The sequence below is a fragment of the Nocardia sputorum genome, assembly GCF_027924405.1.
In the GTDB taxonomy this organism is placed as follows: domain Bacteria; phylum Actinomycetota; class Actinomycetes; order Mycobacteriales; family Mycobacteriaceae; genus Nocardia; species Nocardia sputorum.
Map to the genome: position 1 here is coordinate 223,854 of NZ_AP026978.1, position 55,952 is coordinate 279,805.

Here is a 55,952-nt window from a genome sequence, read left to right on the forward strand (position 1 = left end):
CATCGAGGAACCCTCCGGTCGGGCCGTAGCTGTCACGGTAAACACCGGAACCTTTCGCCCCCGGCTGGGTTACTTCGGAATTGATTCTTTTGGCTTTACCGTCCGGGCTCACCACGATGTAGTACGCCTGCACTTGGCCTTCACCTCCGGGGCTGGCGTAGGTGGTGACGGTCTTGCCGATAACCAGGCCCTCGCCGATCACTGTGAGGCTGACTGGGCCGTCTTGTTTCTCCGCACTGGCGTGGGCCGGCGCGGCGCCGACAGCGAGTGCGGCAAACGCGGCGGCGACAGCGAGTGTTGTAGTGTGCACGATTCCCCCTGTGCGGTTATAGGTTTGGGCTTGCAGCCCCATAGCGATGGTCCCTGATCGGGGCACGTCGGCGCGAGTGGTTATGTCCATGGGCCCGGGAGTTGGTTGTTGACGTCCCGGAGGATGGCGTCGAGCAGGGGGCCGCTGCCGGGCGCGAGCGCTCCCGCGCGTGCCGGTTCGTCATCACCCAACCGTCGCCCGTGATCTGGGGCGGTAGCACTGTCGGCACCGAGTGCGTGAACTCGAAATCGCAACTGCGGGCGGCACAGCAGGGAACGAGTAAAGCTCTGTGCGCCTGCGTTGTTGGTCTCCGTCTGCGGTCATTTCAACCCCCTCTAGTAGGCCAGTGGTAGGCACCCCGTGACCGGATCGCGGCACATGTCACGGGGCCCAGCTCAGACGCTACGAACGGTAAACCGGCCACGTCCATGTTCATGCTTGAACATGCTCAAATCCATTATTCGCTGATCAAACAGCTACGTCTAGGGCATCATCGAAGGTGTTCGAAGCATGAACGCGCATGATCCGATGGGAGGCCCAACCATGCGGCTACAGTTTCTCGGCAAAGGCGGCACCGAAGGCGGAGGCTGCCCGAGCCTCTACGCCACCGATAGAGGTACATACGCGGTGCAGGGGTGGAAGACGAACACTGTTGGGACAGTTGAGATCCCACATCTGCTAACTGGCTTCGCCGAACCGGACACGTTCATAGGCGCCACCATGACAGACACTGGCCGGGGGACGTTCGTTCTGTCTGGTTCACCGATCATGGACCGAGAGACATTAGGGCAGATGGACATCTACCCTGACGAAACGGTTATCGAGGTTGCCAAGCTGGAAAGGACTTTCTACGGCAATGCAGCTAGCGCAGGGTGAGGCATTCAACGATCTGTTTCGACAGGTCAAGCGCGAAGCGTTCCACCTCGAAGTTCGGGACGATTATTACCCACCGGACTACCCGCCACTCGTCCGATTCTTACGTGATGAGCCCGAAGACTACGCATGGTTTCAACCCTGGCTGAACCAGGTCAGGCAAACTACCGGCCGAGGCGTGGCCGTCAACCGGGCGCGGGTGGTCACCGTGCCACACAACGACTACACCCGATATGCAAAGCACGTTGCTCGGCTCAACGTGGAAGCGGGCGAGGATGTACGATACCTGCCCCGCCACCTGATCGACCCTGACGAATTAACGGTAGACGATTGGTGGATTTTCGATGATTCCGTTGTAGCATTCACCATATTCGAACCCGTCGAAAACGGTAAATGGCTCGGAGGTGCTGTAACCACCGACCCTCGAATAGTCGAGTACATCCGAACAGTCAAAGCAAGGGTATGGTCTATGGCTACCCCATTGGCTGAATACAGCGAGCCGTGACGAGTTCACCGAATCAGGCCAGGGAAGCTCTCGGTGCACGGCTCCGAGAGCTTCGCCTAGATGCAGGTATCAGCGGCACCGAGCTTGCCCACCGTGCCGGATGGCATCAAACCAAGGTATCGAAAATCGAGTACGGCAAGACTAAGCCCACCGGCGACGACATACGTCTCTGGTGTGCCCATACCGGCAATGACGACCAAGTGCCCGACCTGATAGCTACCCTGCGCAACATCGAGACCGCATGGCTCGAATGGAAGCGAGTACTAGGCACCGGTACAAAGCGGCGGCAACAAGCCTCTATCAAGCTGGAAGCCGAAACCGAGGTCATGCGGGTATATCACCCTTTCTTGATACCTGGCCTACTTCAGACAGCAGAGTACGCCGAGAGTGTTCTACGCAGCGTTGTCGAGTTTCAGCAAGTGCCGAACGATGTGAATGAAGGCGTATCGAAGCGGATGGAACGGCAACAGATATTGTACCGTCGTGACCACCGATTTCATTTCGTCGTAGCCGAGCAAGCCTTACGTACTACGGTGGGCAGCGATCAGACCATGATCGGACAACTGGATCGGCTCTTGGCTGTGCTCGGAATGTCTAGGGTAGTTTTCGGGATCGTTCCAGCCGAAGCTCCATACCGAGTATCAATGACTAACTTTACGATATTCGACGACAACAGGGTCATGGTTGAGACCTTGACAGCCGAGCTGACGGTTACTCAGCCACGGGAGATCACCCAATACGGGCGCGCGTTCGATGCCCTCGCTAGGCAATCTGCGACCGGGGAGGCAGCGCGGGAGCTGATCCGGAAAGCGATCAGCGAACGACTTAGCGGTGAAAACACCGAATAAGGCCATCACCGGCCGGGAACATTCCGGCTCACGGGTCGGCCGGTCATCGATCCGGAACTACTCGCACAGCTCGACATTGCCGACGACGAAACCGCTACCGAGGTTCCGAAGCTAGAAAGGACGTTCTACGGTGCTGCTAGTGCCCGATGAAGGGTTCCCGGACCTACTCCGGACCTGCAAGCGGGAAGCGTTTCACCTCGAAGTGCTCGACACCTACGCCGAACCGAACGAGTACGAACCGTTCCGGCGATTCCTGGCAGACGAGCCGGATGACTACGCATGGTTCCAGCCGTGGACCGAGCTGATACAGGAGACGACCAGCCGGGGCGTAGCGGTCACACGGGTACGAATCGTCACCGAACCGCACACCGACTACACCCGGTTCGCGCTTGCCGTGGCAGCGCTCAATGTACGGGCAGGCGAAGACATTCGATATCTGCCCCGGCATCATGCCGGGGAAGTCCCTTCGGATGACTACTGGCTACTTGATGACGAAACAGTGGTCTTCTCAGCGTTCGGGGAGTCCGGAGGCTGGTCCGGTGCGGCAACCACCGACCCGCACATCGCCGCGTACTGCCGCGGGCTCCGAGCCCGGTTCTGGCCTCTCGCCACTCCGTTTCCGGAGTACGTCACACAGTGACCGGTTCCGTTGACCAGCAGCGCGAATATCTCGGGGCGCAACTCCGAGGTATTCGCGTTGCCGCCGGGTTGTCCGGTGCGGAGTTGGCACGCCGTAGCGGATGGGACCCAAGCAAGGTCTCAAAGATCGAATACGGCCGGATACGCCCGTCTCTAGAGGACATCTCGGTGTACTGCCGACACTGCAACGCGGGTGACCAAATAGCAGACCTCCACGCGGCGCGGCAGAGCATCGATACCGCGTACCTCGAGTGGCGGAAGATTCTCGGTACCGGAACCAAGCGCAGACAGCAAGCGTCGATCAAGTGGGAATCCGAAGCTCGGATCATCCGATCGTTTGAACCGGTCTTGGTTCCCGGCCTTCTACAGACCGCCGACTACGCGGCGGGCATCCTGCGGAAGGTGATCGAGTTCCAGCAGATTCCGAACGATCTGGACGCGGGTGTATCCAAGCGGATGCAGCGGCAACAAGTCTTGTATCAGCGGGATCACTTGTTCCACTTCGTCCTTGGTGAACAAGCGTTGTACACCACCGTTGGCGACGATCAGACGATGATCGGCCAGCTCGACCGGCTCTTAGCTGTCCAAGGTATGCCACGTGTGACGCTCGGTATCGTGCCGATGCGGGCACCGTTCGAGACGGCTACCACGTCGTTTCTGATGTTCGATTCGAGCCGTGTCCTGGTCGAAAACATCACAGCAGAGCTGTCGATCACTCAGCCGCGAGAGATAGCGGTGTATCACCGGACGTTCGATGTCCTGGCCGGTCAGTCCGTGGCCGGCGAAGCAGCACGGGAGCTGATCCGCAAGGCGCTGGATGCCCGTACGCCCCGACCGTGACCGTGACCGTGCAGGGGGATTCGCTGGTCAGCGGTTGGGAACCTTCTCCGCAAACTCCACGGTGACCGGAGCATGGTCAGACCAACGCTCGGCGTACGTCGCTCCACGCTGCAACGCAATGCTTTGCACCGGCCGATGTTGGCGGAGGGGCTGGTTTGTCACCGGGAATAGCAGCGATCGGCGGACGCGAAGGTTCCTAGGCCGCGGAGGGCGCATTCATGCGTTCCGGATCAAACCTTTTCGCGCAGTTCGGGCGCGAGGCCGAACAGCGGGAACAGCTTCTCGGTGTCCAGGAAGAAGTTCAGCCCGGCGATGGTGGCGCCGGCGAGTTCCAGAACCGTGATCGACCACGGCACCCACACGCCCGGCTCCGGGCCCGGCTTGTAGTGGCCGAAAGCGGGCAGGCCGTTGGCGCCTTCCAGCGGGAGCAGACGCGAATCGCGGCAAGCGCTTCCGTGGCCGAGCATGAACGCGGCGACGTTCTCCGGGCCGGAGATCCACAGCTCGATCGGCGGCATGGACAGCGCCACATCTGCTTTCAGCAGCGAGGTGAGCGTGTCCATGTCGTAGGCCTCGAACGCCTTGACGAAGTTGTCCACCAGCTTGCGCTGATCCTCGTCGGAATCGTCGTAGATGTCGGTGGCCGCGGGCTGGACCTTGGACATGGTGGCGCGCGCCCGTTGCAGCGCGCTGTTGACCGACGCGGGCGACATGGTGAGCGCCTCGGCGGTCTCGTTCGCGGAGAAGCGCAGGACCTCGCGCATGATCAGGATCGCGCGCTGCGTGGCGGGCAGATGCTGGCAGGCCGCGACGAAGGCCAATCGCAACGTGTCCTTCGCGCTGGCGTGGTCGGCGGGATCGGCGCCGAAGGCCAGCGCGTTCGGGATCGGCTCGATCCAGACGTAGTCCGGCTGGGGTGCGGGCAGCGGCGAATCCGGCCGCGACGGACCGGACAGATCCATCGGCCGAGCCCGCCGCTGCGGGCCGTCGAGCATGTCCAGGCAGACGTTCGTGGTGATCTTGTACAGCCAGGAGCGGAGGCTGGCGCGGCCCTCGAACGAGTCGTAGGACTTCCACGCCCGGGTCAAGGTCTCCTGGACCGCGTCCTCCGCTTCGAAGGACGAGCCGAGCATGCGGTAGGCGTACGCGCACAGCTCCCTGCGATGGGTCTCGAACGCGGCGAGCAGATCGGGAGCGAGGCCGGCGGGGGAGGCTGGCGAGTCGTTCATGGGTGTCACCCTGCCACAGGGCACCGACACAAAACAGGCCATCGAACTCGAGAACGTCGCTGTTCAAGATCAATAAACCTGCCCGTGCTGTGGGATGCGCCACCGAGTCATCCGCGATGAGTTCGCCGGGCCCGGCCCGTCCTATCCAGTGACACGAACGGACTTGCTCGAGAGGAAGAGGCCATGAGCAGCAAGATGATCTTCATCAATCTCCCGGTCACCGATCTGCACCGGTCGACGGCGTTCTACGAGGCGCTGGGCTGGAAGGTCAACCAGGAGTTCACCGATGACAACGCGGCCTGCATCGTGATCGATGACAACATCTGCCTGATGCTGCTCACCGAGGATTTCTTCACCACCTTCAGCAAGCGGCCGGTGGCCGACACCAAGGCGGCGATCGGCGCCGCGTACGCGCTGGCCCTCGGCAGCGCCGCGGAGGTCGACAACCTGACCGAGGCCGCGCTGGCCGCGGGCGCGACCGAAGAGGTGAACGAGGACAAGCGGGCGCAAGAGGCGCAGGTCGGCATGCACGGCCGCACCTTCATCGACCCGGACGGCCACCAGTGGGAGCCGTTCTGGATGGATTACCCGGGCGCGAGCTGAGCCCGGCGAGGGGTCGCCCCCGATGCGCGTGCACTGGTCGCGCATCGGGGGCGTTGGGCTCTCGTCGTCAGTTTCCGGTGAAAGAGGGCTTACGCTTTTCCGCGAACGCCCGAGGCCCTTCCTTGGCATCCGCCGAGCGGAAGACCGCCATGCCGAGCTTGGCGTCGATCTGGAAGGCGTCCTCCTCCGGCATGGCCTCGGTCTCCCGGATGGTGCGCAGGATGGCCTGCACGGCGAGCGGGCCGTTGGCGGCGATCTGCCCCGCGATCTCCAGCGCTTTGTCCAGCGCGGTGCCGTCCGGGACCACGTGCCCGATCAGGCCGATCTCCTTGGCCTCCGCCGCGGTGATGTGCCGGCCGGTGAGCAGGATCTCGGCGGCGACGGTGTAGGGGATCTGGCGGACCAGCCGCACCGCCGAGCCGCCCAGCGGGAACAAGCCCCAACGCGCTTCGGAAACACCGAATTTCGCGCTCTCCCCGGCCACCCGGATGTCGGTGCCCTGCAGGATCTCGGTGCCGCCCGCGATGGCCGGGCCCTCGACCGCCGCGATCAGCGGCTTGGTCAGCCTGCGGCCCTTGAGCAGCGCCTCCAGCTTGGCCGGGTTCCAGCCGCCGCCGTCGATGGTGTCGCCCGGGTGCTCGGAGGTCATGCCCTTGAGATCGGCGCCCGCGCAGAACGCGCCGCCCGCGCCGGTCAGGATCGCGACCCGGATGTCCGGATCGTCGTCCACCTGGTTCCAGGCGTCCTTCATGATCGCCATCATCTCGCCCGACAGCGCGTTGCGCGCCTCGGGCCGGTTCATGGTGACGATGAGGACGTGGTCGCGCTTCTCGACGAGGCAGTGCGGCATCGCTGATTCTCCTGACTTCTAGCCTTGTCAGAAACAGTAACACGTTCTATTTTTAAGGCTGTGAGCTACAACATAGCGGACCTTGTCGAACATGCCATCGACCTGATGCCCGACCGCGTCGCGCTGGCCGACGACGGCCGCGAGGTCACCTACGCCCAGTTGGAGGAGCGGGCCAACAAACTCGCTCACTACCTGCAAGAACAGGGAGTCCAGCCGGGTGACAAGGTGGGTATCTACTCACGCAACACGATCGAGGCCGTCGAGGCCATGGTCGCGATCTTCAAGGCGCGGGCCGTGATGATCAACGTGAACTTCCGTTACGTCGAGAACGAGTTGCAATACATCTTCGACAACTCGGACATGGTGGCGCTGATCCACGAGCGGCGCTACAGCGACCGGGTCGCTGCCGTCCGTCCCAAGACCCCGCAGCTGCGCACCGTCGTCGTCGTCGACGACGATACGACCGGCACGATTCCCACCGCAGCGGATTCGGTGGAATACGAGGCGGTGATCGCGCAGTCCTCGGGTGAGCGCGACTTCGGCGAACGCTCGCCCGACGACCTGTACATGGTCTATACCGGCGGCACCACCGGCATGCCCAAAGGCGTGATGTGGCGCCAGGAGGACGTGTGGCGCGTGCTCGGCGCGGGCATCAACTTCATCACCGGTGAATACGTCCAGGACGAATGGGAATTGGCGAAGGTCGGCGCGGGCAGCCCGCCGATGGTGCGGTTCCCGATCCCGCCGATGATCCACGGCGGGGCGCAGTGGGCCACATTCCACAGCCTGTTCGGTGGCGGCAAGGCCGTGATGCTCCCGGAGTTCTCCGGGCACGGCGTGTGGCAGGCCATCGACAAGCACAAGATCAATCTGATCTTCATCACCGGGGACGCGATGGCGCGCCCCATGCTCGACGCGCTCATCGAGGGCAACCCGGAAACCGGTCAGCCCTACGACCTTTCGAGCTTGTACGTGATGGCCAGCAGTGCGGCGCTGTTCTCGCCCGCGCTCAAGGACCAGTTCCTCGAACTGCTGCCCAACCGGATGATCTCCGATTCGATCGGTTCCTCCGAGACCGGGTTCGGCGGCATCGCCATCGTGGCCAAGGGGGCGACGCACACCGGCGGGCCGCGCGTGAAGATCGACGCCTCCACCGATGTGCTCGACGAGGACGGCAATCCGGTGCGGCCCGGCTCAGGCGTGGTCGGCATCCTGGCTCGGCGCGGGCATATCCCGCTCGGCTACTACAAGGACGAGGCGAAGACCGCGGCGACGTTCAAGGAGTTCAACGGCATCCGCTACGCCATCCCCGGCGACTTCGCTCGCGTCGAGGAGGACGGCACGGTCACCATGCTCGGCCGCGGTTCGGTCAGCATCAACAGCGGCGGCGAGAAGATCTACCCCGAGGAGGTCGAGGGCGCGCTCAAGACCCACCCGGAGATCTTCGACGCGCTGGTGGTCGGTATCGAGGACGAGCGCTGGGGCCAGCGGGTGGTCGCGGTCGTGCAATGCCGCGGCGAATCCCGCCCCACCTTGGAAGAACTGCGCCCCATGCTCACCCAGGAGATCGCGCCGTACAAGCTTCCCCGCAGCTTGTGGTACGTCGACGAGATCAAGCGCTCGCCGGCGGGCAAGCCCGACTACCGCTGGGCGAAGGAGCAAACCCAGTCCCGCCCCGCCGACGACAACGCGGTGGCGAGCGCGAAGTAGCGGTTTGCGCAACGTGGCCGGCCACCGTCCCATGCGACGGTGGCCGGCCACGTTGTTGTTCGCGGGATCAGCGGTTGGCCAGTTCGGCCAGTTGGTAGGCGAGGCGGTGGCGGAAGGCGGGGAAGCGGGCCAGGGTCGTGAGGGCCAGGTTGCGCAAGGTGCGGGCCGGGCGTGCGCGCAGGGTCGCCATTTTGGTCATGCGGTCGGTGAACGAGACGACGCCGAGGGCGACCGGGCGGCGGGTGGCTTCGTAGTCGTCGAGCAGGGTGTCCGGCTCGCCCGCCAGCACGCGGGCCAGCAGCGGGCCGAGAGCGGCGGCGTCCTGGATGCCGGTGTTCATGCCCTGGCCGCCGGCCGGGCTGTGCACGTGGGCGGCGTCGCCCGCGAGCAGGATGCGGCCGCTGCGGTACCGGTCGGCGACGCGGTGGTGCACGCGGAAGCGCGAGCTCCACAGCACCTCGTGCACGCGCACCGCGCCGCCGGGGCCGCGGGCGGCGAGGAGGGCCTGGATGTCCTGCACGGTCGAGTGCTCGGGCGCGGTTTCCAGGGTGGCGACCACGCGGAAGCGGTTGGGCTCCTTCTCGTCGGGCAGCGGCGCGACCACCGTGACACCCTCCGGTGAAAGGTGCAGGGCGACTTCGTCGCGGGCGATCGGCCAGTCCATCCGCACGTCGGCGAGGACGAAGGATTCCGGGTACGACGCGCCGGTGAAGCCGATGCCCGCGTGCTCGCGGACGATGCTGTGCATGCCGTCGGTCCCGATGACGTAGTCGGCGCGGATGCTGCCGGGCGCGCCCGCCTCGTCGGTGTATTCGACCGTGACGCCGTCGTTCTCCTCGGCGACCCGGGTGACCTGGTACGGCCGCTGGACCTCGCCGCCCGCCTTCCGCAGCCGCTTCAGCAGCACCGCCTCGGTGGTGTCCTGCGGGGTCATCAGGGTGTACGGGTAGCGCGTCGGGAGTCCGTCGAAGTCGATGGTGGCCAAGGTGCTGCCGCCGTCGTGGACGGTGAAGCGGGCGACGATGTCGCCTGTCGCGACCAGTTCGTCGGCGATGCCGAGCTGCTCGAGCACTTCCAGCGTCCTGGCGTGCACGACCGCGGCGCGCGAGGTGTTCGCGCCTTCGCTCAACCGGTCCAGGAGGACGAAGTCCACGCCCGCGTCGGCCAGCGTGATGGCGGCGGTGAGCCCGGCTGGGCCCGCGCCGACGATCACGACGGCGGTGGTGGCGGGCAGCGGGTTCGTGGTGGCGTTCATCGGAACTCCCTCTATGTCAACGTTTGTAGGCCAACGTTTGTTGGCATAACCGTAGCGCCACTCGCGCTAGGAAGTCAACAGTTGTTGGCCTACACTTGTTGGCATGACCGTCGATCCTGATCAAGCGCCCGCCCGCCGCTCGGACGCGACGCGTGCGGCGATTCTGGAAGCGGCCCGCGCGCGGTTCGCCGCTGAGGGTTTCCGCAAGGCGACCATCCGCGCCATCGCGGCGGACGCGGACATCGACCCGTCCATGGTCATGCGGTATTTCGGCAGCAAAGACGGCCTCTTCGCGGCGGCGGTCGATGTGCGGCTCGACTTGCCGGACCTCGCCTCCGCGGACCCCGATCACCTGGGCGAACTGCTGGTACGCCGCTTCTTCGAGATCTGGGAGGAGCAGCCGAACAAGGAGGTACTGCTGACGCTGCTGCGCTCATCGATCACCGACGAGGCGGTCGCCGACCGCGTCCGCGCGATCTTCACCGAGCAGATATTGCCCGCCGTCCTGCGCTTCGGCGATCCCGCCGATGCCTCCCGCCGTGGCGGCCTGATCGTCACCCAGATGCTGGGGCTGGCCCTGTGCCGCTACGTCCTGTGCCTACCCCCGGTCGTCGCCCTGACCCGCGCACAGATCATCGCGGAGGTAGGCCCCACCCTCCAGCGCTACCTGACGTCCGTCCCGCCAGAGGAACCCGATGCCGTGGCGGCGCCGATTCAGAGTTCGGGGTAGATCAGCGCGACCGTCGGGAAGTAGCCGCGATACCGTGCGACATCCCGGGTCAGCAAGCGATAGCCCGCCGCGGCGGCGTGCGCTCCGATGTAGAAGTCGGGCATCGGAGAGCGCTTCGCGCCGCTGTTCCGGCGATAGCGCTGGTAGGCCTTGCCCGATCGATCGCTCAGTCAGACCGCCCGCGTGTATTGCGGGTGAGCGCAGACTTGAACCGGCGACTCGCCTGAAACAACGAATTCCGGCCCGCACGACGTGCTGTCGTGCGGGCCGAATCGTCTGTGGTGCCGCGCTCAGCCGGCCAGCAGCGCGCCGAGGGCGCGGAGGTGGTCAGTGCTCGCGCCGAGGGCGAACTCGTTGTGTTTGGCGGCGGTGAAGTAGTTGTGCACGATGTGGTCGCGGTCGATGCCTACGCCACCGTGCACGTGGACGACGGTGTGCGCGACGCGGTGGCCCGCGTCGGCGGCCCAGAACTTGGCGGTGTGCACCGCTTCGGCGGCGGGCAGGTCCTCCGAGAGCAGCCACGCCGCCTGGGTGACGGCCAGGCGCAGACCTTGGACGTCGATGTAGGCGTCGGCGAGCCGCTGGGCGACGGCCTGGAAACTGCCGACCGCCTTGCCGAACTGCTCGCGCTCCCTGGCGTATTCGGCGACCAGCTCGAGCGCCCGTTCCAGGGTGCCGAGCTGCGCGGCGCTCAGGCCGAGCCAGGCGCGGGTGAGCAGCCAGTCCAGGATCTCCGCGCCGCCTGCGACGCTGCCGACCAGCTCGGCGGGCGTATCGGTGAGCTCGACCGCGAACTCGGGGCTGCGGTCGACCACCTGCTGCGCGCTCACCGTCGCCGCCGCGGGATCGACCAGGAACACCGCGGTGGTCCCGGAGACCGTGGCGGGCACCAGGATTCGCTCGGCCCGGTTCGCGAAGGGCACCGTGGTCTTGGCCCCGGTCAGCCGCCAGCCGTCGCCGGTCTCGACCGCGGTGGTGGCCGGTGCGGCGGGTTCCCAGTTGCGCTCCTCGGCCAGCGCCACCGTCAGGATGACGCTGCCCGCGCCCGCCCGCGTGGCCAGTTCACGCTGCTCCTCGGAACCGAACCGCGCCAGCGCGCCCGCGCCGAGCGCGATCGACCACAGATACGGCACGGCCGCGAGATGCTTGCCCAGTTCCCGCAGGATGGCGGTCTGCTCGAGCGCGCCGAGGTCGCTGCCGCCGACCGACTCGGGCAGCGCCGCCGCGAGCACACCGGTCTCGGCCAGCGAATTCCACAGCGGCTGGTCGAATCGCTCGACGTCCGCTCCCGCCTCGGCCCGGTTGCCGTCGAGTTCGCGCAGCCGATCGGCGGTGACCAGCTTGCCGCACACCTCGCCGGTCAGCCGGCCGAGATCGAGTTGGGCTTCGGTGGGGGTGAAATCCATGGTGGTCTCTCTGCTTTCGGTCAGCGTGCCGCGGCAGGCTGCTTGAGGGCGGTCATGGCGATGATGTCGCGCTGCACCTCGTTGGTGCCGCCGCCGAAGGTGAGGATGAGCGCGGCTCGGTGCATCCGCTCCAGCCGTCCGCGCAGTTGCGCGCCGGGGGAGTCCTGGCGCAAGTACGCCTGCGGGCCGAGCACCTCCATGAGCAACCGGTAGGCCTCGGTGGCCAGTTCGGTGCCGTACACCTTGCAGGCCGAGGCGTCCCACGGCCGCGGAGCCGCGTCGCCGCCCGCGTCGGCGCGGCTGGCGATCTCCCAGTTCAGCAGCTTGATGTAGTCGACCTTGGCATGCACCTTGGCCAGGTTGAGCTGCACCCACTCGCGGTCGATCACGCGGGAGCCGTCGGCGGCCTTGGTGTTGCGCGCCCACTCGACGGTCTGGTTCAGCGCCAGCGCCAGCGGCGCGGCCGAGGTGAGCGCGACGCGCTCATGGTTGAGCTGGTTGGTGATCAGTGCCCAGCCGCCGTTCTCCTGGCCGACCAGCGCGCTCGCGGGCACGCGAACGTCCTGGTAGTAGGTGGCGCTGGTGTCCGGTCCCGCCATCGTGTGCACGGGAGTCCAGGAGAATCCCTCGGCGGTGGTCGGCACGATGAGCATGCTGATGCCCTTGTGCTTCTTGGCCGTCGGATCGGTGCGCACGGCCAGCCAGACGTAGTCGGCGTAGGCGATCAGGCTGGTCCACATCTTCTGGCCGTTGATCACGTAGTCGTCGCCGTCGCGCACCGCGGTGGTGCGCAGGCTGGCCAGGTCGGTGCCCGCGCCCGGCTCCGAGTAGCCGATGGAGAAGTGCAGCTCACCGGCCGCGATCTTGGGCAGGAAGAACTTCTTCTGTTCCTCGCTGCCGTAGTGCATGATCGTCGGCGCGACCGAGTTGATGGTCAGGAACGGCACCGGCGCGCCCGCGATCGCGGCCTCGTCGGTGAAGATCAGCTGGTCCATGGTGGGGCGGTCCTGGCCGCCGTACTCCTTGGGCCAGCCCAGCGCCAGCCAGCCGTCGTGGCCCATCTGCTGGACCACCTCGCGGTACACATTGCCCTGCCCGTACTCGCCGGTTTGCGCGCTCAGCGCCTCCCGGCGCTCGGGGGTGATGAGCCGCGCGAAGTAGTCGCGCAGCTCTGCGCGCAGCTGCTCCTGTTGCGGCGTGTACGCAATGCGCATGGCAAAACCTCATGGGGATGGTCGGCCGACGGAGCTTGCGGAGTCGGCGGGGCGGGTAGGACCGAGCCTTCGTGGGATCGGGTTCCCCGATCATTGCATATGGACTGAAACATGTTCCAGTATTGATACCGAATCCGGCCGATGACGCCTCGGTGGGGCGCATTGGCTTGTTAGGCTTCGGCCAGAGTGGCGGTAAAGGAGTTGTCATGAAGATCAGTGTCGATCCGGACCAGTGCGAAGCGAATGGAATCTGTGTCGGAATCGCCCCCGACGTGTTCGAACTCGATGACGAGGACGTACTGCACATCACGAACGCCGACGTGCCCGACGATCGGCTCGCCGATGTCCAGGACGCCGTCGCGCAGTGCCCCAAGGCGGCGCTGCGGTTGCAGTGAGCGATGCTTGCCGTAAGTTGGAACACGTTCTAGAGTCGGCCGCGTGAGCAATGATCTGAGCCTTGCGGGCCGTGTAGCGATCGTGACCGGCGGCGGCGCCGGACTTGGGCGGGCCGAAGCGCTCGCGCTGGCCCGGGCCGGCGCGTCGGTGGTGGTCAACGACCTCGCGGAGTCGGACGCGGTCGCCGGCACGCTCGGGGAGATCCGGGCGCTCGGCGCCAAGGCGGAGTTCGTCGCGGGCAGTATCGCCGAACGCGCCACCGCCGACGCGTTGATCCGCACCGCGGAGGAGTCGTTCGGATCGGTCGACATCGTCGTCAACAACGCGGGCATCACCCGCGACCGGATGCTGTTCAACATGTCCGACGAGGACTTCGACGCGGTGCTCGCGGTGCATCTGCGCGGCCATTTCCTTCTCTCGCGCAATGCCGCCGCCTACTGGCGCGGCAAGTCGAAGCAGGTGGGCGGGCCGGTCTACGGCCGGTTGATCAACACCTCGTCGGAGGCCGGGCTGCTCGGGCCGGAGGGGCAGGCCAACTACGGCGCCGCGAAGGCGGGCATCACCGCGCTGACCCTCTCGGCCGCGCGGGCCCTCTCGCGCTACGGCGTGCGCGCCAACGCGATCGCGCCGCGGGCGCGCACCGCGATGACCGAGGCGGTATTCAGTCCCGCCCCGGAGGGTGCGGCCGATCCGCTGTCGCCCGATCACGTCGCGCGGCTGGTCGCCTACCTGGCCTCGCCCGCGGCCGACGCGGTCAACGGGCAACTGTTCGTCGTCTACGGGGGGATGGTGGCGCTGATGGCGGCGCCGGTCGTGGAGCGCCGGTTCGACGCCACCGGCGGGGAGTGGTCGGCCCAGGATCTGGCCGACACGCTGGGCGGCTACTTCGCCGATCGTCCGCAAGGGCGGACTTTCTCGGCGTCTTCGCTGACCGAGCTGGGGTGAGCCGTGGCGGCTCGCCGCCGCCGCGCTACTGATCAGCTGTCCAACTGTTGATCATGGCATCGGTGCTTGGTAGACATAGGGACGGGTTATGTCCCAGCTCACAAAGGTGGGATCATCACTCGCTGACACCGGTTCCAAATTTATATGCCGATTTTTCGAGAAATTGCACTTCAAAAGTGTGAAAAAGGCTACCGGCAACACGGTGAACATGTTCTAATCGTTCCGGCGGTGCGGCCACGGTGAGATTCGCGCCGTGTGCTTGTACGCCGGGTGAGCAAGGAGGATCGCGGATGAACGAGGTCCTTGCCGTGCCATTGCGGGCCGTCGGTGGATTCTTCGAACTCACCGCCGATGTCGCACGCTCCAGCGTGCGCAGACCGTTTCAATGGCGCGAGTTCATCGACCAGTCCTGGTTCATCGCGCGGGTATCGATCGTGCCCACATTGCTGGTGGCCATTCCGTTCACCGTTCTGGTGAGCTTCACGCTGAACATTCTGTTGCGGGAGATCGGCGCGGCCGACCTCAGCGGCGCGGGCGCGGCATTCGGCGCGGTCACCCAGGTCGGGCCGATCGTCACCGTGCTCATCGTCGCGGGTGCGGGCGCCACCGCGATCTGCGCCGATCTCGGCGCGCGCACCATCCGCGAGGAGATCGACGCGATGCGGGTGCTCGGCATCAATCCGGTGCACCGCTTGGTGGTCCCCCGGGTGCTCGCCTCGATGTTCGTCGCGCTGATGCTCAACAGCCTGGTATGCACCATCGGCATCGTCGGCGGATTTCTGTTCTCGGTGTTTCTGCAGGACGTGAACCCCGGCGCGTTCGTCAATGGCATCACGCTGCTCACCCATCTGCCCGAGTTGATCATTTCGGAGGTGAAAGCCGGATTGTTCGGGCTGATCGCCGGACTGGTCGCCTGCTATCTGGGCCTGAATGTCAAAGGTGGACCCAAGAGTGTCGGTGATGCGGTGAATCAGACCGTAGTCTTCGCTTTTATGGCCCTGTTCGTCGTGAACGTGGTGGTCACCGCCGTCGGCATCAAGTTCACGGCGCGGTGACGCGATGGCCTTCGTAATCGAATCCCGCTTTCCCCGGACCGTGCGACGGGTGCGCCGCATGTCGGACTCGCTCGATTCGGTGGGCAAGCATGCCGTGTTCTACGCCCAGGCGCTCGGTGCCATTCCGCGGGCTCTGGTGCACTATCGCACCGAGACCATCCGGCTGATCGCCGAGATCAGCATGGGCACCGGCGCGCTGGCGGTGATCGGCGGCACGGTGGTGATCGTCGGGTTCCTCACCCTCTTCGCGGGCGGCACGATCGCCGTGCAGGGCTACAGCTCTCTGGGCAATATCGGCGTCGAGGCGCTGACCGGCTTCTTCGCCGCGTTCATCAACGTCCGCATCGCGGCGCCGGTGATCTCCGGCATCGGCTTGGCGGCCACCATCGGAGCAGGCTCCACCGCGCAGCTGGGCGCGATGCGGGTGGCCGAGGAGATCGACGCGCTGGAGTCGATGGCGATCCGGCCGGTGCCGTACCTGGTCGGCACCCGCGTGCTGGCCGGGATGATCGCGATCGTCCCGCTGTACGCGCTCGCGGTGATCGCCTCGTTCCTGGCCAGCCGCTTCGCCACCGTGGTGATCTACGGGCAGTCGGCGGGCGTCTACGACCACTACTTCTCCACGTTCCTCATCCCGAGCGACATCCTCTGGTCCTTCGCCCAGGCGATCTTCATGGCGCTGGCGGTCATGCTGATCCACACCTACTACGGGTACAACGCCGCGGGCGGGCCGGTCGGCGTGGGTGTCGCGGTGGGCAACGCGGTGCGCGCCTCCTTGGTCGCGGTGGTCACGGTGACCCTGTTGATCTCGCTGGCCATCTACGGCACCTCCGGCAACTTCCATCTCTCCGGATAGCGACATGGCGGAATCGAAGCAAACGGAAAGCCGCCTCATGCAGGCGCTGCGCGGCGGGCTCGGCCTGAAACTGGCCGGGGCCGCGATGGTGCTCGCGCTGGTCGCCGTCGTGGCGGTCGCACTGATCATGTTCGTCGGCGGGTTCACGCCTACGGCCACCGTGACGGTGGACGCGCCGCGCAGCGGCCTGGTGCTGGACCCGGACGCCAAGGTGAAGGTTCGCGGGGTGGAGATCGGCCGGGTGGACTCCGTCGACAACACCGACGAGGGCGCCCGGCTGAAGCTGGCACTCGATCCGGAGCTGTTGAAGCTGGTGCCGTCCAACGCGGACGTCGACATCAGGTCCACCACGGTGTTCGGCGCGAAGTACGTCAACTTCATCGTTCCGCAGCAGCCCTCGACCACGTCGCTGCAACCGGGCGCGGTCGTCACCGCGCAACGGGTGACCGTCGAGTTCAACACGCTGTTCCAGCACCTGTCCGACGTGCTGGCCAAGATCGAGCCGGAGAAGCTGAACGCGACGCTGTCCGCGCTGGGCACCGCGTTGCAGGGTCGCGGGGAGAAGCTGGGCGCACTGCTCGAGCAGAGCGACGCCTACCTGCGCGACATCAACCCGTATCTGCCGGCGCTGCAACAGGACCTGGCGAAAACCGGCCAGGTCACCGAGCTGTACGCGGATACGGTGAACGACCTGCTGCGCACAGTGGACAACTTCACGGTCACCAGCCGGACCCTGGCCCAGGAGCAGGACAGCCTGGACAACGTCCTGGTGAATCTCACCGGCCTGGCCGACACCACCGGATCGGTGTTGCGCGACAACGAGAACCAGCTCGGCACCGCGCTGGACCTGCTGCGCCCGACCACCGGCCTGCTCGACGAATACGCGCCCGCGCTGTACTGCCTGATCGGCGGCCTCGGCAAAGCGCTGCCGATGGGCGAGGCGGTCTTCGGCGGCCTGCAGGAAGGCGTCGCGCTGAACACCGGCTTCATGTACGGCGCGAAGCCGTACACCTACCCGGAGGATCTGCCCAAGGTCAACGCGACCGGCGGTCCGCAGTGCGCGGGCATCCTGGACCGGGTGCCGGGCAGCCACTCGAACTATGTCGTCACCGACACTTCGGAAGGTCACGTGTACACGCCGTCGACGACGCTGAGTGTGAACCCGCCGAAGATCTTCCAGATCCTGTTCGCCGGACTACCGGGGGTGCCGCGCCCGTGAGGAACACCGCGACCACCGTCAAACTGGCCATCTTCACGCTGGTGATGACGCTGATCTTCGCCGGCTTGGCGGTCGTGTTCAGCCAGATGCGCTTCGCGCGGGAGAACGGCTATCACGCCGTGTTCACCAGCTCCTCGGGCATGCTGCCCGGTGCGAAGGTGCGCATCGCGGGCGTGCCGGTCGGCTCGGTCACCTCGGTACAGGTCGGCAAGGACTATCTGGCGCACGTCGAGTTCGACGTCGACCGCAAGTACCGGCTGCTCACCAGCACCCGGGCGGCGATCAAATACGAGAACCTGGTCGGCGACCGGTATCTCGAGCTGTCCGAGGGGCCGGGCTCGAACCGGGTCTTGCAGCCGGGCGGCACCATCGTCAAGGAGCAGACCGCGCCCGCGCTGGATCTGGACATGCTGCTCGGCGGGTTCCGGCCGTTGCTGCGCGGCTTGGATCCGGGACAGGTGAACGACCTGACCAACGCGCTGCTGCAGATCTTCCAGGGCCAGGGCGGCACGCTGGTGTCCCTGCTCAACAGCGGCGGTTCGTTCGCCAAGACGCTCGCCGACCGAGACGCGCTGATCGGCAGCGTCATCAACAACCTGAATACGGTGTTGCAGACGATCGACCAGCGCGGCGACCAGTTCGCCACCACCATCGCCGAACTCCAGCGCCTGATCAGCGGGTTGGCCGCCGACAAGGACCAGATCGGCGACGCGCTCCCGCGCATCGCCGGGGCCACCGGCGACCTGACCGACCTGCTCGCCCAGGCCCGCCCCGACCTGCAGGGAACCATCGAGCAGACCGGACGCCTGGCAACCAATCTCGACGCCGGGTCCGACACGGTGCAGTGGGTGCTGGAGCGGCTGCCGTCGACCTATCGCCAGCTGATCCGCATCGGCTCATACGGCTCCTTCCTCCAGCTCTACGTCTGCTCGACGAATTTCCTGGTGGACGGCCCGAACGGCCAGACGATGAAGATCAACATGCCCGGGGCGCAGACGACCGGAAGGTGTGCGGACAACCGATGAACGAGCAGCGATCACCCGCCATCACCATCGGCATCGTCGGCCTCGTGCTCGCCGTGGCGGTGGCGCTGTCCGCCCTGCAATTCGACCGGTTGCCGTTCATCCGTTCCGGCGCCACATTCACCGCCTACTTCGCCGACGCGGGCGGGCTGCTCCCCGGCGACCCGGTCCAGGTCGCGGGCGTGCGGTCCGGGCGCGTGGAGAACGTCAGCCTGGACGGCGCGAAGGTGCTCGTGCGCTTCACCCTCGCGGAGTCGATCGTGCTGGGCGAGAGAACGTCCGCGGCCATCAAGACCAACACGGTGCTCGGGCGCAAATCCCTGGAGGTGACGCCGTCCGGCTCCGGCGCGCTGCGCACCGACGACACCATCCCGCTCGACCGCACCACCTCACCGTATTCGCTGAACGAGGCGCTGAGCGAACTGGCGGGCACGGTGCACGACCTGGACCTGGACCGCGTCGACCAGACCCTGGACGCGCTCTCGGCCACCTTCGCCGACACGCCCGCGCCGTTGCGCTCGGCGCTCGACGGCGTCACCGCGCTGTCGCGCAGCATCAACGCGCGCGACCAGGCCCTGACGGATCTGCTGAAGCGGGCGCAGAGCGTGACGAAGATCCTCGCCGACCGCGGCAACCAGATCAACGCGCTGCTGCTGGACGGCAACGAACTGCTCGGAGAGCTGGACCGGCGGCGCACCGCGCTCGGGCAGCTGATCGTCTACGTCAACGGACTCGCTCAGCAGTTGTCCGGTTTGGTCGCCGACAACGAGGCGCAGCTCAAACCCGCGCTGGACAAGCTCAATTCGGTGCTTGCGCTGTTGCAGCGCAACAAGCAGAACCTCGCCGACGCGCTGGACGGGCTCGGCCCGTTCGCCGCCGCCCTGGGCGAACAGGTCGGCAGCGGCCCCTACTTCCAGGCGTACGTGATCAACGCCGCGAGCAAGACGCTGCAGCCGCTGGTGGACGCGCTGGTGTGGCCGCAGCACCTGCCGAACGATCTGCAGAGCTACCTCACGCCGCCCCCCTCGATCGAACCCGCGATACAGGAGCCGCCGCGATGAGTGGGCATCACCCGTCCATCCCGCACCCGTCCCGAGCCGTCGACGGATCGGCTCCGACGGCGGGGGAGCCGCGTCCGGAGGGATGTGCATGCTGAACGTCGTACGAAAACTGCCCCGCTGGGCGCTGGTGCTGGCCGGAGTGGTCGTCGCGGCGCTCGTGGTCGCGGTCGCGTGGAACGGCATCGCCCGCATCGGCACCACGAAGGTCACCGCCTACTTCCCGTCCACGTCGGGCCTGTACGCGGGCGACGACGTACGGGTACTCGGCGTCAAGGTCGGCCGAATCGACGCCATCGAGCCCGGCGCCGACCGGGTGAAGGTGACGATGACCCTGAATCGCGGAGTCGACGTCCCCGCCGACCCGAAGGCGGTGATCATCTCGCCATCGCTGGTGTCGGCGCGTTTCATCCAGCTCGCGCCCGCCTACACCGGCGGACCGAAGCTGGGCGACGACAGCGTGATCCCGATCGAGCACACCGCGGTGCCGGTCGAGTGGGACGACATCAAGGCCGAGCTGTCCAAGCTGGCCACCGCGCTCGGCCCGGTCGGCGACGACAAGCAGGGCTCGTTCGGCCGCTTCGTCGACACCGCCGCCGACAACCTCGACGGCAACGGGCAGCGGTTCCGCGACACATTGCGGGAGCTGTCGGCGACTTTGAGCACGCTGTCGGACGGTCGCACCGACCTCTTCGGCACCGTGCGCAACCTGCAGAAGTTCGTCGAGGTGCTGTCGGCGAGCAACGAGCAGATCGTGCAGTTCGGCGGACGGCTGGCGTCGGTGTCCTCGGTGCTGGCGGGGGTCTCCTCGGACCTCGGTGCGGGACTGGACAACCTGGACGCGGCGATCGTCGACGTGCGCCGGTTCATCGACGGCAGCGGCGCCGAACTCACCGAGGGCGTGCAGCGGCTGGCCGACGCCACCCAGGTGCTGGTCGACAAGCGGCCGGAACTGGAACGCGTCCTGCACTCAGGCCCCACCGCGCTGGTCAACTTCTACCAGATCTACAAACCGGCCCAAGGCACCCTGACCGGCGCGATCGCGCTGAACAACCCGGCCGATCCGCTCGGCTTCCTGTGCGGTTCGGTCCGGGCGCTGGAGACCAACGACGCCGACCGCAGCGCCGACCTGTGCGCGCAGTACCTGGCGCCCGTGATCAACAGCCTGAGCATGAACTACGTGCCGATCATGACGAACCCGGCCAGCGGTGTGACCGCGTTCCCCGACCAGCTGGTGTACACCGATCCCAGCCTGGCCGGGCGGGTGGCGAACCAGACTCCGCAGCAGCCGCAGCCCGCTCCGGTGAGCGTGCCGCAGGGTCTCGCCGGTCTGGCGATTCCGGGCCTGACAGGAGGTGGGCGATGATGCCGACGCGGCGGATGCGCCGGACCGCCGCGGTCGCGGCGGGGCTGGCGGTGGCGCTCGGCGTCTCCGGCTGTCAGTGGGACGGATTGAACTCGCTGCCGATGCCAGGGACCGAGGGCACCGGGCCGGGCTCCTACGAAGTCCGCATCCAGATGCCCAATGTGACCACGCTGACCCGGAATTCGCCGGTGCGGGTGCACGACGTCACGGTCGGCACGGTCGCCGGGATCGAGGTGGAGGACTGGCACGCGCTGGTCACCGTCCGGCTGAACCCGGATGTGCACCTGCCCGCGAACGCCGTCGCCAAGATCGGGCAGACCAGTCTGCTCGGGTCCAACCATCTCGAACTCGCCGAGCCGACGGATCAAGCCCCCCAGGGGCAGTTGCAGGCGGGCGACGTCATTCCGCTGGGGCGGGCCGGGACCTTCCCGACCACCGAGCAGGTGCTGTCCTCGCTGTCGGTGGTGCTCAACGGCGGTGGCGTCGCGCAGCTGGAGACCATCACCCACGAACTCAACTCCGCCCTCACCGGGCGGGAGGAGGCCATCCGGGACCTGCTGCCGCAGCTGAACGAGCTGACCACGAACCTGGACCGCCAGACCGGCGACATCATCGCCGCCATGAGCGGGCTGGACCGGCTCGGCGGGCAACTCGCCGAGCAGCGCGACGTGGTGGCCGCGGCCATCGAGCAGATCCATCCGGCGTTGACCGTGCTCGCCGACCGCCGCGCGAACATCACCCGGGCGATCACCGCGCTGGGCGAGCTGAGCGACGTCGTGCGGCGCATCGTCGACGCCAGCGGCGAGGACCTGAAGGCCAACCTGCGCAGCCTCGTGCCGGTGCTGAAGTCGCTGTCGGACACCGGCAGCGACCTGACCGAAGCGCTGAAGATCCTGGCCACCTTCCCGTTCCCGATGAAGAACCTGGATCACGCGATCAAGGGCGACTACCTCAATCTGTTCATGACCGTGGACATCACGGGCAAGCGGCTGGATTCGAACTTCCTCACCGGAACGCCGCTGGGCGGACGGTTCGGCGGCGTGGAAGGCGCGCTCGGCAGTTTCGCGCCCGGCACGGCCGCGCAGAACGGCGACCCGGCCACCGGGCCGTTGCAGGCGCCGCCGCCCGCGGCGAGCCAGCCCGCCCCGACCATCCCCGGACTGCCGCCGATCCCGGGCATTCCCGCCATTCCCGGGTTGACCGTGCCCATGCCGGGCAACACCGCGCCGGAAGGGGGTCCGGGACAGTGAAGCTCACCCGGTTCGTCCGTACCCAGCTGATCATCTTCTCCGTCCTGACGGTGATCGGCCTGGTGGTCATGGGCGGCACATACGTCAAGCTGCCCGCGATGTTCGGCATCGGGCGCTACGAGGTCACCGTGCAGCTCGCCGCGACCGGTGGGCTGTATCCGACGGCCAACGTCGCCTATCGCGGCACGAACGTCGGCGTGGTGAAGGAGGTCCGGCTGACGCCGGTCGGCGTGGACGCGAAGCTGTCCATCGCCAGCGACTACAAGATCCCCTCCGACGTCGACGCGTGGGTGCGCAGCGTCTCCGCGGTCGGCGAGCAATACGTGGACCTCGTGCCCGCGCAGAACCGCACGGGCGGAAACCTGCGCGACGGCAGCGTGATCCCGGTGGAGCGCACCAAGCTGCCGCAAGACGTCGGCGCGCTGCTCGACCAGGCCGACCGGCTGCTGTCGAGCGTCGCGGACACCCGGCTGAAACAGGTGATCGACGAGGCGTTCGTCGCGTTCAACGGCGCGGGACCCGACTTGCAGCGGTTCATCGACTCCGCGTCGCTGCTGGTCCAGGAAGCGCAGGCGAACGCGGAACCGACGAAGCAACTGCTCGACCAGATCGGGCCGCTGCTGGACACCCAGACCCGCTCGGACGCCGCGATCCGCTCTTGGACCGCCGACCTGGCGACGGTCACCGACCAGTTGCGTGGCCACGACCCCGCGCTGCGCGGCATCCTGCGCGAGGGTCCGTCCGCGATGCAGCGGGTGACCAACCTGTTCGACGATCTGCGTCCCACGCTGCCGCTGCTACTGTCGAACCTGGTCAGCGTCGGCCAGGTCGCGGTCACGTATCACGCCGGACTGGAACAGATCCTCGTGGTGTATCCGCCGCTGGTCGCCGCCTTGCTCACCGCGGTACGGGGCCCGCTCGAATACGGAGCCCTGGTCGACTTCATGGCGTTGGTCAACGACCCGCCCGCCTGCACGACCGGCTTCCTCCCGCCGGACCAGCGCCGCTCGCCGAGTTTGCTCGACACCCCGGACACGCCCTCGGGCCTGTACTGCAAGGTGCCGCAGGACGCTCCCGAGGCGGTGCGGGGCATTCGCAACACACCGTGCGCGGAGGTGCCCGGCGTGCGCGCCCCGACGCCGGAAATGTGCCGGACCGGGTACGTTCCATTGGGAAATAACCCGCCGTTCGGGCCGCCGCAGCCGGTGGCGCCCGCGGCGGCGCCCGCCGATGAGCCGCCCGTCGTCGCGCCGGCGAGTTACGGGGGCGGCACGCCAGCCGCGGCCCGAGCCTACGACCCGGGCAGCGGCGTCTACATCGGCCCCGACGGTCGGACATACCGACAGGGCGATATCGGACCGAGCGGTTCGGGCACGGTACCGTCGAGCTGGCAGGCGATGCTCGAGGAGCAGCAACGATGAGTGAGAGCAACGGAGAAGGCCACCGCACGCGACGGCGTGCGGTGCGCTCGGCCGGGCCGCCGGTCGAGGGAATCGAGACCGGCGGCGCGCAGACCGCGACCGCCACTGATGCGCAGACCGCGTCAGCCGCTGGTGTGAAGGCCACGACAGTCGCTGGTGCGAAGACCACGACAGCCGCTGGCGCGAAGACCGCCGCCGAGGTCTCCGCTGCGACCGAAACCGCTGGCCCGAACAACGGATCGAGTTCCGAAGCCACCGAGTCGGGCACCCCGGGCGCATCGGCACCGGCCCGGAGCGACTCGACCGCCGACGCGGGCAAGGCGGCGGTCGCCTTGACGAAAACCCAGGCCGAGCAGGTCTCCGAAGCGCCGTCCGCCGAGCAGAAGCCCGCCCCGGGTCAGGGTCGCGGCCTTCCCCGCATTCTCGCGATGGCCGCCGCCGCGCTGCTGGTCGTAGCGCTCGTCTGCGGCGCGACCCTCTCGGCTCTCGCGATGCGCTCCGCGCACCAACGCGACGAGCGTCGCGCCGAATACGTGGAGACCGCGAGGCAGGCGATCGTCAACCTGACCACCATTCGCGCCGATTCGGCCAAGCAGGACATCGACCGGATCCTCTCGCTGGCCTCCGGAGAGTTCAAGACGGAGTTCGACGGCCGGGTCGACCCGTTCACCAGCATCGTGCAGCAGGCGAAAGTGGTTTCCAGCGGCGAGATCGTGGAGGCCGCGCTGGAGAGCGACGACGATCGCTCCGGGCGGGTGCTGGTCGCCGCCAAACAGACGCTGACCAATGCGGGCCAGGCCGAGCCGCAGACCAGGTACTACCGGTTCCGGGTCACCGTCGCGCGCGGCGATTCCGGGCTGACCGTGTCGGACGTGGAGTTCGTGGCATGACCAGCATGAACGGAATTCGAGCCAGGATCCTGCTCGCGGTGCTCGGTGTCGTGGTCGCCGCGGCCGCGATCGTCGGCGGCGTCAACGGCTACCGCTACTGGGACGACCGGCAGGCCGAGCAGTCCCGCAAGGACGCGGTCGCGACGGCGGGACGCACCGTCGAGGCCATGTTCACCTACAACCCGCAGACGGTGGACACCGAACTGCCCAAGTCCGCCGACAACCTCACCGGTGATTTCCGCACGGACTACCTGACGCTGATCGAGAAGCAGATCGCGCCCGGCGCCAAGGAGAAGCAGCTCACCGTCACCGCGACCACGCAGGCGGCCGGTGTCATCTCCGCCGACCGCTCGCACGCGCAGGTCCTGCTGTTTCTCAACCAGGTGATGACGAGCAAGGACACCCCGCAGGGCACCACCACGGGCAGCCGCGTGCGGGTCACGCTGACGAAATCGGATTCGCACTGGCTGGTCTCTGCGGTGACCCCGGTCTGACCGTCGACCGGGATCCGCTAGGACGCCTCCGCAGGCTGCCTGCGCGGTAGCCGCACGGTGAACGTCGTTCCGGTGCCGGGCGAACTGCGCACACCGACTTCGCCGCCGTGCGCGGTCACCAGCGCCTGCACGATGGACAAGCCGAGCCCGGTGCCGCCGCTGCTGCGGGCGCGGGAGCTGTCGGTGCGATAGAAGCGCTCGAAGACTCGTTCGGCATCCTCCGGCGGCAGACCGGGGCCGGTGTCGGCCACCTCGAGCAGCACGTCGTCGGGGCGGGGCCGCAAGAGCACCGTCACCTGTGCGTCGGGCGCGGTGTGCGTGAGGGCGTTGTTCAGCAGATTGCCCAGGACCTGGCGCAGCCTCGCTTCGTCGCCGATCACCTCGAGCGTCCCCTCGCCGGGTTCGATCTTCAGTTCGATGGTGCGGACGGGCCCGTCGGATCGCCCCGCGGCGACCACAGCCCGTGCGTTGTGCACTCCGTCGCTGGCCACGGCGAGCAGATCCACCGGGCCGAGCTCCAGCGGACGCTGCGCATCCAGCCGCGCGAGCATCAACAGGTCCTCCACGAGCACGCCCATCCGCTGCGATTCCCGCTCGATGCGGTCCATGAACGCGGCGGGATCGCCGGTGGCGCCTTGGCGATACAGTTCGGCGAAGCCGCGGATGGTGGTCAGCGGTGTGCGCAGCTCGTGGCTGGCGTCGGCGATGAACCGGCGCATGCGCTCCTCCGACCGGCGCGCCGCCTCCTCGGACGCGGCGGTGGCGGTGAACGCGCGCTGGATCTGCGCCAGCATCCCGTTCAGCGACCTGGACAGCCGGTCGACCTCGGTGTTGGTGTTGCGCACCGGGACCCGCCGGTGCAGATCGCCGCGGGCGATGGCCGCGGCGGTGCTCTCCACCCGCCGCAGCGGCCGCAGGCTGCGCCGCACCACGAAGTAGGCGAGCATCGCCAGGACCGCCAGGACGACCGCCCCGACGATCAGCTCGAGCATCACCAGCCGGTGCACCGTGTCGGTGTTCTGGGTGAGCGGCAGCGCCACCGTCGTGGTGCCGTCCGGTGTGCGCAGTGTCAGCACACGCCACCGGATCGGCCCGCCGTTCACGGAATCGACGGTGTACGGGCCGGACGGTGCGGTCGTGGGCAGAGCCGGCTCGGAGTCGACAGCGAACGCCGAGATGACGAACACGCGCCCATCGTTGCGGATCGAGCGCACGTAGAACTGGCTCGGGGCGTGGCGCGGGTCGGGCGGCAGCACCGGAGGGGGCGGCGGGCGTCTCGACCATTCCCGCGCGCCGTCGCGCAACTGCTGGTCGGTGCGGTCGGTCAGCTGCTGGTCCAGGGCCGAGGTGACGACCATGCCGGAGACGAGCAACCCGAGCCCAGCCGTGAGCACCAGCAGGACCATCAGCGTCACGCGCAGTGGAACGGCGGAAAGCAGGCCGGAGACCTTCGCGCGCGCCGTGGCGATCCGGCCCGGGCTCATGTACCGCTCTTGCGATGAGGCGCGCGCATCACGTAGCCGACGCCGCGCAGAGTGTGGATCAGCCGGGTATCGCCGGTGTCGACCTTTTTGCGCAAGTAGGAGACGTAGGTCTCCACGACGCCGACCTCGCCGCCGAAGTCGTAGCGCCAGACGTGATCGAGGATGCGCGGCTTGCTCAGTACGGTGCCCGCGTTGACCATGAAGTAGCGCAGCAGGGTGAATTCCGTCGGCGACAGCGCGACCGGCTCGCCCGCTTTCCACACCTCGTGGGTGTCGTCGTCGAGCTCGATGTCCTCGAAGCGGATGCGCGAACTCTCCCGCTGCGGCGCGGCGTGCCCCGCCCGGCGCAGGATGACCCGCAGCCGGGCCACCACCTCTTCCAGGCTGAACGGCTTGGTGACGTAGTCGTCGGCGCCCAGGGTGAGGCCGGTGACCTTGTCCTGCACGTCGTCGCGCGCGGTCAGGAACAACACGGGCGCGTCGACGCCGTCCGCCCGCAGTCGGCGCAGCAAGCCGAACCCGTCCATGCCGGGCATCATCACGTCCACGATCAGCGCCTGCGGACGGAAGCTGCGCGCCTTGTCCAGCGCCTGCGCGCCGTCGGCCGCGGTGTCCACTTCGAAGCCCTGGTAGCGCAGGCTCACCGCGAGCAGTTCGACGATCATCGGCTCGTCGTCGACCACCAGGATCCTGGCCTCTGGCGTCTGCTGCCCGGGCGCACCACTCATGGCTTCATGGTCCGCTATCCGCCTGCGAACTTCCTGGACCCAAGCTGGGTGGTTCCTGTGAACGCCGGCTTCAGCGTGGCTCGCGGTCCTCGGGGTAGACGTCGTCGTCGGTCAGCAACGCGCTGCCGGCGACCTGGTCCTGCGCCAAAGCGTCGAGGAAGGCCCGCGCCCAGCGATCCACGTCGTGGGCCAGCACCTGCCTGCGCAGCGAACGCATCCGCCTGCGTTTGACGTCGCGCTCGTCCTCCAGCGCCGCGACGATGGCGTCCTTCACGTCGTCGAGGTCGTGCGGGTTGCACAGGTACGCCTGCCGCAGCTCGGCCGCCGCGCCGGTGAACTCGCTCAGCACCAAGGCGCCGTTGAGCCCGCTGTGACACGCGACGTACTCCTTGGCCACGAGGTTCATGCCGTCGCGCAACGGGGTCACCAGCATCACGTCGGCGGCCACGAAGAACGCCACCAGCTCGTCGCGCGGGATCGGGCGGTGCAGGTAGTGCACCACCGGATAGCCGACCCGGGCGAACTCGCCGTTGATCCGGCCGACCTGGCGTTCGATGTCGCCGCGCATCTGGATGTAGCTCTCCACCCGCTCGCGACTGGGGGTGGCCAGCTGGATCATCACCGTCTCGGAGGGATCGATCCGGCCCTCGATCAGCAGCTCCTCGAGCGCGTTGAGACGGATGTCGATGCCTTTGGTGTAGTCCAGCCGGTCCACTCCGAGCAGGATGTTCTTCGGGTTGCCCAGCTCGGCCCGGATCTTGGCGGCGCGCTCGCGCACCGAACGGCGCCTGGAGTGCTCGTCCAGTTCGGCGGAGGCGATCGAGATCGGGAACGCGCCGACGCGCACCGTGCGGAATCCGACCTGGACCACGCCCAGCTTGGAACGGACCCCGACCGAGCCGCGTGACGTGGGCTGACCGGCCAGCCTGCGGGCCAGATAGAGGAAGTTCTGCGCGCCGCCGGGCAGGTGGAAGCCGATGAGATCGGCGCCGAGCAGGCCCTCCACGATCTCCGTGCGCCACGGCATCTGCATGAACAGCTCGACCGGCGGGAACGGGATGTGCAGGAAGAACCCGATGGTCAGGTCCGGGCGCAGCATGCGCAGCATCTTGGGCACCAGCTGCAGCTGGTAGTCCTGTACCCACACGGTCGCGCCCTCGGCGGCGACCTTGGCGGTGGCCTCGGCGAAACGCCGGTTCACGGTGACGTAGGCGCTCCACCACTTGCGGTCGTAGACCGGCCGCACGATCACGTCGTGATACAGCGGCCACAGCGTCCCGTTGGAGAAGCCTTCGTAGTAGTCGGCCACCTCGTCCGCGGACAACGGGACCGGATGCAGTTCGAGACCGTCCTCGATGATCGGGTCCACGTCGACGTTGGGGACGCCCGCCCAGCCGACCCAAGCCCCCTTGTTGTTCCGCAGGACCGATTCCAGCGCGGTCACCAGACCGCCCGGACTGCGCTTCCATCGGGTGCTGCCGTCGGGCAGTCGTTCCAGGTCGACGGGGAGCCGGTTGGCGACGACGACGAAACCGGAGCCCGCACCGGAGCCGGTGTTCTCCGCCGCGGCGTCAGCAGTCGAGGTGTCTCTGGCGTGCTCGGAGTCGTCGGACGGATTCATCTGGTCCACTCACGCATCCTTTGCGCGTTGCTGTATCCCGCTGGAGTTGTGTAGTCGACGTCGCCGTTGGCGTCGAGAACGAGGTTATTCGCCTCGAGCGTTCGGTCCAATACCCAGCATGGACAACAACATCCGGCATTCGTCGGCGTCCTCGGCGTAGGCCGCGACCACCCGCTGCGCCTGACGCGCGGTTTCGTCGGCGAGCGGTTCCAGATCGTCGTCCGCAATGTCGTTCGCGCTGCCCTTCGCGGCCATCGTCAAGTCCTCCCGGCTCAGTGCGCTCTTGCCCTGCGAAAAGTCAATGGTATGCGACGCTGGGAGGTGCACTCGCCGGGGCGTTGGCCGAAGCGCGGTACGAGGCCGCCGAGGCACCCCGGTCGGTGCGTCTTCCCCGCCGGTCCCTATACCGTGGGGAACGCAGCACCAACTCCACGAAAGGGTCGACATGCCGCTGGCCACGGTGAACGGGATTTCCCTCAACTATCAGGTGAAGGGTGACCGCGCCAAGGGCTCCGCGCCGCTCGTGGTCATGATCATGGGTACCGGCAGTCCCGGCCGGGTGTGGGAGCTGCACCAGGTCCCGGCCCTGGTCGCGGCCGGTTACCGGGTGTGCACGTTCGACAACCGCGGGATCGCCCCGTCCTTCGAGGCGGCCTCCGGCATGACCATCGACGAGCTGGTCGCCGACACCGCCGCCCTGATCGAGTTCCTCGACGAGGGCCCGGCGCTGGTGGTGGGCACCTCGATGGGCGCGCGCGTGGCCCAGGAACTGGCGCTGGCCCGCCCGGACCTCGTGCGCAAGGCGGTGTTCATGGCCGGACACGGGCGGCTGGACCAGTTCCAGAAGACGCTGTCGCTGGGCGAGCACGAGCTCGACGCCGCGGGGGTGAAACTGCCGCCCAAATACGAGGCGGCGATCACCGCGGTCATGAATCTGTCACCCGCCACCATGGCCGAACCGAACGCCGCGCGCGACTGGCTCGACCTGTTCGAGTTCACCGGCGGGCCGGTCCCGCCCGGCATTCGAGCGCAGCGCAGGATGGACCACGATTTCGACCGGGTGCAGGCCTACCGGGGGATCCGCGTGCCGTGTCTTTCGATCGGATTCGCCGACGACCGGATGATTCCGCCGTATCTGTCCAGGGAGATCGCCGAGGTCATTCCGGGTGCGCGGTACCAGGAGATACCGGACGCCGGGCATTTCGGATATTTGGAACGGCCGGAGGCGGTCAACAAGATTCTTCTGGACTTCTTTGCGGGCTGATTGCGCGTCGGCGGGGGTGACAGCGTAGGTAACCACCCAGGCGTAACGTCTTGCTTGCTAGTGTCGAAACAACGCTCGGGGTCTCTCGGCGCCAGGGGTTGGCAGCAACCAGGCGCCGGGTGAACCAGGAGCGATCCCGTACATAGCGCCAGTATCCAGTGAGGTGAAATTGAGCACCAACCCCTTCGATGATGAAGACGGCCGCTTCTTCGTCCTGGTCAACGACGAGGAACAGCACTCTTTGTGGCCGGCCTTCGCAGAGGTTCCAGCCGGATGGCGAGTCGTGTTCGGCGAGGACAGCCGCGCCGCCTGTGTCGAGTACGTGGAGAAGAACTGGACCGACATGCGTCCGAAGAGCTTGCGTGACGCCATGGCCGCGGACGACGCGGCCCGTCAGGGCTCTGTCTGAACCGTCGCGCCCTCGGCGCGGCGTGTTCGCGGCCGCTTGACGGCTCGCGTCCGAGTGACCGCCGATCGCGACCTGGTCGCGCGGCGGCCACTCGGCCGCGAGTTCGGTCGCGAACGGCGCAAGCTCGATCTCGCTTCGCTCGAAAGCGGTTGTCGGGCCGGTACGGTCGCGTTCGGCGTCGAACGCGCATTCCGTTGTGAGGCGGACGCCGTACCGGGCTATGATGACAACCGCTTTCCCGCCTCCTTAGCTCAGTGGTAGAGCACTCGCCTTGTAAGCGAGCGGTCGTCAGTTCAATCCTGACAGGGGGCTCCATCCGGTAGCTGGGCGTGTTGCTCAGTGGTAGAGGCCGTCGGTGTTGTCAGCGAGCGGTCGTCGGTGCACCCCTGACGAGGGCTCAATGGAGTTGCTGCGAGTGTGCAGCTGATCGATCGGCCGTGGCCTATGTAGTAGGTGAGCGGTGGTCGGTTTCGATCCGGCAGGAACTCCACCGGGTCGCCGCGCATGTATCGCTCAGTGGTGGAGGCCGTGAGCCTCGGGGGCGAGCCCGAGAATGCCGGGTGGTTCGATCCGCCACGAGGGACGGCGGCGGCGAGACTGCGCCGGATCGAGGTCGGCTGGTGCGCGGTCGCTCCAGGGGACTGGACAGGAATATAGGTGTGCTGGTCGCCCATGGTGCGGAACCGATGTGGCCCGAGCGGACCGCTCACGACTTCGATTGTTCGGCCTGCGCGACGCGACTGGGACCGGAAACAGTTGTCGCCGGTGTACGGTGAACGTTCTGCGAATGCGTCCGGTCCGGATTCGGCGCGGCAACAGGGGTATTCGACAATGCGGTCCGGAGGGAACGGCTCTGCGAAGCGGCCGACCAGTATGACAGTCGGCGGCGAACGATCAGCAGATCTGATTACCGACTGACGAGCATGTTTTCGGCTACGAGTCCGTTTGTAGTCTGGTGTGCGCAAACAGGTCTCGTGCTGAGCCGGATCAGGTCACGCGCAAACACCGGATGAGCTACAAACTAGACATGTGGGCATACTTCGCGCACATTCGGGCGACTCTAGCTCTGTCGGGTTCACCATCTGCTGAAAGTTACTGAGATGTACGAATTCAACGCGTTACTGCCGAACGTTGCGCGGGCTCGTACGACCCAGGGGGTGCGCGATGACTGAGTTGATCGACTTCTCCGCGGCGCTCATCGAGCCGCAAGCGATCAAGGACGCCGGGTACGCGGGCGTCATCGGCTACTTCAGTGATTCCCGTCCGGGCACGAATTTCGGTGCGAAGCCGCTGCGGCGGGAATATTGCGACCGGTTACGCGCCATCGGGCTCGAGATAGTGACCAATTACCAGTACGGCAAGGGAGAGACGGCGGACTGGAAAGGTGGTTACGCCGCGGGCGTGCGACATGCGCGGATCGCGCTCGATTACCACATCGCGGCCGGCGGACCCGGCTTCCGTCCGCTGTATGCCCCGGTCGACGCCAATCCGACGCTGGCGGAGTGGAATTCACTCATCGCCCCGTTTCTGCGGGGCTGGGCGTCGGTCGTCGGGTTGGAATGGACCGGTATGTACGGCAATGCCCGGTGCATCGACTGGGCGCTCGAGGACGGCGTCGCCAGTTGGTTCTGGCAACACAACTGGTCGGGCGATTCGTCGATCAACGGCGACCATCCGGCCGCGCACATCCATCAGATCCGCATCGACCGCGACCGAGTGGCGGGCGTCGTCGTCGATGTCAACAAAGTCCTCGCCGACGACTACGGCCAGTGGTCGAAGGCTCTGTCGAATCCAGGGGGAGCCGTGCAGAAGCCGGAATACGTCGAATTGGACCGTATGGGCGACTCCGCGTCCAGCCGTCACGGGGCGCGCATCGAGAATTTCTTGCTGCACACCCAGGAAGGCAACGGAACGGCCGAAAGCCTGGCCAACTATCTCAACAATCCGGCGAACGGGGTGAGCTATCACTACACCGTCCGCGACCGCGTGGTGGTCGACGTGGTGGACACCGATCTGGCCAGCTGGTCGGTGCTGGACGCGAACTCGTTCACGATCAACCTCTGCTTCGCGGGCAGCCGCGTCGCGTGGAGCCGGGACGACTGGCTGCGCATCCGTGACGACATCAGGATCGCGGCCTGGCTCGCGGTGCAGGACGCGCGCAAATACGGGTTCGACACGTATGTCATCGCGCCGCCTTACCAGCGGCGGCAGGGAATCTCCGACCACAAGTACGTCACCGAGTGTCTGGGCATCGGCACGCACACCGACGTGGGACCCAATTTCCCCTGGGACGTGTTCGCCGACGACGTGCGCGGTTTCGCCACCGGCGAGCCGGGCGACCCGGAGCCGAACGCGATCAACGACTGCGCGGCGGCGAATCCATGGCTGGGTGAGCGGATCACGGAGGGCGAGATCGCTACGCCCGACGGCGCGGGTCGCTTCGCGCAGTTCGAGCACGGGTACATCTACTGGCATCCGGACACCGGCGCGCACGCCATCCCGGAGACACTGTGGGGAAAGTTCGAGGAATTGGGCTGGGAGGCCGGTCCGCTCGGCTATCCGATCACCGATCGCGCCGTCTTGCCCGGCCCGGACGGCCAGACGGCGGGTGAAGTGCAAGGTTTCCAAGGCGGCGCGCTCTACCGGCGGCAGACGAGCGACACCGTGTGCTGGGTGCACGGCGCGATCCGCGACCGCTGGAACCGCTCGGGTTTCGAGAACGGCCCGCTGGGCTGGCCGACGACCGACGAGATCCCGTGGGACACGGGTACGTATCAGGACTTCGAGCACGGCAGGATCTACTGGACCCCGAGCCAGACTCTGGCCACGGTAGCGGTCGGCGGAGTCGATACACCCCTGCACGACGTGGCGAGCTGACCGCAAGCGGCCGGACCCCACACGATCGAGGCGACAACCGATCTCGCTCGAACATGGGTAACTCACCGGCTACGCCCAGAACACGCGTGGCACCCAACGCAGGACCTGAACGCAAATCCAGCGCCACCCAACTCGTACGGCCTGAATGCCCGGAGAGGCGGGTCAGTCGGGGACGTTGGCGCCGTAGCCGAGGTCGCGCAGCGCCTGCTTGATCTTGGCCTGGGCCTCGTCCAGGGACTCCGGGCTCGGGTTCGGGTCGGCTCCGGAGATGTCGAAGTCACCCAGCGAGAAGGCCGGGAACACGTGCACGTGCAGGTGCGGCACTTCCAAACCCGCGATCAGCAGACCGGCGCGCGGCGCGTCCCACGCCGCGCGCACGGCCTGGCCGATCTTCTGGGCGACGGCGGTCAGCCGGGCGAAGGTGTCGGCGTCGATGTCCTGCCAGTGGTCGATCTCCTTGCGGGGCACTACGAGCGTGTGACCAGGGGTGACCGGGGCGATGGTGAGGAAGCCGACGAACTCGTCGTCCTCCCAGACGAAGCGGCCCGGGAGCTGGCCGGCGATGATCGCGCTGAAGACAGAAGCCATGTCCCGCAGCGTAGACGGGTCCCTGCGCCGCGGCGCCGGCCCCGCGCGCTACACCGCGACGAAGTGCGACAGGATGCCTTGCACCTCGTAGATGTCCACCTGCCGGTTGAACCGCTTCAGCAGCGGTTCCGCGGTGCCCGCGATCCAGATGGCCAATTCGGCGTCCAGATCGAACGTGCCCGCGGTCTCCACCGAGAAGTGGGTGATCGCGCGATAGGGAACGCTGTGGTAGCTCACCTTCCGGCCGGTGACGCCCTGCTTGTCGATCAGGATCAGGCGGCGATTCGTGAACAGCATCGCGTCGCGGACCAGCAGGTATGCGGCATAAACCTGCTCGCCGTTGCCGAGGAGCTTGGCGTACTCCTGTTGCGCTTGCCCCGGATCGATCCGGCCGGCGTTGCCCATCAGTCCGTCGATCAGACCCATCTGCGCACTTCCTTCGGGTGCTCCGGCGGCACGAGTGGTCAGGCCCCAGGTGAGCGAAATGCCGCCACATCGGTTGTCCCCATTCATCATCCCCTTCGCGCGCACCGGCAGCCGCGATCCCGCCGGACGGCTCGTTTAGGCTGTCTGCCGTGCGTGTACTCGTCATCGGTTCCGGAGCCCGTGAACATGCCCTCGTCCTGGCGCTGCGCCGGGACCCCGCGGTGACCGCGCTCTTCGCCGCCCCCGGCAACGCCGGGATCGCCCAGCACGCGCAGGTCCGCCCGGTCGACCCGTGCGCCGCCGAGGACGTGGTCGCGCTGGCCACCGAGGTGGACGCCGACCTGGTGGTGATCGGCCCCGAGGTCCCGCTGGTGCTCGGCGTCGCGGACGCGCTGCGGGTGGCGGGCATCCCGTGCTTCGGGCCGTCGGCCGCGGCCGCCCGGATCGAGGGCTCCAAGGCGTTCGCCAAGGATGTGATGGCCGCGGCGGGCGTGCGCACCGCGCACAGCGAGGTGGTGGACAACCCGGCCGAACTGGACGACGCGCTCGACCGCTTCGGTCCCACCTGGGTGGTGAAGGACGACGGACTCGCCGCGGGCAAGGGCGTGGTGGTGACCGCGGACCGTTCCGCCGCGCGCGAGCACGGGGCCGAACTGCTCGAGCAGGGCCACCCGGTGCTGCTGGAATCGTTCCTGGACGGCCCGGAAGTCTCGCTGTTCTGCCTGGTCGACGGCGAGACGGTGGTTCCGCTGCTGCCCGCGCAGGACCACAAGCGCGTCGGTGACGGCGACACCGGGCCGAACACCGGCGGCATGGGCGCCTACACGCCGCTGCCCTGGCTGCCCGAGGAGACCGTCACCGCGATCATCGAGGACGTGGTGCAGCCCGTCGCCGCCGAACTGGTGCGGCGCGGCAGCGGTTTCTCCGGCCTGCTGTACGCCGGGCTGGCGATCGGCGCGGCCGGCCCCGCCGTGGTCGAGTTCAACTGCCGCTTCGGCGATCCCGAGACGCAGGCGGTGCTGGCGTTGCTGGACAGCCCGCTCGGCGAGCTGCTGCACGCCACCGCGACCGGCACGCTGGCGCAGGTGGAGCCGCCGCGCTGGCGCGACGGCGCGGCGGTCACCGTGGTGCTCGCCGCCGAGAACTACCCGGGCCGCCCGCGCCTTGGCGACGCGATCTCGGGTGCGGGCGAGGGCGCGTCCGGCGAAAACGCGACGGTGCTGCACGCGGGCACCACGCAGCGCGAGGACGGGACGCTGGTCTCCGCGGGCGGACGAGTGCTGAACGTGGTCGGCGTCGGCGCCGATCTCGCCGAGGCCCGCACCCGCGCCTACGAGCGCATCGCCGCGATCAAACTGCCGGGCAGCCATTACCGCACGGACATCGGCCTGGCCGCCGTCGAAGGTCGCATCGAGGTCTGAGCCCGCGCCTCGGCATCTGCGGCCATACGCACCGGTCCACACGGACAGCAGGTTCGTCACGATGCCACGGAGTCGCCGCTCAGCCGAGCGTGAGTCCGCGCATCGCCAGCCACTGCTGCGGGTCCACGTGCTGTCCGCCGACGATCACCTCGAAGTGCAGGTGCGGGCCGGTGGAGTCGCCGCGATTGCCCATGCGGGCGATCTGCATCCCCGCGGGCACCCGTTCGCCGACCGAGACGAAGAAGTCGTACATGTGCCCGTAGACGGTGATGCTGCCGTCGTCGTGGCGGATCCGCACCCAGAGACCGAAGCCCTGCGCCGGTCCGGCATCGATGACCGTGCCATCGGCGACCGCGTAGATCGGGGTGCCGATCGGGCCGGCGATATCGATGCCGTTGTGGAAGGTGCCCCAGCGGGACCCGAAGCCCGAGGTGAAGATGCCGCGCGTGGGCAGCGCGAAGCCCCTGCCGCCCGGCGCGAGCGCCCCGGGCTGCACCGGCGCGGTGCCGGTCATCCACGGCTGACGCTCGCCGGCGACGGCGGCGGCCGCTTCGGCCTTCGCGCGTTCGAGCGTCGCGCGCGCGGCGGCCGCGACCACCGCCTGCTCCCGCAGCCGCTCGCCGTTGGCGATCGCGTTCAGCAACCTGGTCACCGAGGGTGGGGTGTTCTGCATCTGCGGTGGATACGCGACGGCGACGAGCTGGGCGCGATCCGGCGCCGGAGTGCGATCGGTGACCATCCCGGCGAACGACGTGTCGCCCGCGGCGTACACCGCGGTCGCGGCGAGTCCGGCCAGCAGCACCTTGTGCTTGCGCGCCAGCGCGAGCACCTGCTCGCCGGTGGGTTTGCGCCGCCACAGGTCGCGAGGATCCGGTCTGCGCTCCCACAACTGCCTGCGGCGTGCCCACAGGACGCGCGGATCGAGCCTGCCGCCCCCGAGCAGCCGCTTTCGGGGTCGCGGCGAGCGCGCGCGCCAATCGCGCGGAATGATGCCGATGCCGGCCACTCCGCGCACTCGGTCGAGCCCGTCTCGTCGAGCCTTATCGAGCATCGGGTAGACCATAACCGCGGCCGTGCGGTGAAGCGTGCTCTACCGTCTGTCGAGTGTCCAGAGAATCTCGCCGGTCGACCATCCCACCTTTCTACGTGATGGATGTGTGGAAAGCCGCCGCGGAGCGCGCCCGGACGCACGGTGATGTGCTCGTGCTCGCGGCGGGACAACCGTCGACACCCGCGCCCGCGCCGGTCCTGCGCGCGACCGAATTGGCCATTCAGTCCGAATTGCTCGGTTACACCGAGACTTTCGGCATCCTCGCGATTCGCGAAGCGATCGCCGAGCACCATCGCGAGACCTATGGTTACCAGGTCCATCCGGACGACGTGGTCGTGACGACCGGCTCCTCCGGCGCGTTCTCGCTGATCTTCCTCGCCGCGTTCGACGCCGGGGACACCGTCGTGGTCGCGCGTCCCGGTTATCCGGCCTATCGCAACACGCTCGCCGCGCTCGGCTGCCGTGTGCTGGAGCTGGACTGCGGCGCCCAGACCAGATTCCAGCCCACCGTCGCCATGCTCGAGGCGCTTCCCGAGCCGCCCGCCGGTCTGGTGGTGGCCAGCCCCGCCAACCCGACCGGCACCATGATCGCCCCCGCGGAACTCGCCGCGCTCGCCCGGTGGTGCGAGGAGCACGGCACACTGCTCATCTCCGACGAGATCTACCACGGCATCACCTACGACAGTGCGGGCGCCGACAACGCGACCTCTTCGGCCTGGGAGACCTCGCGGGAATCGGTGGTGATCGGCTCGGTCTCCAAGTACTTCTCCATGACGGGCTGGCGGCTGGGCTGGATGCTGGTGCCGAGCGGGCTGCGCCCCGCGCTGCAGCGCCTGGCCTCGAACCTGACCGTCTGCCCGCCCGCCATCTCGCAGTACGCGGCGCTGCACGCGTTCGGCGCGGAGGCCAAGGAGGAGCTCGACGGGCACGTCCGGCGGTACGCGGTGAACCGGCGATTGCTGCTGGACGGGCTGCCGAAACTGGGCATCACCGACCTCGCCCCGGCCGACGGCGCCTTCTACGCCTACGCCGACATCGGTCACCTCACCGACGATTCTCGCGCCTGGTGCGCCGACGTCCTGCGGCACACCGGTGTCGCGCTCGCGCCGGGGGTCGATTTCGACACCGTCAACGGACACCGCACGGTCCGCTTCTCGTTCGCCGGAGCCACCGCGGACATCGAGGCGGCGCTGCTGCGTCTAGGGCACTATCTAGCGGTTTGAAAGACCGGTCCGGCAACAACTTTTCGCAGTTCGGCACCCTGGCCCCGCGGATGCGGTAAAACAACGATGGTTGCTTTTCCTCGCTGATTTCCCCTGGAAGAACTGATGACGACTGGCACGATGGCACGGTGATCACCGCGACGACCCCGAAAGGCGAACGGCGTCGCCAGGCTTTGATAGCCGCCGCTGCCGAGCTCCTGCTCGAAGGCGGATTCGAGGCGGTGCGGCATCGTTCGGTTGCGACGCGCGCTGATCTGCCCCTGGCGTCGACCACCTACTACTTCGAATCCCTGGACGACCTCATCGCGCGGGCGGTCGAGTTCAGCGGCATGGCGGAGCTGGACGCGATGCGCAGGCGGGTCGGCGAAGTGAGCCACCGCCGCCGCGGCGCGGAGGCCACCGTCGACCTGGTGCTCGATCTGCTGGTGGGCAGCGACGGTCCCGACGAGGGCGCCCGGGGGCAGCTCATCGCCCGCTACGAGCGCTCGGTCGCCTCGGCGCGGCACCCGGAGCTGCGCGAAGTCCAGCTGCGGCTGCGCGCCCAGCTGGACGAGTTGCTGGCCGACGTGCTGCGCCGCTCCGACCGGATGGTGCGGCCGGAGCAGTTGCGCAGGCTGGTCGCGGTGGTGGACGGCGCCGTGGTCGCCGCGCTCACCGAGATGGACCCGGAACCGCGGCGGATGGCCCGCGGCGCGTTGCTGGAAGTGATCGACATCGTCGCGCCCCCGGCGCGGGGCGCGACCCCCGAGGCCGCCTACGTGACCACGGACGGCCCCGTGCGCGCCACGCCCCAGCAAGTGGATCGTTACCGAGCACTAGACTGACCGGACGTGAGCATCGTCCCCAATGTCCTGGCCACCCGTTACGCCAGTCCCGAGCTGGTGCACCTGTGGTCGCCGGAGCACAAGATCGTGCTGGAGCGGCGGTTGTGGCTGGAGGTGTTGCGGGCGCAGGCGGAACTGGGCGTCGACGTGCCCGAGGGGGTCGTCGCCGACTACGAGCGGGTGCTCGACGAGGTGGACCTCGCCTCGATCGCCGAACGCGAGCGGGTCACCCGGCACGACGTGAAGGCGCGCATCGAGGAGTTCAACGCGCTGGCCGGGCACGAGCACGTGCACAAGGGCATGACCAGCCGCGACCTCACCGAGAACGTGGAGCAGCTGCAGATCCGGCTCTCGCTCGAGCACGTGCACGGGCACGGCGTCGCGATCGCCGCGCGCCTGGCCGAGCGCGCCGCCGAATACCAGGCGCTCGTGATGGCGGGCCGCTCGCACAACGTCGCGGCGCAGGCCACCACGCTCGGCAAGCGGTTCGCCTCCGCTGCCGACGAATTGCTGATCGCGCTGACCCGGCTGCGCGAACTGATCGACCGCTATCCGCTGCGCGGGATCAAGGGCCCGATGGGCACCGCGCAGGACATGCTCGACCTGCTCGGCGGCGACCCCGGCAAGCTCGCCCGGCTGGAGCAGCAGGTGGCCAGGCATCTGGGTTTCGCGACCGTGCTCACCAGCGTGGGCCAGGTCTACCCGCGCTCGCTGGATCACGACGTGCTCTCCACCCTGGTGCAGGTGGGCGCGGGCCCGTCCTCGTTCGCGCACACCATCCGGCTGATGGCCGGGCACGAGCTGGTCACCGAGGGCTTCCAGCCCGGGCAGGTGGGCAGCTCGGCGATGCCGCACAAGATGAACACCCGCTCCTGCGAGCGGGTCAACGGCTTGCAAGTGGTGCTGCGCGGTTACGCCTCGATGGCCGCCGAGCTGGCGGGCGCGCAGTGGAACGAGGGCGACGTGTTCTGCTCGGTGGTCCGCCGCGTCGCGCTGCCGGACGCGTTCTTCGCCATCGACGGGATGATGGAAACTTTCCTCACCGTGCTGGCCGAGTTCGGCGCCTATCCGGCGGTGATCGCCCGCGAACTGGACCGGTATCTGCCCTTCCTCGCCACCACCCGCATCCTCATGGCGGCCGTCCGCACCGGTGTCGGCCGCGAGACCGCGCACGAGGTCATCAAGGAGCACGCCGTCGCGGTCGCCCTCGCCATGCGCGAGCAGGGTCGCGAACCCGATCTCCTGGACCGCCTCGCCGCCGACGCGCGCCTGCCCCTCGATCGCCCTGCTCTCGACGCGGCGCTGGCCGACAAGTCGGTCTTCGTCGGCGCGGCCGAAGCCCAGGTCGCCGATGTGATCGGCCAGGTGCAGAAACTGGTCGACCGGTACCCGGACGCGGCGCGGTACTCGCCCTCACCGATCCTGTAGCGGGACTGCGTCTTTCGCGCCGAAATCGTTCGTCGGCCTGGTCGGGGGCCGGTATTGTCCCCCGGTGCCTTTCCACGCTTTCGTAGACGAGTCGGTCCGACGCGATCGTTATCTGCTGTGCGCCACCACGGTGCCATCGGAGCAGTTGTCACTGGTTCGCTCCCTCGGACGCAGCTTCTGTCTGCCGGGTCAGCGTCGATGGCACTTCAACCATGAACCCGATGCCCGACGTCGCAAGATCCTTTCTGCGATGGCTCGAACGGACGGCATAGCAGCAACTATTTACGAGGGCTACGGACCCGAGGTCGATACACGGCGTGAATGTCTCACCCAGCTTGTAACAGACCTGATCGATCCGAAGGCGGGCCGACTCGTAATCGAGTCGCGGGAGAGTCAGGACCAGCGTGATCGCCATTGCATCGCGGCAGTGCTCCGGAAAGCATCGGCGCATCTTCCGTACACGCACGTACCGCCGCACACCGAGCCCGCGTTGTGGTGGCCTGACGCCATCGCCTGGGCATTCGGCGCGGGTGGGAACTGGAAGGCGATGGTGACGCCACTGGTGCGGGCCGTGGTTGCTGTCGGAGACCACCCCGAACAGCGCGAAACCCGACTGCCCACCGTCCGGTGAAGAGCCGGGTCCACTTCTCCCAGCTACTGCCAGGAGCTGATTCGATGGTACCGCACCCGATGTGTTCGGGCTACGTGATTGCGTAGCCCGAACACAAAAAGCTGACCGCATAGGCTGCGGGTCGTGAATCCCTACACGATTTTCGCCGATATCGTCGCCGGGCGGGCGCCGTCGAGCAAGGTCTACGAGGACGACGATGTCATGGCGTTCATGGACATTCGGCCGATGACCCCGGGGCATCTGCTGGTGGTGCCGAAGGTGGCGGCGCGCAGTCTGGCGGAGCTCGATCCGGTCGTCGGGGGGAAGTTGTTCCAGGTGGGGCAGCGGTTGGCGGCGGCGTTGCGGACCAGTGAGGTGGGATGTGATGGGGTCAATTTCTTTCTGGCGGACGGGGTGACGGCCGGGCAGGAGGTGTTCCACGTGCACCTGCACGTGATCCCGCGTACTCCGGGCGACGGGTTCGGTTTGCGCGGGCGCCCGACCAGTCCGCGGCGGGAGGACTTGGACTATCTGGCCGCCTCGATCCGCGGCGCGCTGGGCGCCTGAGTTCGCCGCCGATCATCGAGTGAATGCCGTTGTGTACTCCGGCTGGTCATGGCCCAAGGCGGCAGCGGTCGGCGCGTTCGTGAGAGGGCTCCGCAACGCTCGACTGTGATCCCCAGCCGAGCGTTGCGAAACTTTCGAACCGCTGCATGTCGGGCTACCGCGTGCCGACCGTTCGAACCCGAGCGGCAGAAAGGGCCACTTCGGATCTCGGCGATCGCTCGATGGCCCCAGCGGGTTCAGCCTCTCGGGCATTCGCGGGACGCGATGAATAGGCCGCGCCCGCGTTCCCGAGAGCGACCGGTCAGTCGCGCACCAATTCGGCTGCCGACCAGTTCGGATAGTCGCTGTAGCCCTCGGCGGTGCGGCCGTAGAGGAACTCTTCGCGAATGGGGGCCAGTGGGAGGTCGTAGCGGATGCGGTGCACGAGGTCGGGATTGGCGATGAACGGCCTGCCGAAGGAGACCAGGTCGGCGAGGCCGGCGCGTAGTGTCTCCTCCGCGCCCGCCGCGGTGGTCGGCTCCCGGTTCTCGCCGATGTTCGCGATGAGCGTGCCGTGCCAGCGCGGGCGCAGATCGCGCAGGGCGGGGTAGTGGTCGTTGTCGGTGAGGTGCAGATAGGCCAGGCCGCGCCGGTCGAGTTCGGCGACGAGGGCGCGGTAGAGCGGGGCCGGGTCGGCCTCGGACATGTTGAACTGCGGGTTGCCCGGCGAGAGCCGGATCGAGGTGTGCTCGGCGCCGATCGCGTCGGTCACCGCGTCCACCACGGCAAGCGGCAGCCGCATCCGGTTGACGATCGAACCGCCGTACTCGTCGTCGCGCAGGTTGGTGTTGTCGGCCAGGAACTGGTGCGGCAGGTAGCTGTTGGCAGCGTGGATCTCGACACCGTCGAAGCCCGCCGCCACGGCATTGCGCGCGGCGGCGGCGTAGTGCCGCACGGCGGCCTCGATGCCGGCGCGGTCGAGCGCGGCGGGCGTGATCGGATCGGCCTTGCTGCCGTCGATCAGATGCACCCGGTCGTCGTCCACCACCGCCGACGGTCCGGCGGGCCAGGAACCATCGATCCGGGCGAGCGGATGCCCCTTGCGTCCGCCGTGCATGAGCTGCGCGAAGATCCGTCCGCCGCGCGCGTGCACGGCCTCGGTGACCCGCCGCCACGCCGCGACGTGCGCGGGCGTCTGCAGTCCGGGTACCCATGCTTCGCTCTGGCCGGTCGAGTGCGGCCAGATGCCCTCGGTGATGATGAGCCCGGCCGTCGCGCGCTGGGCGTAGTAGTCGGCGACAGCATCGGTCGGCGAGCCGTCGGGCAGCGAGCGCAACCGGGTCATCGGCGACATGACGATCCGGTTGGGCAGGTCGAGCGGATGGTTGCGGTATTCGGTCAACAGCAGCATGGCTGTACCGTAAAACCTGACATCGATGTTAGGTCAAGGAGCGAATGTGCGGATCGGTGAACTCGCCGAGCGGACCGGTGTGAGCGTCCGGTCGCTGCGGTACTACGAGAGCAAGGGCCTGCTGAGCTCGGAGCGCACCTCCGGTGGGCAGCGGGAGTATCCGGAAGCGGCGGTCGACCGGGTCCGGCGCATCCAGGAGATGTTCGCCGCCGGCCTGCACAGCGACACGATCGGTGAACTGCTGCCGTGCATCCACGACGTCGACGGGACGCCCAACGCCACGGCGACGCCGTTCCTGGTCGAAAAGCTCACTGAGGAACGCGCCAGAATCGATCAGGCGATGCGCGACCTGCGCCGGACCAGCGACGTGCTCGACGGCATCATCCGTGCGGCGGGTGGCGAGGCCGCCGAACAGTAGGGTGGACGCCATGGCTCTCGACAGCGGAACGATCTCCGAAACGGGTAGCGGCGCGGTGACGCCGCCGGTCGCCGAGACGGTGCCCACCGAGCGGGTGCACCACGGCGATATCTTCGTCGACGAGTACGAGTGGCTGCGGGACAAGGAGAATCCCGATGTCATCGCCTATCTGGAGGCGGAGAACGCCTACACCGAGGCGCAGACCGAGCACCTGAGCACCCTGCGCGAGACGATCTTCGACGAGATCAAGGCGCGCACCCAGGAGACCGATCTGTCGGTGCCGACCCGGCTGGGCGACTACTGGTACTACTCGCGCAGCTTCGAGGGCAAGCAGTACGGCGTGCACTGCCGGTGCCCGATCGCCGAGGACGCCGAAGGCATCGATGCGTGGACCCCGCCGCAGCTGAGCGCCGACACCGAGGTCCCGGGCGAAGAGGTGCTGCTCGACAGCAACGAACTGGCCGAAGGGCACGATTTCTTCGCCCTCGGCGCGTTCTCGATCAGCCATGACGGCACTCTGCTCGCCTACTCGGTGGACAACGTCGGCGACGAACGGTACGTGCTGCGATTCAAGGATCTGCGCACCGGCGAACTGCTCGGCGACGAGATCGCGGGCACCGCCCCCGGCGCGACCTGGTCGCTGGACGGCAGCCACGTCTTCTATCAGACCGTCGACGAGTCGTGGCGGCCCGACACGGTGTGGCGGCACCGGATGGGTAGCACCGATCCCGACGTCAAGGTGTTCCACGAGCCCGACGAGCGCTACTGGGTGAGCATCGGCGCCAGCCGCTCGGAGAAATACCTGATGATCTGGGTCGGGTCCAAGATCACCAGCGAGGGCTGGGTGCTGGCGTCCGACGATCCGGAGGGTGAGTTCCGGGTGCTGCTGCCGCGTCGCGAGGGCGTCGAGTACTCCGCCGAGCACGCGGTGATCGGCGGGCAGGACCGGTTCCTGATCCTGCACAACGACGTGGTCGACGGCGTCAAGGCGCAGAACTTCGTGCTCGCCGAGGCGCCGGTGGACGACCCCTCGAACCTCACCCAGCTGATCGGCCATCGCGAGGACGTGCGGCTCGAGGACATCGACGCGTTCCGCGACCACCTGGTGCTCAGCTACCGGCGCGAGGCGCTCACCCGGATCGCGGTCTGGCCGCTGACCGCCTCCGGTTACGGCGAGCGGCGCGAACTCGAGTTCGATCTGGAACTCTTCGCGGTCGGCACCGGCTCCAACCCGGAGTGGGCCCAGCCGACCCTGCGCATCGGACTGACCTCCTTCATCACGCCGATGCAGGTGTTCGACTACGTTCCCGCCACCGGTGAGCTGCTGTTGCGCAAGGAACAGCCGGTGCTCGGCGGTTACGACGCGACCGAGTACGAGCAGCACCGGGATTGGGCCGTGGCCGAGGACGGCACCCGGATCCCGATCTCGCTCGTGCGGAAGAAGACCACCGCCGACGGGCCGAAACCCTTGCTGCTGTACGGCTACGGTTCCTACGAGGCGAGCATCGACCCCTCGTTCTCGGTTGCCCGATTGTCGCTGCTGGATCGTGGCATGGTCTTCGCTGTCGCGCACGTGCGCGGCGGCGGCGAGATGGGCAGGCTCTGGTACGAGCACGGCAAGACGCTCACCAAGAAGAACACCTTCACCGACTTCGTGGCCGCCGCGCGGCATCTCGTCGACACCGGGGTCACCGCTGCGGACCGGATGGTCGCCGACGGCGGCAGCGCGGGCGGACTGCTGGTCGGCGCGGTGGCGAATCTGGCCCCCGAGTTGTTCGCGGGCATCCTGGCGAACGTGCCGTTCGTCGATCCGCTCACCTCCATCCTGGATCCGTCGCTCCCGTTGACCGTGATCGAGTGGGACGAGTGGGGCAACCCGCTGGCGGACAAGGACGTCTACGAATACATGAAGTCCTACTCGCCGTACGAGAACGTCGAGGCCAAGGACTATCCGGCGATCCTGGCCATCACCAGCCTGAACGACACCCGCGTGCTCTACGTCGAGCCCGCCAAGTGGATCGCCAAGCTGCGCGCCACCGCGACCGGCGACGCCCCGCTGTTGCTGAAGACGGAGATGAGCGCGGGCCACGGCGGGGTCAGCGGACGGTACGAGAAGTGGCGGGAAGTGGCCTTCGAGCACGCCTGGGTGCTGGACACGGTCGGCCTCGCCGACGCGTAGCGCACCGGCTGCCGAGCGCGGCGGCGCGCCGACCGCGGGGTATGCGCTCGGCACAGGCGTGGCGGAGAGTTCGCCACCTGGTCATACAGTCTGCACATCACGGACACGTGCGGCTGGCACCGTGGGATCATGAACGCTGAGCTGATCGTATCGATCTCCGGGATCAGGGACACCACCCGGGACGCGGCGATGGATTTCGCCGAGGAGATGGATCGGCGCGGCGTGCCGCTCTCGCTGCTGGTCGCGCCGCGGCTGAAGGGCAAGTACCGATTGCTCGACGACCCGGCGACGCAGGCGTGGCTGCGCGGCAGGAGGGCCCGCGGCGACGCCATAGTGCTGCACGGGTACGACCAGGCGGCCACCAAGCGGCGGCGCGCCGAGTTCGCGGCGCTGCCCCGGCACGAGGCGCGGTTGCGGTTGACCGCCGCGGATCGGGTGCTCGAGCAGGCCGACCTGCGCACCCGGCTGTTCGCGGCCCCGCGCTGGGATGCCTCGACGGGGGCGCTGGACGCGCTGCCCGAGGCCGGTTTCCGGCTGGCGCTCGGCCTCACCTCGATCATCGACCTGGAGCGCAACACGGCGCAGAAGTCCAGGGTGTACGGCATCGGCGAGGGGTTCCGCGCGGAGCCTTGGTGGTGCCGCGCGCTGGTCATGGGCGCCGCGCGGACCGCCCGGCGCGGCGGTGTGCTGCGGCTGGCCGTGTCCGCCGCCCAGCTGGCGCGCTCCGGTCCGCGCCAGGCCATGCTCGACGCCGTCGACCTGGCGCTGTTCCACGGTGCGGCGGCCGCGACCTACCGGTGGGAGCCCTTCCCGGCCGTTCGCGCCGCATGACTGACGCCGCGGGTGACGGTGGGTCGGCCCCGTCGCCCGCGGCCGGTCGGGAGCTTCGCGCGACCGATCGGCGCCGCCGCCCGCGAATGGCGTAGCCGGGCGGCGGCGCTGTCACGTTCAAGGCTGTCACGTTCAGGACGGAGCGACCTTCGTCTCCGTCACGGCAGGCGTCGCATCGTGCGTGAAGCCGCCCGCCTCCTGGCGCGTGAGCGAGGTCGAGAACGGACGCTGCCGTAGCTGGTCCATGCAGCGGCGGAGGTCGGCGAGCAGCAGATCGGCCATGTCGACGGTGAAACCGTGGCGCAGTACCGCGCGCATCACCGTCTCCTCGTTCCGGTCGGCCGGCAGCGGGTAGGCCGCGATCAGCCAGCCGCGCGAGCGCAGCCGATCGGACAGGTCGTAGAGGTTGAAGCCGGGATCGCCGTTCAGGCGCCAGCACACGGCCGTGATGCCGCGCTGCGGATCGCCGTCGTGGATCAAGTCGAAGGTCCCCAGCTCACGCACTCCCGCGGCCAGGTGCTGCGCCGCCCGGTAGATCGCGGACTGCACCCGGGCGTAGCCGGTGCGTCCCAAGCGAATGAACTGGTAGTACTGCGTGATGGCCTGCCCGCCGGGCCGGGAGAAGTTCAGGTTGAAGGTGGCCATGCTGCCGCCGAGGTAGTCGACGTCGAAGATCAATTCCTCCGGCAGATCGGCGGCCTCGCGCCAGATCGCCCAGCCCGCGCCCAGCGGGGCCAGGCCGGTCTTGTGGCCGGAGGCATTGATCGACTTCACCCTGGGCAACCGGAAATCCCACACCAGCTCCGGCGCGGCGAAGGGGGCGAGGAAACCTCCGCTGGCCGCGTCGACGTGGATCGGGATGTCCCAGCCCTTTTCGCGCTGCAACGCGTCGAGCGCCGCGCTGATCCCGGCGACGTCCTCGAACAGTCCGGTGTAGGTCTGGCCGAAGGTGGGCACGACCATCATCGTGTTCGCGTCGCAGTACGCCGCGAGGTCGTCGGGGTGCATGGTGAGCCGGTCGCCCCGCAGCGGGATCTGCCGGATCTCGACGTCGAAGTAGCGCGCGAACTTCTCCCAGCAGACTTGAACCGGTCCGCAGACGAAGTTGGGCGTCCCGCTGCCGCCACGCTTGCGCCAGCGGAATTTCGCCGCCAAGCCGCCGAGCATGGCCGCCTCGCTGGACCCGATGGTCGAGGTGCCGTGCGTGCCGGCTGGATCCGGCGCGTGCCACAGGTCGGCGACCATCCGGACGGCCCGGCGCTCCAACTCGGCCGTCTGCGGGTACTCGTCCTTGTCCACGATGTTCTTGTCCAGGCATTCGGCCATCAGTCTGCGCGCCTGGTCGTCCACCCACGTGGTGCAGAACGTGGCCAGGTTCATCCTGGAGACGCCGTCGAGCAGCAGCTCGTCGTGCACGATCTCGTAGGCCACCTGCGGGAACATCTCGTGCGGCGGAAATCCGGTCCGCGGCGCGGACCGGCTGAGCCCGGGCAGGGCGAACAGGTCATCGGCTGCTTCGGACATGCGAACGGCCTCCCGATTCGACTGGTGTGCGGGCGTGCCTGCCGAGAATGCCAGCAGTTTGCCATCATCCTCGATCCTCAGCTTGGCACACCATTTCCGCTGCTGGTCGCACTTCGCGCGTACGGTGCGTCCCACCCGGACCGCGGAGCGGGCGCGAACACCCGGCCCGTGGCGTGAACTTCGCCCCGGCGGCGGGGGATAGGGTGTGGGAATGGTGGAGGACGTGCGGGTGGCGGAATTGCGCGCTGCCGTGGCCGGGTTGATGGGGCAGGCGAAAACCGATTTGGCACAGCTTGTTTCGTTCCGATCGGTGGCCGATCCGCGGCAGTATCCGATCGAGGAGTGCGACCGGGCGGCGCAGTGGGTCGCCGACGCGTTCGCGGCCGCCGGGCTCACCGCGGTCGGCCTGCACGAAACGCCGGACGGCACCAAGGCGGTCGTCGCGTCCCGGCCCGCGCCCGACGGCGCCCCCACGGTGTTGCTCTACTGTCACTACGACGTTCAGCCGCCGCTGGACGAGGCGGCGTGGCGCACCCCGCCGTGGGAGCTGACCGAGCGGGACGGGCGCTGGTACGGCCGCGGCAGCGCCGACTGCAAGGGCAACATCGTCATGCATCTGACGGCTCTGCGCGCGCTCGGCCCGGATCTGCCGGTGGGCGTCACCATGGTGGCGGAAGGATCCGAGGAGCAGAGCACCGGCGGACTGGAGCGGTTCGTCGAGGCCGAGCCGGAGCTGTTGCGCGCGGACGCGATCGTGGTCGGCGACTGCGGCAACTTCGCCGCCGGTGTGCCCACCTTGACGCAGACGCTGCGCGGCGGCGTGAATGTGGTGGTCACCGTCGAAACCCTCGCCGGCCCGCTGCATTCCGGCATGTTCGGCGGACCGGCGCCCGACGCGCTGGCCGCGCTGATCCGGCTGCTGGCCTCGCTGCGCGACGAGCGCGGCAACACGACCATCGACGGCCTGCCCAACGATCAGGTCTGGCCGGGCGTCCAGTACCCGAGCGAGCAGTTCCACACCGACGCGCGCGTCCTCGGCGGCGTCGAACTCGTCGGTGACGGCACCGTCGCCGACCTGCTCTGGGCGCGACCGGCGCTGACGGTGCTCGGCATCGACGCGCCTCCGGTGGTCGGCTCCGCCGCCGCGATCCCGGCGACCGCGCGCGCCCGGCTGAACCTGCGCATCCCGCCGGGCACCGACCCGGACCAGGCGTACCGGGCGCTCGTCGCGCACCTCGAGGCGCACACGCCGTGGCGCGCCAGGCTGACCGTCGAGCTGGAAGGCACCGGGGCGCCGTTCCGGTCCCCGACCGGCGGACCCGCGCGCGCCGCGATGGAAGCGGCGCTCGCGGCGTCCTACGGTCGTCCCGCGACCACCCAGGGGCAGGGCGGCTCGATCCCGCTGTGCAACGTCTTCGCCACCACCTACCCGGACGCGGAGATCATGCTGCTGGGGGTCGAGGAGCCGAAAGCCCTGATCCACGCACCCAACGAGAGCGTCGATCCGAAGGAGATCGAACACATGGCGCTGGCCGAGGCGATATTCCTCGCGACCTACGCCGGGTAGCGCTACAGCTCGATGTCGTTCTCCGGTGCGAGCACCCGGAATTCCGTTCCGGCCGGCGCCATCTCGGACAGCCTGCCGAAATAGATGCCCTGCGCCTCCTCCCGGATGATGCCGTAGTGGATGGGCAGCGCGACACGCGGAGCGACGGCGCGCAGGTAGTCGACGGCTTCGCTGACCCGCATCCACGGGGCGGCGGCCGGAGCGGCCAGGACGCCGACCGGGACCGGCGGCACCCACAGCGAGTCGCCGGGGTGGACGAGCTGCGCCGGGTCGTCGGCGGTGCCCAGCTGGAAGACGGTGTTGTCGATCACGGGGATCTCCGGATGGATGACGGCGTGCCTGCCCCCGCCGCCGGTGATGCGCAGATCACCGAGGGTGAGCACATTGCCCGCGTGCACCGCCTCCCACCGCTCGCCGCGCTGTTCGGCGGTCTGCGGATCCGAGAGCAACCGCGCACCGGGATTGGCCTCGACCAGCGCATCGATCCGGTTCGGGTCGATGTGGTCGGGATGCTGGTGGGTGACCGCAATCGCGTCCAGACCGGTGAGGCCCTCGAAACCGTGCGAGAACGTGCCCGGATCGAACAGGATCTTCGTGCCGTGCAGCTCGACGAGGAGACAGGAGTGACCGAAGTGGGCTATGCGCATGCCGCCATGCTAGCCACGGCCGATGTGTTCTCCGCGACATCGCCGCCGTCTCGGCCGACCCCGCGGATGACGCACTCGACCAGCACAACTACGCTGCTGAGGTAACCCCCCAACCACATGAGGAGCAACGCGTGGCACGAGTCGTGGTCGAGGTGATGCCGAAGGCCGAGATCCTGGATCCGCAGGGGCAGGCCATCGTCGGCGCACTCCCGCGCCTGGGATTCGAGGGCGTCTCGGACGTGCGGCAGGGCAAGCGATTCGAACTCGACGTCGACGACAGCGTCGACGACGCCGCGCTCGAGCAGATCGCCGAATCGCTGTTGTGCAACACGGTGATCGAGGAATGGAAGGTGGTTCGCCTCTCATGACCGCCCGCATCGGGGTCATCACGTTTCCGGGCACGCTCGACGACGTCGACGCGGCCAGGGCGGTGCGCCTGGCCGGCGCCGAGGCGGTCAGCCTGTGGCATGCCGACGCCGACCTGAAGAGCGTCGACGCGGTGATCGTGCCCGGCGGCTTCTCCTACGGCGACTACCTGCGGGCCGGCGCCATCGCCCGGTTCGCTCCCGTGATGGGCGAGGTCGTGCGCGCGGCGGGCGCCGGGCTGCCGGTGCTCGGCATCTGCAACGGCTTCCAGGTGCTGTGCGAGGCCGGGTTGCTGCCTGGCGCACTGACCCGCAACGAGGGTCTGCACTTCATCTGCCGCGACGAATGGCTCACCGTGGAATCGGTGTCGACGGCGTGGACCTCGCGCTTCGAGCAGGGCGCGCAGATCCTGGTCCCGCTCAAGTCCGGCGAGGGGCGCTACCAGGCGTCGGAAGCCGTGCTGGACCAGCTGGAAGGCGAGGGTCGGGTGGTCTTCCGTTACGCGAGTGACAACCCGAACGGCTCGCAGCGCGGCATCGCGGGCATCGCCTCGGCCAACGGTCGCGTCGTCGGCCTGATGCCGCACCCCGAACACGCCACCGAGCCGCTCACCGGCCCCAGCGACGACGGGCTCGGCCTGTTCCTCTCGGTTCTGGACACGCTCGTAGCTGTGTAGTCCGGCCGCGACTTCGTCGCGGCGTCGGTAAATCAAGCTGTGGCACAACATGTCGGACTTTGGTCGCGCGTGGTGTCCGCGTCCTTCCGTCAGCTGATGCGGTCGATGATCTCGAAGTCGACTCCCCGCACCCGGGCGATGTATCCGCGCTGGATCGCCTGGTTGCCTCGGAAAGCTCTTACGCCGGTGGGAGTTTCGAGAAACAGGCCGTGGTCGAGCGCGTTCAGGATCTCGGGTACTTCGAGTGATCCGACTGTCCGCGCGAGCGCGCCCAGCGTGTGGATGGCTTCGTAAGTGGCGTTGCTGAAGCTGGTCAGCGCGGGGGCGAACGCGCCGTGCCGCCGGTGGTAGCGGGTGATCCGGTCGCGCCCATCGGGTGTGCGGTCGTCGAGGAAGAAGCTGGACGCCACGAAGAAGCCGTGGTTGGCCTCCGGGCCCGCCGCCAGCAGGACGTTCTCGTCGGCGGCCGGACTGACCCGCGGCTGGGTCGCGGCGCGACCGGTGGCCGCGTACTGCTGGTTGAAGCGGGCGACGTCGGCGCCGACCATCAGGATGATCACCCCGTCGGCCAGGTCGAGTGCCGGATGGGTGAGGAAGCCGGAGAAATCCGGACATCCCAGCGGGACGTACTGTTCCAGCACGATCGCGGACGGATCGGACAGGCTCGCGCGAATCGCCGCGGCGGACCGGCGCGGCCAGATGTAGTCGTTGCCGATGACGGCCCAGCGCCGCACGCCGTACTCGCGTTCGAGCCAGTGCACGGCGGGCACGGTCTGCCCGGCCGGGTGCTCGCCGAGCATGAGCACGCCGGGTAGCTCGTCGGTCAGGCCCTCGTGGCTGGTGGCGTACAGGTACGGCACGCGGCCCGCGCTCGCCCGCGCCACGGCCCGCCGGACCGCGGAGGTGTGCCACCCGGTGATGGCGTGCACCATGCCGGTGGACAGCAGCGCGGAGATCTCGGCGGCGACCTCCGACGGCGCCCGTCCGCCGTCGATATTCGTGGTACGAATTTCCCGGCCCAGAATTCCCGCCGAACTGTTGATTTCCTCGACCGCGAGCGATATCGCCGCATCGCAGGACGGCGCGATGATACCGCCCGGCCCCTGCCGCGGAACGATGTTGAGAACCTCGATTGTGCCGTCGGGGCTCTCGCTCAACGTAGACATTGGGTACTCTTCTTCTCATTCGAGCGAAATCGACGGCAGGCGGGGAAATAATGACGTCCATTGTAAGCGGAAATTCGACGCTGCATGGCGCGCTGCGTGCCGCGGAGCGCGGTTGGGTGCGCCACTTGGACGCGGCGCTGTGCGCCAGGCAGCTCTCGCCGGATCAGTGGTCGATGCTGTCGAATCTGTGCGGCGACGCGGGGATCACGATGACCGAGCTGGCGGCCAGATCGCAGTTGGCGCCCTCCTCGGCGACCAGGCACGCCGACTATCTGGCCGAGCGCGGCCTGATCTTCCGGCTCGCCGCGCAGGACGATCGCCGCCGCATCCTGATCGGCCTCAGCAGGCTCGGCGCCGACCTGGTCGCCGAGGTGCGCGCGGAGGAGGCGCGCGCCGAACAGGAGTTGCGCGGGCGAATCGGTGCGCGTCGATATACCGAACTCATGCGATTGCTCGATCTGGTTTCCATCGCCTCGGAGTAATACGCCGAAGTACTGGACATTCATCCGATGAATGCCGCGAACGTCCGATTCGTGATCTGTCGCCAGACCATTCCGGCCCCTTATGCGTCAGCACGAAACACGCGGTGCCGAGTGGCGATCCGGATGCCGTGATTACGGGATCGGCCATACCGTTTCCACCGGTATTCGCCACGCCTGGTGATCGACCGGGGCGCGCCGGTCACCGATCGCGTGCCTAGGATCGCAGGCATGCCCGTCTCCACCACCGCCGCCACGGCCGCCGGGTTGTGCGCGTTCATCGACGCGTCTCCGTCGCCGTTCCACGTCTGTCGCACGGTCGCCGCGGAATTGGCGGAGCGGGGGTTCACCCGGCTCGCCGAGTCGCAGCCCTGGCCCGCGGACGGCTCGGGCAGGCATTACGTGGTTCGCGGTGGGTCGCTGGTCGCCTGGGCGGCCGGGGACGGCGCGGGCGCGACTCCGTTCCGCGTGGTCGGTGCGCACACCGACAGTCCGAATCTGCGCGTCAAGCAGCATCCCGACCTGACCTCGGCGGGCTGGCAGCTGGTCGGGCTGGAGCCGTACGGCGGCGCGTGGCTGAACTCGTGGCTGGACCGCGAGCTCGGCGTCTCGGGGCGGCTCAGCGTGCGCGACGGAAACACCCTGCGGGAGCACCTGGTTCGCATCGATGAGCCGATCCTGCGGGTGCCGCAGCTGGCCATCCACCTGTCCGAGGACCGTAAGGGCGTCACGCTGGACCCGCAGCGGCACGTCAACGCGGTGTGGGGCGCGGGATACGAGGCGGCCGCGTTCATCGATTTCGTGGCCGATCGGGTCGAGGTCGATCCCGGCGACGTGCTCGGCTGGGAGCTGATGACCCACGATCTGACGCCGAGCAGGCTGATCGGCCGGGACCAGGATCTGGTCAGCGCGCCGCGCCTGGACAACCAGGGCACCTGCTTCGCGGGTCTGCGGGCGTTCCTCGCCGCGATCGACGAGCCGGGCGCGGCGATCCCGGTGCTGGCCATGTTCGACCACGAGGAGGTCGGCAGTCAGTCCGACCGCGGCGCCCAGTCCGACCTGCTGCCCGCCGTGCTGGAACGCATCGTGCTCGCGCGCGGCGGCGGCCGTGCCGATTACCTTGCCGCGCTGGCCGGTTCGGTGTGCGCGTCCGGAGACATGGCGCACGCTACGCACCCGAACTATCCGGAGCGGCACGAGCCCGCGCACCGGATCGAGGTCAACGGCGGGCCGGTGCTGAAGGTCAACCAGAACCTGCGATACGCCACCGACGCCACCGGCGCGGGCGCGTTCGCGCTGGCCTGTGCCCAGGCCGGGGTCCCGTTGCAGCGCTATGTGCATCGGGCCGACCTACCGTGTGGCTCCACGATCGGGCCGATGACCGCAGCGCGCACCGGCATGCCGACCGTCGACGTGGGCGCGCCGCAGCTGGCGATGCATTCGGCGCGCGAGCTGATGGGCGCGTTCGACGTCCCGGCCTACGCCGCGGCGCTGGCCGCCTTCCTCACGCCCGAGATCGACGGGCGGTAGGTGAAAACCGCGACGGCGAACACGGCGAAAGTGGCCAGTACGTAGGTGCTTCCGATGATCTGCTGCCACCAGGCCCACTCCAGCTCGCGGTCGCGCGAGTGCGGCAGCAGCCAGTGCGGGCCGATCAGGAACACCACGGCGGCCGCCGTGACCAGGCCGATCACTCGCGGACCGCGCTTGCCGCGCACCATGAGATCGGCGGTGACCACCAGTGCGGGCGCGATCCACACCCAGTGATGCGACCAGGAGACCGGCGATACCAGCAGCACCGCCGCGGCGTTCACCAGCAGCGCCGCCACGGTCGCGCCCGCCTCGATCAACCTGCGCATCCACACCGCGGCGAGCGCGACGGCCAGCACCGACAGCGTGACCCACACCAGGGTGGCCGCCGTGTCGTCGATGCCAAGACGGAATGCCATGCCTTTGATGGACTGATTGCCCGCGAAGTACGGCGGCCCGATCCGGCCGGTGTCGGCGAGAGTGTGGAACCAGTAGTCCACGGAATCGCCGGGGAACAACAGGAATCCGAGACCGACCGCCGCGATCGCGGAGACCACCAGCGTGCCCGCGGCCTTCCAGTCCTTGCGTAGCACGAAGTACAGCAGGTAACCGGCCGGGATCAGCTTCACCGACACCGCGATGCCGATCAGCATGCCGCGCGGCCAGAACGGCTTGCGCACCAGGCAGTCCAATGTGATCGCGGCCATCAGCACCAGGTTGATCTGGCCGAAGCCGAAGGTCTGACGGATCGGTTCGAAGAACTGCGCCACCGCCACCGCGCCGATGACCAGGGCGAGCACGGCCGGCCGGGACAACTCGGGACGCAGGCGCGCCAGCACCAGCCACAGCGAGATGCTCAGGCTCACCACGGAGGTGGCCACCACCAGCACCTCGGCGGTAACCAGCGGCATCAGGGCCAGCGGCGCGAAGAACAACGCGGCCAAGGGCGGATAGGTGAACGGCAGCCCGATCCCCTCCACCGGCGGCATCGGGCCGTAGAGGTCGCCGCCGTCCAACCAGACCCGGGCTCCGTTGCGGTAGACCTGCAGGTCGATGTAGCCGTGCCACCAGTGGGCCAGCAGCGAGACCAGCGCCGACACCGCGAACAACGCGATAGCGGCAATCAGCCAGCGTACTTGCGGTGACCGGAGGTTCGGCGACGCGTCGCCTGGCGCGGTTCCCGATCCCCCGCTCCGGGTCGGTGCGCCGTCCGAGGTGACCGATCTCTCACCCGGATTCGCGACCCCCGATCCTTCGTTCACGGGCTCAGAGTAGCCGGTGCGGATAGCCCGTACCCACTGCCTCTAGACTTACACCTAGGCATCTCGCCGCCGCCCAGTGACAAGGATCGTCGCTTTCACTATGCCCGGCCGAAAGGACCCTGGTACTCCGTGACTCCGCAGGTCGACACCGTCAGCGCAGCCGCAGCAAACCCCGATGTGGCGCAACCCTACAAAGAACTCGGCCTCAAAGACGACGAGTACGCCCGCATCAAGGAGATCCTCGGTCGCAGGCCCACCGACGCCGAGCTGGCGATGTACTCCGTGATGTGGAGCGAACACTGCTCCTACAAGTCCTCGAAGGTGCACCTGCGCTACTTCGGCCAGACCACCACCGACGAGATGCGCGCGTCCATGCTCGCCGGCATCGGTGAGAACGCGGGCGTCGTCGACG

The 55,952-nt window shown here is 68.0% G+C and carries 57 protein-coding genes and 1 tRNA gene (2 of these 58 cut by a window edge); 40 read left to right on the forward strand and 18 right to left on the reverse strand.

What is annotated here, in order from left to right; genetic code table 11:
* Positions 1-352, reverse strand: partial view of a hypothetical protein gene (locus QMG86_RS01120; RefSeq protein WP_281877134.1) — the 5' portion only. 83 nt of this gene lie to the left of the window's left edge; only the first 352 of its 435 coding nucleotides appear in the window; its start codon is at positions 350-352; the stop codon falls past the left edge of the window.
* 468 nt (positions 353-820) lie between these two features.
* Here QMG86_RS01120 and QMG86_RS01125 point away from each other — a divergent pair, with 468 nt between their 5' ends.
* The 5 genes from QMG86_RS01125 to QMG86_RS01145 all read left to right on the forward strand — a co-directional run bounded on the left by QMG86_RS01125 (position 821) and on the right by QMG86_RS01145 (position 4,015).
* Positions 821-1,186 (forward strand): hypothetical protein, encoded by a 366-nt coding sequence (locus QMG86_RS01125; protein ID WP_281877135.1) that lies wholly within the window; start codon positions 821-823, stop codon positions 1,184-1,186.
* Entirely contained in the window at positions 1,167-1,688 is a 522-nt protein-coding gene (locus QMG86_RS01130) for a DUF6879 family protein (protein WP_281877136.1), read from the forward strand. The genes QMG86_RS01125 and QMG86_RS01130 overlap by 20 nt, the downstream gene beginning before the upstream one ends.
* Positions 1,685-2,536, forward strand: coding sequence for a helix-turn-helix domain-containing protein (locus QMG86_RS01135; protein ID WP_281877137.1), 852 nt, complete (start codon positions 1,685-1,687; stop codon positions 2,534-2,536). Before QMG86_RS01130 ends, QMG86_RS01135 begins: the two co-directional genes overlap by 4 nt.
* A 139-nt stretch (positions 2,537-2,675) precedes the next feature.
* Positions 2,676-3,176, forward strand: a complete 501-nt coding sequence (locus tag QMG86_RS01140; RefSeq protein ID WP_281877138.1) for a DUF6879 family protein — start codon at positions 2,676-2,678, stop codon at positions 3,174-3,176.
* Positions 3,173-4,015: a helix-turn-helix domain-containing protein gene (locus QMG86_RS01145; protein ID WP_281877140.1), complete on the forward strand. Its 843-nt coding sequence runs from the start codon at positions 3,173-3,175 to the stop codon at positions 4,013-4,015. The genes QMG86_RS01140 and QMG86_RS01145 overlap by 4 nt, the downstream gene beginning before the upstream one ends.
* A gap of 230 nt (positions 4,016-4,245) precedes the next feature.
* Here QMG86_RS01145 and QMG86_RS01150 read toward each other — a convergent pair whose 3' ends face one another.
* Complete coding sequence (locus QMG86_RS01150) at positions 4,246-5,244, reverse strand: sigma-70 family RNA polymerase sigma factor (RefSeq protein WP_281877142.1); 999 nt, start codon at positions 5,242-5,244, stop codon at positions 4,246-4,248.
* Between the two features lie 183 nt (positions 5,245-5,427).
* On the opposite strand from QMG86_RS01150, the gene QMG86_RS01155 reads away from it, so the two are divergent.
* Positions 5,428-5,847, forward strand: a complete 420-nt coding sequence (locus QMG86_RS01155) for a VOC family protein (protein ID WP_063022331.1) — start codon at positions 5,428-5,430, stop codon at positions 5,845-5,847.
* A 67-nt stretch (positions 5,848-5,914) separates the two neighbouring features.
* Here QMG86_RS01155 and QMG86_RS01160 read toward each other — a convergent pair whose 3' ends face one another.
* Complete coding sequence (locus QMG86_RS01160; RefSeq protein WP_281877144.1) at positions 5,915-6,697, reverse strand: crotonase/enoyl-CoA hydratase family protein; 783 nt, start codon at positions 6,695-6,697, stop codon at positions 5,915-5,917.
* Between the two features lie 60 nt (positions 6,698-6,757).
* On the opposite strand from QMG86_RS01160, the gene QMG86_RS01165 reads away from it, so the two are divergent.
* Positions 6,758-8,407, forward strand: coding sequence for an acyl-CoA synthetase (locus QMG86_RS01165; RefSeq protein ID WP_281880717.1), 1,650 nt, complete (start codon positions 6,758-6,760; stop codon positions 8,405-8,407).
* A 67-nt stretch (positions 8,408-8,474) separates the two neighbouring features.
* Here QMG86_RS01165 and QMG86_RS01170 read toward each other — a convergent pair whose 3' ends face one another.
* Positions 8,475-9,662 carry an FAD-dependent monooxygenase gene (locus QMG86_RS01170; RefSeq protein WP_281877146.1) on the reverse strand — a complete coding sequence of 396 codons (1,188 nt, stop codon included), beginning with the start codon at positions 9,660-9,662 and terminating at the stop codon, positions 8,475-8,477.
* A gap of 103 nt (positions 9,663-9,765) precedes the next feature.
* On the opposite strand from QMG86_RS01170, the gene QMG86_RS01175 reads away from it, so the two are divergent.
* Positions 9,766-10,392, forward strand: a complete 627-nt coding sequence (locus QMG86_RS01175; protein ID WP_281877147.1) for a TetR/AcrR family transcriptional regulator — start codon at positions 9,766-9,768, stop codon at positions 10,390-10,392.
* A gap of 290 nt (positions 10,393-10,682) precedes the next feature.
* Here the strand turns inward: QMG86_RS01175 and QMG86_RS01180 are convergent, their stop codons facing one another.
* Both QMG86_RS01180 and QMG86_RS01185 read right to left on the reverse strand, forming a co-directional pair.
* A complete protein-coding gene (locus QMG86_RS01180; RefSeq protein ID WP_281877149.1) occupies positions 10,683-11,798 on the reverse strand; it encodes an acyl-CoA dehydrogenase family protein in 1,116 nt (371 codons plus the stop codon).
* A gap of 20 nt (positions 11,799-11,818) precedes the next feature.
* Positions 11,819-13,012: an acyl-CoA dehydrogenase family protein gene (locus QMG86_RS01185; protein WP_281877150.1), complete on the reverse strand. Its 1,194-nt coding sequence runs from the start codon at positions 13,010-13,012 to the stop codon at positions 11,819-11,821.
* A 206-nt stretch (positions 13,013-13,218) separates the two neighbouring features.
* On the opposite strand from QMG86_RS01185, the gene QMG86_RS01190 reads away from it, so the two are divergent.
* The 12 genes from QMG86_RS01190 (at position 13,219) to QMG86_RS01245 (ending at position 24,984) form a co-directional block, all read left to right on the forward strand.
* Positions 13,219-13,407, forward strand: a complete 189-nt coding sequence (locus tag QMG86_RS01190) for a ferredoxin (protein WP_281877152.1) — start codon at positions 13,219-13,221, stop codon at positions 13,405-13,407.
* 43 nt (positions 13,408-13,450) lie between these two features.
* Entirely contained in the window at positions 13,451-14,353 is a 903-nt protein-coding gene (locus QMG86_RS01195; RefSeq protein WP_281877153.1) for a 3-oxoacyl-ACP reductase, read from the forward strand.
* Between the two features lie 290 nt (positions 14,354-14,643).
* Positions 14,644-15,408 carry an MlaE family ABC transporter permease gene (locus QMG86_RS01200; protein WP_281877154.1) on the forward strand — a complete coding sequence of 255 codons (765 nt, stop codon included), beginning with the start codon at positions 14,644-14,646 and terminating at the stop codon, positions 15,406-15,408.
* Positions 15,409-15,412: 4 nt separating this feature from the next.
* On the forward strand, positions 15,413-16,264 hold the full coding sequence (locus tag QMG86_RS01205; protein ID WP_159842140.1) for an MlaE family ABC transporter permease: 852 nt from the start codon (positions 15,413-15,415) through the stop codon (positions 16,262-16,264).
* A gap of 37 nt (positions 16,265-16,301) precedes the next feature.
* The gene (locus tag QMG86_RS01210; protein WP_281880718.1) at positions 16,302-17,483 is read left to right on the forward strand and encodes an MCE family protein; all 1,182 of its coding nucleotides are present in this window, start codon (positions 16,302-16,304) and stop codon (positions 17,481-17,483) included.
* Positions 17,480-18,508, forward strand: coding sequence for an MCE family protein (locus QMG86_RS01215; RefSeq protein WP_281877155.1), 1,029 nt, complete (start codon positions 17,480-17,482; stop codon positions 18,506-18,508). The genes QMG86_RS01210 and QMG86_RS01215 overlap by 4 nt, the downstream gene beginning before the upstream one ends.
* Positions 18,505-19,566 (forward strand): MCE family protein, encoded by a 1,062-nt coding sequence (locus tag QMG86_RS01220; RefSeq protein WP_281877157.1) that lies wholly within the window; start codon positions 18,505-18,507, stop codon positions 19,564-19,566. The genes QMG86_RS01215 and QMG86_RS01220 overlap by 4 nt, the downstream gene beginning before the upstream one ends.
* 82 nt (positions 19,567-19,648) lie before the next feature.
* Positions 19,649-20,929 (forward strand): MCE family protein, encoded by a 1,281-nt coding sequence (locus QMG86_RS01225; RefSeq protein WP_281877159.1) that lies wholly within the window; start codon positions 19,649-19,651, stop codon positions 20,927-20,929.
* Positions 20,926-22,179, forward strand: a complete 1,254-nt coding sequence (locus tag QMG86_RS01230; protein WP_228829719.1) for an MCE family protein — start codon at positions 20,926-20,928, stop codon at positions 22,177-22,179. The genes QMG86_RS01225 and QMG86_RS01230 overlap by 4 nt, the downstream gene beginning before the upstream one ends.
* Entirely contained in the window at positions 22,176-23,600 is a 1,425-nt protein-coding gene (locus tag QMG86_RS01235; protein WP_281877161.1) for an MCE family protein, read from the forward strand. The genes QMG86_RS01230 and QMG86_RS01235 overlap by 4 nt, the downstream gene beginning before the upstream one ends.
* Complete coding sequence (locus QMG86_RS01240; protein ID WP_281877162.1) at positions 23,597-24,490, forward strand: Rv1363c family protein; 894 nt, start codon at positions 23,597-23,599, stop codon at positions 24,488-24,490. Before QMG86_RS01235 ends, QMG86_RS01240 begins: the two co-directional genes overlap by 4 nt.
* On the forward strand, positions 24,487-24,984 hold the full coding sequence (locus tag QMG86_RS01245; protein ID WP_281877163.1) for a h domain protein: 498 nt from the start codon (positions 24,487-24,489) through the stop codon (positions 24,982-24,984). Before QMG86_RS01240 ends, QMG86_RS01245 begins: the two co-directional genes overlap by 4 nt.
* A gap of 17 nt (positions 24,985-25,001) precedes the next feature.
* On the opposite strand, the gene QMG86_RS01250 is transcribed toward QMG86_RS01245, so the two are convergent.
* From QMG86_RS01250 to QMG86_RS01265, 4 genes are all read right to left on the reverse strand, one after another.
* Positions 25,002-26,468 (reverse strand): sensor histidine kinase, encoded by a 1,467-nt coding sequence (locus QMG86_RS01250; protein WP_281877164.1) that lies wholly within the window; start codon positions 26,466-26,468, stop codon positions 25,002-25,004.
* Complete coding sequence (locus QMG86_RS01255) at positions 26,465-27,196, reverse strand: response regulator transcription factor (RefSeq protein ID WP_281877166.1); 732 nt, start codon at positions 27,194-27,196, stop codon at positions 26,465-26,467. The genes QMG86_RS01250 and QMG86_RS01255 overlap by 4 nt, the downstream gene beginning before the upstream one ends.
* 70 nt (positions 27,197-27,266) lie before the next feature.
* The gene (locus tag QMG86_RS01260) at positions 27,267-28,817 is read right to left on the reverse strand and encodes an alpha,alpha-trehalose-phosphate synthase (UDP-forming) (RefSeq protein WP_281880719.1); all 1,551 of its coding nucleotides are present in this window, start codon (positions 28,815-28,817) and stop codon (positions 27,267-27,269) included.
* An 84-nt stretch (positions 28,818-28,901) separates the two neighbouring features.
* Entirely contained in the window at positions 28,902-29,072 is a 171-nt protein-coding gene (locus QMG86_RS01265) for a hypothetical protein (RefSeq protein WP_169334155.1), read from the reverse strand.
* Between the two features lie 190 nt (positions 29,073-29,262).
* On the opposite strand from QMG86_RS01265, the gene QMG86_RS01270 reads away from it, so the two are divergent.
* The 5 genes from QMG86_RS01270 to QMG86_RS01290 all read left to right on the forward strand — a co-directional run bounded on the left by QMG86_RS01270 (position 29,263) and on the right by QMG86_RS01290 (position 33,367).
* A complete protein-coding gene (locus tag QMG86_RS01270) occupies positions 29,263-30,081 on the forward strand; it encodes an alpha/beta fold hydrolase (protein WP_159842162.1) in 819 nt (272 codons plus the stop codon).
* Positions 30,082-30,250: 169 nt separating this feature from the next.
* Positions 30,251-30,490: an MbtH family protein gene (locus QMG86_RS01275; RefSeq protein ID WP_067795192.1), complete on the forward strand. Its 240-nt coding sequence runs from the start codon at positions 30,251-30,253 to the stop codon at positions 30,488-30,490.
* A gap of 54 nt (positions 30,491-30,544) precedes the next feature.
* On the forward strand, positions 30,545-30,751 hold the full coding sequence (locus QMG86_RS01280; RefSeq protein WP_281877168.1) for a hypothetical protein: 207 nt from the start codon (positions 30,545-30,547) through the stop codon (positions 30,749-30,751).
* Positions 30,731-30,805 (forward strand) — tRNA-Thr (locus QMG86_RS01285). The genes QMG86_RS01280 and QMG86_RS01285 overlap by 21 nt, the downstream gene beginning before the upstream one ends.
* Before the next feature lie 849 nt (positions 30,806-31,654).
* A complete protein-coding gene (locus QMG86_RS01290; protein WP_281877170.1) occupies positions 31,655-33,367 on the forward strand; it encodes a glycoside hydrolase domain-containing protein in 1,713 nt (570 codons plus the stop codon).
* Between the two features lie 162 nt (positions 33,368-33,529).
* Here the strand turns inward: QMG86_RS01290 and QMG86_RS01295 are convergent, their stop codons facing one another.
* Entirely contained in the window at positions 33,530-33,955 is a 426-nt protein-coding gene (locus QMG86_RS01295) for an HIT family protein (RefSeq protein WP_281877171.1), read from the reverse strand.
* Between the two features lie 48 nt (positions 33,956-34,003).
* A complete protein-coding gene (locus QMG86_RS01300) occupies positions 34,004-34,381 on the reverse strand; it encodes a PH domain-containing protein (protein ID WP_043718981.1) in 378 nt (125 codons plus the stop codon).
* Between the two features lie 149 nt (positions 34,382-34,530).
* Here QMG86_RS01300 and purD point away from each other — a divergent pair, with 149 nt between their 5' ends.
* Positions 34,531-35,802, forward strand: coding sequence for a phosphoribosylamine--glycine ligase (purD, locus tag QMG86_RS01305; protein WP_281877174.1), 1,272 nt, complete (start codon positions 34,531-34,533; stop codon positions 35,800-35,802).
* Between the two features lie 79 nt (positions 35,803-35,881).
* Here the strand turns inward: purD and QMG86_RS01310 are convergent, their stop codons facing one another.
* The gene (locus tag QMG86_RS01310; protein ID WP_281877176.1) at positions 35,882-36,853 is read right to left on the reverse strand and encodes a M23 family metallopeptidase; all 972 of its coding nucleotides are present in this window, start codon (positions 36,851-36,853) and stop codon (positions 35,882-35,884) included.
* Between the two features lie 53 nt (positions 36,854-36,906).
* Here QMG86_RS01310 and QMG86_RS01315 point away from each other — a divergent pair, with 53 nt between their 5' ends.
* The 5 genes from QMG86_RS01315 to QMG86_RS01335 all read left to right on the forward strand — a co-directional run bounded on the left by QMG86_RS01315 (position 36,907) and on the right by QMG86_RS01335 (position 41,505).
* Positions 36,907-38,076, forward strand: a complete 1,170-nt coding sequence (locus tag QMG86_RS01315; RefSeq protein ID WP_281877177.1) for a pyridoxal phosphate-dependent aminotransferase — start codon at positions 36,907-36,909, stop codon at positions 38,074-38,076.
* Positions 38,077-38,204: 128 nt separating this feature from the next.
* Positions 38,205-38,900, forward strand: coding sequence for a TetR/AcrR family transcriptional regulator (locus QMG86_RS01320; protein WP_281877179.1), 696 nt, complete (start codon positions 38,205-38,207; stop codon positions 38,898-38,900).
* Between the two features lie 6 nt (positions 38,901-38,906).
* Positions 38,907-40,328, forward strand: a complete 1,422-nt coding sequence (gene purB, locus QMG86_RS01325; protein WP_281877181.1) for an adenylosuccinate lyase — start codon at positions 38,907-38,909, stop codon at positions 40,326-40,328.
* Positions 40,329-40,392: 64 nt separating this feature from the next.
* Positions 40,393-40,959: a hypothetical protein gene (locus QMG86_RS01330; protein ID WP_281877183.1), complete on the forward strand. Its 567-nt coding sequence runs from the start codon at positions 40,393-40,395 to the stop codon at positions 40,957-40,959.
* Between the two features lie 123 nt (positions 40,960-41,082).
* Positions 41,083-41,505, forward strand: coding sequence for an HIT family protein (locus QMG86_RS01335; RefSeq protein WP_281877184.1), 423 nt, complete (start codon positions 41,083-41,085; stop codon positions 41,503-41,505).
* A 301-nt stretch (positions 41,506-41,806) separates the two neighbouring features.
* Here QMG86_RS01335 and QMG86_RS01340 read toward each other — a convergent pair whose 3' ends face one another.
* Positions 41,807-42,895 carry an alkene reductase gene (locus QMG86_RS01340; RefSeq protein WP_281877185.1) on the reverse strand — a complete coding sequence of 363 codons (1,089 nt, stop codon included), beginning with the start codon at positions 42,893-42,895 and terminating at the stop codon, positions 41,807-41,809.
* A gap of 46 nt (positions 42,896-42,941) precedes the next feature.
* Here QMG86_RS01340 and QMG86_RS01345 point away from each other — a divergent pair, with 46 nt between their 5' ends.
* The 3 genes from QMG86_RS01345 (at position 42,942) to QMG86_RS01355 (ending at position 46,323) form a co-directional block, all read left to right on the forward strand.
* Entirely contained in the window at positions 42,942-43,313 is a 372-nt protein-coding gene (locus QMG86_RS01345) for a MerR family transcriptional regulator (protein ID WP_195085738.1), read from the forward strand.
* A 10-nt stretch (positions 43,314-43,323) separates the two neighbouring features.
* Positions 43,324-45,492: a S9 family peptidase gene (locus QMG86_RS01350; protein WP_281877186.1), complete on the forward strand. Its 2,169-nt coding sequence runs from the start codon at positions 43,324-43,326 to the stop codon at positions 45,490-45,492.
* A gap of 129 nt (positions 45,493-45,621) precedes the next feature.
* Complete coding sequence (locus tag QMG86_RS01355; protein ID WP_281877187.1) at positions 45,622-46,323, forward strand: DUF2334 domain-containing protein; 702 nt, start codon at positions 45,622-45,624, stop codon at positions 46,321-46,323.
* A gap of 132 nt (positions 46,324-46,455) precedes the next feature.
* On the opposite strand, the gene gad is transcribed toward QMG86_RS01355, so the two are convergent.
* Positions 46,456-47,847 (reverse strand): glutamate decarboxylase, encoded by a 1,392-nt coding sequence (gene gad, locus QMG86_RS01360; protein WP_281877188.1) that lies wholly within the window; start codon positions 47,845-47,847, stop codon positions 46,456-46,458.
* 211 nt (positions 47,848-48,058) lie between these two features.
* Here gad and QMG86_RS01365 point away from each other — a divergent pair, with 211 nt between their 5' ends.
* Positions 48,059-49,414, forward strand: coding sequence for a dipeptidase (locus tag QMG86_RS01365; protein WP_281877189.1), 1,356 nt, complete (start codon positions 48,059-48,061; stop codon positions 49,412-49,414).
* Positions 49,415-49,416: 2 nt separating this feature from the next.
* Here the strand turns inward: QMG86_RS01365 and QMG86_RS01370 are convergent, their stop codons facing one another.
* A complete protein-coding gene (locus tag QMG86_RS01370; protein ID WP_281877190.1) occupies positions 49,417-50,061 on the reverse strand; it encodes an MBL fold metallo-hydrolase in 645 nt (214 codons plus the stop codon).
* Positions 50,062-50,192: 131 nt separating this feature from the next.
* Here QMG86_RS01370 and purS point away from each other — a divergent pair, with 131 nt between their 5' ends.
* Both purS and purQ read left to right on the forward strand, forming a co-directional pair.
* Positions 50,193-50,429 carry a phosphoribosylformylglycinamidine synthase subunit PurS gene (purS, locus tag QMG86_RS01375; RefSeq protein WP_063023328.1) on the forward strand — a complete coding sequence of 79 codons (237 nt, stop codon included), beginning with the start codon at positions 50,193-50,195 and terminating at the stop codon, positions 50,427-50,429.
* Complete coding sequence (purQ, locus tag QMG86_RS01380; RefSeq protein ID WP_281877191.1) at positions 50,426-51,103, forward strand: phosphoribosylformylglycinamidine synthase subunit PurQ; 678 nt, start codon at positions 50,426-50,428, stop codon at positions 51,101-51,103. Before purS ends, purQ begins: the two co-directional genes overlap by 4 nt.
* An 89-nt stretch (positions 51,104-51,192) precedes the next feature.
* Here the strand turns inward: purQ and QMG86_RS01385 are convergent, their stop codons facing one another.
* A complete protein-coding gene (locus QMG86_RS01385) occupies positions 51,193-52,269 on the reverse strand; it encodes a substrate-binding domain-containing protein (RefSeq protein ID WP_281877193.1) in 1,077 nt (358 codons plus the stop codon).
* A gap of 50 nt (positions 52,270-52,319) precedes the next feature.
* On the opposite strand from QMG86_RS01385, the gene QMG86_RS01390 reads away from it, so the two are divergent.
* Both QMG86_RS01390 and QMG86_RS01395 read left to right on the forward strand, forming a co-directional pair.
* Positions 52,320-52,751, forward strand: a complete 432-nt coding sequence (locus QMG86_RS01390) for a MarR family winged helix-turn-helix transcriptional regulator (protein ID WP_063049273.1) — start codon at positions 52,320-52,322, stop codon at positions 52,749-52,751.
* A 228-nt stretch (positions 52,752-52,979) separates the two neighbouring features.
* Positions 52,980-54,278 carry a M18 family aminopeptidase gene (locus QMG86_RS01395; protein WP_281877194.1) on the forward strand — a complete coding sequence of 433 codons (1,299 nt, stop codon included), beginning with the start codon at positions 52,980-52,982 and terminating at the stop codon, positions 54,276-54,278.
* Here the strand turns inward: QMG86_RS01395 and QMG86_RS01400 are convergent.
* Positions 54,227-55,540: a glycosyltransferase 87 family protein gene (locus QMG86_RS01400; protein WP_281877195.1), complete on the reverse strand. Its 1,314-nt coding sequence runs from the start codon at positions 55,538-55,540 to the stop codon at positions 54,227-54,229. The genes QMG86_RS01395 and QMG86_RS01400 overlap by 52 nt on opposite strands.
* A gap of 129 nt (positions 55,541-55,669) precedes the next feature.
* On the opposite strand from QMG86_RS01400, the gene purL reads away from it, so the two are divergent.
* On the forward strand, positions 55,670-55,952 hold the beginning of the coding sequence (purL, locus tag QMG86_RS01405; protein WP_281877196.1) for a phosphoribosylformylglycinamidine synthase subunit PurL. The gene runs 2,012 nt beyond the window's last position; the window shows 283 of its 2,295 coding nt (coding positions 1-283); it begins with the start codon at positions 55,670-55,672; its stop codon lies beyond the right edge, outside the window.

Excerpts from the sequence above, each read along its gene's own strand:
- QMG86_RS01125 (WP_281877135.1), top strand. The coding sequence starts at position 821 with ATGAACGCGCATGATCCGATGGGAGGCCCAACCATGCGGCTACAGTTT.
- QMG86_RS01130 (WP_281877136.1), top strand. The coding sequence starts at position 1,167 with ATGCAGCTAGCGCAGGGTGAGGCATTCAACGATCTGTTTCGACAGGTC.
- QMG86_RS01150 (WP_281877142.1), bottom strand. The coding sequence starts at position 5,244 with ATGAACGACTCGCCAGCCTCCCCCGCCGGCCTCGCTCCCGATCTGCTC.
- QMG86_RS01155 (WP_063022331.1), top strand. The coding sequence starts at position 5,428 with ATGAGCAGCAAGATGATCTTCATCAATCTCCCGGTCACCGATCTGCAC.
- QMG86_RS01160 (WP_281877144.1), bottom strand. The coding sequence starts at position 6,697 with ATGCCGCACTGCCTCGTCGAGAAGCGCGACCACGTCCTCATCGTCACC.
- QMG86_RS01170 (WP_281877146.1), bottom strand. The coding sequence starts at position 9,662 with ATGAACGCCACCACGAACCCGCTGCCCGCCACCACCGCCGTCGTGATC.
- QMG86_RS01175 (WP_281877147.1), top strand. The coding sequence starts at position 9,766 with ATGACCGTCGATCCTGATCAAGCGCCCGCCCGCCGCTCGGACGCGACG.
- QMG86_RS01180 (WP_281877149.1), bottom strand. The coding sequence starts at position 11,798 with ATGGATTTCACCCCCACCGAAGCCCAACTCGATCTCGGCCGGCTGACC.
- QMG86_RS01185 (WP_281877150.1), bottom strand. The coding sequence starts at position 13,012 with ATGCGCATTGCGTACACGCCGCAACAGGAGCAGCTGCGCGCAGAGCTG.
- QMG86_RS01190 (WP_281877152.1), top strand. The coding sequence starts at position 13,219 with ATGAAGATCAGTGTCGATCCGGACCAGTGCGAAGCGAATGGAATCTGT.
- QMG86_RS01200 (WP_281877154.1), top strand. The coding sequence starts at position 14,644 with ATGAACGAGGTCCTTGCCGTGCCATTGCGGGCCGTCGGTGGATTCTTC.
- QMG86_RS01205 (WP_159842140.1), top strand. The coding sequence starts at position 15,413 with ATGGCCTTCGTAATCGAATCCCGCTTTCCCCGGACCGTGCGACGGGTG.
- QMG86_RS01210 (WP_281880718.1), top strand. The coding sequence starts at position 16,302 with ATGCAGGCGCTGCGCGGCGGGCTCGGCCTGAAACTGGCCGGGGCCGCG.
- QMG86_RS01220 (WP_281877157.1), top strand. The coding sequence starts at position 18,505 with ATGAACGAGCAGCGATCACCCGCCATCACCATCGGCATCGTCGGCCTC.
- QMG86_RS01225 (WP_281877159.1), top strand. The coding sequence starts at position 19,649 with ATGTGCATGCTGAACGTCGTACGAAAACTGCCCCGCTGGGCGCTGGTG.
- QMG86_RS01230 (WP_228829719.1), top strand. The coding sequence starts at position 20,926 with ATGATGCCGACGCGGCGGATGCGCCGGACCGCCGCGGTCGCGGCGGGG.
- QMG86_RS01240 (WP_281877162.1), top strand. The coding sequence starts at position 23,597 with ATGAGTGAGAGCAACGGAGAAGGCCACCGCACGCGACGGCGTGCGGTG.
- QMG86_RS01245 (WP_281877163.1), top strand. The coding sequence starts at position 24,487 with ATGACCAGCATGAACGGAATTCGAGCCAGGATCCTGCTCGCGGTGCTC.
- QMG86_RS01250 (WP_281877164.1), bottom strand. The coding sequence starts at position 26,468 with ATGAGCCCGGGCCGGATCGCCACGGCGCGCGCGAAGGTCTCCGGCCTG.
- QMG86_RS01255 (WP_281877166.1), bottom strand. The coding sequence starts at position 27,196 with ATGAGTGGTGCGCCCGGGCAGCAGACGCCAGAGGCCAGGATCCTGGTG.
- QMG86_RS01260 (WP_281880719.1), bottom strand. The coding sequence starts at position 28,817 with ATGAATCCGTCCGACGACTCCGAGCACGCCAGAGACACCTCGACTGCT.
- QMG86_RS01265 (WP_169334155.1), bottom strand. The coding sequence starts at position 29,072 with ATGGCCGCGAAGGGCAGCGCGAACGACATTGCGGACGACGATCTGGAA.
- QMG86_RS01270 (WP_159842162.1), top strand. The coding sequence starts at position 29,263 with ATGCCGCTGGCCACGGTGAACGGGATTTCCCTCAACTATCAGGTGAAG.
- QMG86_RS01290 (WP_281877170.1), top strand. The coding sequence starts at position 31,655 with ATGACTGAGTTGATCGACTTCTCCGCGGCGCTCATCGAGCCGCAAGCG.
- QMG86_RS01295 (WP_281877171.1), bottom strand. The coding sequence starts at position 33,955 with ATGGCTTCTGTCTTCAGCGCGATCATCGCCGGCCAGCTCCCGGGCCGC.
- QMG86_RS01300 (WP_043718981.1), bottom strand. The coding sequence starts at position 34,381 with ATGGGTCTGATCGACGGACTGATGGGCAACGCCGGCCGGATCGATCCG.
- QMG86_RS01310 (WP_281877176.1), bottom strand. The coding sequence starts at position 36,853 with ATGCTCGATAAGGCTCGACGAGACGGGCTCGACCGAGTGCGCGGAGTG.
- QMG86_RS01340 (WP_281877185.1), bottom strand. The coding sequence starts at position 42,895 with ATGCTGCTGTTGACCGAATACCGCAACCATCCGCTCGACCTGCCCAAC.
- QMG86_RS01350 (WP_281877186.1), top strand. The coding sequence starts at position 43,324 with ATGGCTCTCGACAGCGGAACGATCTCCGAAACGGGTAGCGGCGCGGTG.
- QMG86_RS01355 (WP_281877187.1), top strand. The coding sequence starts at position 45,622 with ATGAACGCTGAGCTGATCGTATCGATCTCCGGGATCAGGGACACCACC.
- gad (WP_281877188.1), bottom strand. The coding sequence starts at position 47,847 with ATGTCCGAAGCAGCCGATGACCTGTTCGCCCTGCCCGGGCTCAGCCGG.
- QMG86_RS01365 (WP_281877189.1), top strand. The coding sequence starts at position 48,059 with ATGGTGGAGGACGTGCGGGTGGCGGAATTGCGCGCTGCCGTGGCCGGG.
- QMG86_RS01370 (WP_281877190.1), bottom strand. The coding sequence starts at position 50,061 with ATGCGCATAGCCCACTTCGGTCACTCCTGTCTCCTCGTCGAGCTGCAC.
- purQ (WP_281877191.1), top strand. The coding sequence starts at position 50,426 with ATGACCGCCCGCATCGGGGTCATCACGTTTCCGGGCACGCTCGACGAC.
- QMG86_RS01385 (WP_281877193.1), bottom strand. The coding sequence starts at position 52,269 with ATGTCTACGTTGAGCGAGAGCCCCGACGGCACAATCGAGGTTCTCAAC.
- QMG86_RS01390 (WP_063049273.1), top strand. The coding sequence starts at position 52,320 with ATGACGTCCATTGTAAGCGGAAATTCGACGCTGCATGGCGCGCTGCGT.
- QMG86_RS01395 (WP_281877194.1), top strand. The coding sequence starts at position 52,980 with ATGCCCGTCTCCACCACCGCCGCCACGGCCGCCGGGTTGTGCGCGTTC.